The sequence below is a fragment of the Haloechinothrix salitolerans genome, assembly GCF_042662605.1.
Classification (GTDB): Bacteria; Actinomycetota; Actinomycetes; order Mycobacteriales; family Pseudonocardiaceae; genus Haloechinothrix_A; species Haloechinothrix_A salitolerans.
The window spans coordinates 3,021,444-3,079,114 of record NZ_JBHSXX010000001.1 but is presented as its reverse complement, the minus strand read 5'-3'; the positions used below and the strand labels follow the sequence as shown (position 1 = coordinate 3,079,114).

The 57,671-nt window shown below is 68.4% G+C and carries 53 protein-coding genes (2 of these 53 cut by a window edge); 11 read left to right on the top strand and 42 right to left on the bottom strand.

Going from position 1 to position 57,671, the window contains the following annotated elements; translation table 11 throughout:
• Positions 1 to 170: the 3' portion of a response regulator transcription factor gene (locus ACFQGD_RS14580; RefSeq protein WP_345398484.1), read on the top strand. The gene continues 463 nt to the left of window position 1, outside the view; the window shows 170 of its 633 coding nt (coding positions 464-633); its start codon lies off the left edge, out of view; its stop codon occupies positions 168 to 170.
• Here ACFQGD_RS14580 and ACFQGD_RS14575 read toward each other — a convergent pair whose 3' ends face one another.
• From ACFQGD_RS14575 to ACFQGD_RS14560, 4 genes are all read right to left on the bottom strand, one after another.
• Positions 171 to 1,322 carry an acyltransferase family protein gene (locus ACFQGD_RS14575; RefSeq protein WP_345398481.1) on the bottom strand — a complete coding sequence of 384 codons (1,152 nt, stop codon included), beginning with the start codon at positions 1,320 to 1,322 and terminating at the stop codon, positions 171 to 173.
• A 178-nt stretch (positions 1,323 to 1,500) separates the two neighbouring features.
• On the bottom strand, positions 1,501 to 2,109 hold the full coding sequence (locus tag ACFQGD_RS14570; protein WP_345398478.1) for a hypothetical protein: 609 nt from the start codon (positions 2,107 to 2,109) through the stop codon (positions 1,501 to 1,503).
• Between the two features lie 91 nt (positions 2,110 to 2,200).
• Positions 2,201 to 2,863, bottom strand: a complete 663-nt coding sequence (locus ACFQGD_RS14565) for a cation efflux transmembrane domain-containing protein (protein ID WP_345398475.1) — start codon at positions 2,861 to 2,863, stop codon at positions 2,201 to 2,203.
• A complete protein-coding gene (locus ACFQGD_RS14560; RefSeq protein WP_345398472.1) occupies positions 2,860 to 3,216 on the bottom strand; it encodes an ArsR/SmtB family transcription factor in 357 nt (118 codons plus the stop codon). The genes ACFQGD_RS14565 and ACFQGD_RS14560 overlap by 4 nt, the downstream gene beginning before the upstream one ends.
• A gap of 25 nt (positions 3,217 to 3,241) precedes the next feature.
• Here ACFQGD_RS14560 and ACFQGD_RS14555 point away from each other — a divergent pair, with 25 nt between their 5' ends.
• Entirely contained in the window at positions 3,242 to 5,014 is a 1,773-nt protein-coding gene (locus ACFQGD_RS14555) for a bifunctional 3'-5' exonuclease/DNA polymerase (RefSeq protein WP_345398469.1), read from the top strand.
• Between the two features lie 108 nt (positions 5,015 to 5,122).
• Here ACFQGD_RS14555 and ACFQGD_RS14550 read toward each other — a convergent pair whose 3' ends face one another.
• The 6 genes from ACFQGD_RS14550 to ACFQGD_RS14525 form a co-directional block, all read right to left on the bottom strand.
• Positions 5,123 to 6,133, bottom strand: a complete 1,011-nt coding sequence (locus ACFQGD_RS14550; RefSeq protein WP_345398466.1) for an MBL fold metallo-hydrolase — start codon at positions 6,131 to 6,133, stop codon at positions 5,123 to 5,125.
• A gap of 339 nt (positions 6,134 to 6,472) precedes the next feature.
• Positions 6,473 to 6,901 (bottom strand): CoA-binding protein, encoded by a 429-nt coding sequence (locus ACFQGD_RS14545; RefSeq protein ID WP_345398463.1) that lies wholly within the window; start codon positions 6,899 to 6,901, stop codon positions 6,473 to 6,475.
• Positions 6,902 to 6,922: 21 nt separating this feature from the next.
• A complete protein-coding gene (locus ACFQGD_RS14540) occupies positions 6,923 to 7,762 on the bottom strand; it encodes a nicotianamine synthase family protein (protein WP_345398460.1) in 840 nt (279 codons plus the stop codon).
• Positions 7,763 to 7,827: 65 nt separating this feature from the next.
• A complete protein-coding gene (locus ACFQGD_RS14535; RefSeq protein WP_345398457.1) occupies positions 7,828 to 8,655 on the bottom strand; it encodes an SDR family NAD(P)-dependent oxidoreductase in 828 nt (275 codons plus the stop codon).
• A 59-nt stretch (positions 8,656 to 8,714) separates the two neighbouring features.
• Positions 8,715 to 10,469: an aa3-type cytochrome oxidase subunit I gene (gene ctaD, locus ACFQGD_RS14530; protein WP_345398454.1), complete on the bottom strand. Its 1,755-nt coding sequence runs from the start codon at positions 10,467 to 10,469 to the stop codon at positions 8,715 to 8,717.
• 76 nt (positions 10,470 to 10,545) lie between these two features.
• Positions 10,546 to 10,839: a WhiB family transcriptional regulator gene (locus ACFQGD_RS14525; protein WP_345398451.1), complete on the bottom strand. Its 294-nt coding sequence runs from the start codon at positions 10,837 to 10,839 to the stop codon at positions 10,546 to 10,548.
• Positions 10,840 to 10,933: 94 nt separating this feature from the next.
• Between ACFQGD_RS14525 and ACFQGD_RS14520 the strand changes: the two genes are divergently transcribed.
• Entirely contained in the window at positions 10,934 to 11,566 is a 633-nt protein-coding gene (locus ACFQGD_RS14520; protein WP_345398448.1) for a phosphoribosyltransferase, read from the top strand.
• 4 nt (positions 11,567 to 11,570) lie between these two features.
• Here ACFQGD_RS14520 and ACFQGD_RS14515 read toward each other — a convergent pair whose 3' ends face one another.
• The 4 genes from ACFQGD_RS14515 to fahA all read right to left on the bottom strand — a co-directional run bounded on the left by ACFQGD_RS14515 (position 11,571) and on the right by fahA (position 15,445).
• Complete coding sequence (locus ACFQGD_RS14515; RefSeq protein WP_345398445.1) at positions 11,571 to 12,218, bottom strand: dienelactone hydrolase family protein; 648 nt, start codon at positions 12,216 to 12,218, stop codon at positions 11,571 to 11,573.
• Entirely contained in the window at positions 12,215 to 12,733 is a 519-nt protein-coding gene (locus ACFQGD_RS14510; RefSeq protein WP_345398442.1) for a hypothetical protein, read from the bottom strand. Before ACFQGD_RS14510 ends, ACFQGD_RS14515 begins: the two co-directional genes overlap by 4 nt.
• Positions 12,734 to 12,754: 21 nt before the next feature.
• Positions 12,755 to 14,122, bottom strand: a complete 1,368-nt coding sequence (locus ACFQGD_RS14505; protein WP_345398439.1) for an NAD(P)/FAD-dependent oxidoreductase — start codon at positions 14,120 to 14,122, stop codon at positions 12,755 to 12,757.
• A gap of 90 nt (positions 14,123 to 14,212) precedes the next feature.
• Positions 14,213 to 15,445 (bottom strand): fumarylacetoacetase, encoded by a 1,233-nt coding sequence (fahA, locus tag ACFQGD_RS14500; RefSeq protein ID WP_345398436.1) that lies wholly within the window; start codon positions 15,443 to 15,445, stop codon positions 14,213 to 14,215.
• A gap of 258 nt (positions 15,446 to 15,703) precedes the next feature.
• Between fahA and ACFQGD_RS14495 the strand changes: the two genes are divergently transcribed.
• Positions 15,704 to 16,318 carry an Rv0361 family membrane protein gene (locus tag ACFQGD_RS14495; RefSeq protein WP_345398433.1) on the top strand — a complete coding sequence of 205 codons (615 nt, stop codon included), beginning with the start codon at positions 15,704 to 15,706 and terminating at the stop codon, positions 16,316 to 16,318.
• A gap of 54 nt (positions 16,319 to 16,372) precedes the next feature.
• Here ACFQGD_RS14495 and icmF read toward each other — a convergent pair whose 3' ends face one another.
• The 12 genes from icmF to ACFQGD_RS14435 all read right to left on the bottom strand — a co-directional run bounded on the left by icmF (position 16,373) and on the right by ACFQGD_RS14435 (position 31,215).
• On the bottom strand, positions 16,373 to 19,630 hold the full coding sequence (gene icmF / locus ACFQGD_RS14490; RefSeq protein WP_345398430.1) for a fused isobutyryl-CoA mutase/GTPase IcmF: 3,258 nt from the start codon (positions 19,628 to 19,630) through the stop codon (positions 16,373 to 16,375).
• Between the two features lie 88 nt (positions 19,631 to 19,718).
• Entirely contained in the window at positions 19,719 to 20,279 is a 561-nt protein-coding gene (locus ACFQGD_RS14485) for a GTP-binding protein (RefSeq protein ID WP_345398798.1), read from the bottom strand.
• A gap of 145 nt (positions 20,280 to 20,424) precedes the next feature.
• Positions 20,425 to 20,898: a DUF742 domain-containing protein gene (locus ACFQGD_RS14480; RefSeq protein WP_345398427.1), complete on the bottom strand. Its 474-nt coding sequence runs from the start codon at positions 20,896 to 20,898 to the stop codon at positions 20,425 to 20,427.
• Positions 20,899 to 20,959: 61 nt separating this feature from the next.
• Complete coding sequence (locus tag ACFQGD_RS14475; RefSeq protein ID WP_345398424.1) at positions 20,960 to 21,400, bottom strand: roadblock/LC7 domain-containing protein; 441 nt, start codon at positions 21,398 to 21,400, stop codon at positions 20,960 to 20,962.
• Positions 21,401 to 24,949 carry a sensor histidine kinase gene (locus ACFQGD_RS14470; protein ID WP_345398421.1) on the bottom strand — a complete coding sequence of 1,183 codons (3,549 nt, stop codon included), beginning with the start codon at positions 24,947 to 24,949 and terminating at the stop codon, positions 21,401 to 21,403.
• 702 nt (positions 24,950 to 25,651) lie between these two features.
• A complete protein-coding gene (locus tag ACFQGD_RS14465) occupies positions 25,652 to 26,005 on the bottom strand; it encodes a DUF3817 domain-containing protein (protein WP_345398418.1) in 354 nt (117 codons plus the stop codon).
• 37 nt (positions 26,006 to 26,042) lie between these two features.
• On the bottom strand, positions 26,043 to 26,486 hold the full coding sequence (locus ACFQGD_RS14460; RefSeq protein WP_345398415.1) for a transcriptional regulator: 444 nt from the start codon (positions 26,484 to 26,486) through the stop codon (positions 26,043 to 26,045).
• Positions 26,487 to 26,502: 16 nt separating this feature from the next.
• Entirely contained in the window at positions 26,503 to 27,396 is an 894-nt protein-coding gene (locus tag ACFQGD_RS14455) for a lytic transglycosylase domain-containing protein (RefSeq protein WP_390183619.1), read from the bottom strand.
• 128 nt (positions 27,397 to 27,524) lie between these two features.
• Complete coding sequence (locus tag ACFQGD_RS14450) at positions 27,525 to 28,031, bottom strand: helix-turn-helix transcriptional regulator (RefSeq protein WP_345398410.1); 507 nt, start codon at positions 28,029 to 28,031, stop codon at positions 27,525 to 27,527.
• Between the two features lie 387 nt (positions 28,032 to 28,418).
• On the bottom strand, positions 28,419 to 28,589 hold the full coding sequence (locus tag ACFQGD_RS14445) for a hypothetical protein (RefSeq protein WP_345398407.1): 171 nt from the start codon (positions 28,587 to 28,589) through the stop codon (positions 28,419 to 28,421).
• 227 nt (positions 28,590 to 28,816) lie between these two features.
• Positions 28,817 to 29,962, bottom strand: a complete 1,146-nt coding sequence (locus tag ACFQGD_RS14440) for a CaiB/BaiF CoA transferase family protein (protein ID WP_345398404.1) — start codon at positions 29,960 to 29,962, stop codon at positions 28,817 to 28,819.
• Positions 29,963 to 30,063: 101 nt separating this feature from the next.
• Positions 30,064 to 31,215 (bottom strand): acyl-CoA dehydrogenase family protein, encoded by a 1,152-nt coding sequence (locus tag ACFQGD_RS14435; protein ID WP_345398401.1) that lies wholly within the window; start codon positions 31,213 to 31,215, stop codon positions 30,064 to 30,066.
• A gap of 111 nt (positions 31,216 to 31,326) precedes the next feature.
• On the opposite strand from ACFQGD_RS14435, the gene ACFQGD_RS14430 reads away from it, so the two are divergent.
• Both ACFQGD_RS14430 and ACFQGD_RS14425 read left to right on the top strand, forming a co-directional pair.
• Positions 31,327 to 31,977, top strand: a complete 651-nt coding sequence (locus ACFQGD_RS14430; protein WP_345398398.1) for a TetR/AcrR family transcriptional regulator — start codon at positions 31,327 to 31,329, stop codon at positions 31,975 to 31,977.
• Between the two features lie 192 nt (positions 31,978 to 32,169).
• Positions 32,170 to 33,792: a succinic semialdehyde dehydrogenase gene (locus tag ACFQGD_RS14425; protein WP_345398395.1), complete on the top strand. Its 1,623-nt coding sequence runs from the start codon at positions 32,170 to 32,172 to the stop codon at positions 33,790 to 33,792.
• Here the strand turns inward: ACFQGD_RS14425 and ACFQGD_RS14420 are convergent.
• The 10 genes from ACFQGD_RS14420 to mraZ form a co-directional block, all read right to left on the bottom strand.
• Entirely contained in the window at positions 33,764 to 36,826 is a 3,063-nt protein-coding gene (locus ACFQGD_RS14420; protein WP_345398392.1) for a helix-turn-helix transcriptional regulator, read from the bottom strand. The two genes, ACFQGD_RS14425 and ACFQGD_RS14420, sit on opposite strands and share 29 nt — an antisense overlap.
• Entirely contained in the window at positions 36,796 to 36,954 is a 159-nt protein-coding gene (locus tag ACFQGD_RS14415) for a hypothetical protein (protein WP_345398389.1), read from the bottom strand. The genes ACFQGD_RS14420 and ACFQGD_RS14415 overlap by 31 nt, the downstream gene beginning before the upstream one ends.
• Positions 36,955 to 37,128: 174 nt before the next feature.
• Entirely contained in the window at positions 37,129 to 37,362 is a 234-nt protein-coding gene (locus ACFQGD_RS14410) for a DUF397 domain-containing protein (RefSeq protein ID WP_345398386.1), read from the bottom strand.
• Positions 37,359 to 38,228: a helix-turn-helix domain-containing protein gene (locus ACFQGD_RS14405; protein WP_345398383.1), complete on the bottom strand. Its 870-nt coding sequence runs from the start codon at positions 38,226 to 38,228 to the stop codon at positions 37,359 to 37,361. Before ACFQGD_RS14405 ends, ACFQGD_RS14410 begins: the two co-directional genes overlap by 4 nt.
• Before the next feature lie 335 nt (positions 38,229 to 38,563).
• Entirely contained in the window at positions 38,564 to 39,484 is a 921-nt protein-coding gene (gene tesB / locus ACFQGD_RS14400) for an acyl-CoA thioesterase II (protein WP_345398380.1), read from the bottom strand.
• Positions 39,481 to 40,905, bottom strand: a complete 1,425-nt coding sequence (gene pyk, locus ACFQGD_RS14395) for a pyruvate kinase (protein WP_345398377.1) — start codon at positions 40,903 to 40,905, stop codon at positions 39,481 to 39,483. The genes tesB and pyk overlap by 4 nt, the downstream gene beginning before the upstream one ends.
• Before the next feature lie 113 nt (positions 40,906 to 41,018).
• Positions 41,019 to 43,049 (bottom strand): peptidoglycan D,D-transpeptidase FtsI family protein, encoded by a 2,031-nt coding sequence (locus ACFQGD_RS14390; protein ID WP_390183613.1) that lies wholly within the window; start codon positions 43,047 to 43,049, stop codon positions 41,019 to 41,021.
• A 6-nt stretch (positions 43,050 to 43,055) separates the two neighbouring features.
• Positions 43,056 to 43,682 carry a cell division protein FtsL gene (gene ftsL, locus ACFQGD_RS14385; protein ID WP_345398374.1) on the bottom strand — a complete coding sequence of 209 codons (627 nt, stop codon included), beginning with the start codon at positions 43,680 to 43,682 and terminating at the stop codon, positions 43,056 to 43,058.
• Positions 43,679 to 44,689 carry a 16S rRNA (cytosine(1402)-N(4))-methyltransferase RsmH gene (gene rsmH / locus ACFQGD_RS14380; protein WP_345398371.1) on the bottom strand — a complete coding sequence of 337 codons (1,011 nt, stop codon included), beginning with the start codon at positions 44,687 to 44,689 and terminating at the stop codon, positions 43,679 to 43,681. Before rsmH ends, ftsL begins: the two co-directional genes overlap by 4 nt.
• 209 nt (positions 44,690 to 44,898) lie before the next feature.
• Positions 44,899 to 45,330, bottom strand: a complete 432-nt coding sequence (gene mraZ, locus ACFQGD_RS14375) for a division/cell wall cluster transcriptional repressor MraZ (RefSeq protein WP_345398368.1) — start codon at positions 45,328 to 45,330, stop codon at positions 44,899 to 44,901.
• Between the two features lie 622 nt (positions 45,331 to 45,952).
• On the opposite strand from mraZ, the gene ACFQGD_RS14370 reads away from it, so the two are divergent.
• Genes ACFQGD_RS14370 through ACFQGD_RS14360 form a run of 3 tightly spaced genes read left to right on the top strand, consistent with a single transcriptional unit; the run spans position 45,953 to position 50,686 of the window.
• Positions 45,953 to 46,921 carry an AAA family ATPase gene (locus ACFQGD_RS14370; protein WP_345398792.1) on the top strand — a complete coding sequence of 323 codons (969 nt, stop codon included), beginning with the start codon at positions 45,953 to 45,955 and terminating at the stop codon, positions 46,919 to 46,921.
• A gap of 13 nt (positions 46,922 to 46,934) precedes the next feature.
• Positions 46,935 to 48,191: a DUF58 domain-containing protein gene (locus ACFQGD_RS14365; RefSeq protein ID WP_345398365.1), complete on the top strand. Its 1,257-nt coding sequence runs from the start codon at positions 46,935 to 46,937 to the stop codon at positions 48,189 to 48,191.
• Positions 48,188 to 50,686 (top strand): transglutaminase TgpA family protein, encoded by a 2,499-nt coding sequence (locus tag ACFQGD_RS14360; protein WP_345398362.1) that lies wholly within the window; start codon positions 48,188 to 48,190, stop codon positions 50,684 to 50,686. Before ACFQGD_RS14365 ends, ACFQGD_RS14360 begins: the two co-directional genes overlap by 4 nt.
• A 23-nt stretch (positions 50,687 to 50,709) precedes the next feature.
• On the opposite strand, the gene ACFQGD_RS14355 is transcribed toward ACFQGD_RS14360, so the two are convergent.
• From ACFQGD_RS14355 to ACFQGD_RS14345, 3 genes are all read right to left on the bottom strand, one after another.
• Positions 50,710 to 51,105 carry a DUF3040 domain-containing protein gene (locus ACFQGD_RS14355; RefSeq protein ID WP_345398359.1) on the bottom strand — a complete coding sequence of 132 codons (396 nt, stop codon included), beginning with the start codon at positions 51,103 to 51,105 and terminating at the stop codon, positions 50,710 to 50,712.
• Between the two features lie 145 nt (positions 51,106 to 51,250).
• Positions 51,251 to 52,555, bottom strand: coding sequence for a DNA polymerase IV (gene dinB, locus ACFQGD_RS14350; protein WP_345398356.1), 1,305 nt, complete (start codon positions 52,553 to 52,555; stop codon positions 51,251 to 51,253).
• Between the two features lie 12 nt (positions 52,556 to 52,567).
• On the bottom strand, positions 52,568 to 53,299 hold the full coding sequence (locus ACFQGD_RS14345; protein ID WP_345398353.1) for a methyltransferase domain-containing protein: 732 nt from the start codon (positions 53,297 to 53,299) through the stop codon (positions 52,568 to 52,570).
• A 209-nt stretch (positions 53,300 to 53,508) separates the two neighbouring features.
• Between ACFQGD_RS14345 and ACFQGD_RS14340 the strand changes: the two genes are divergently transcribed.
• Entirely contained in the window at positions 53,509 to 54,348 is an 840-nt protein-coding gene (locus tag ACFQGD_RS14340) for a ParA family protein (RefSeq protein ID WP_345398350.1), read from the top strand.
• Positions 54,349 to 54,434: 86 nt separating this feature from the next.
• Positions 54,435 to 55,472, top strand: coding sequence for a quinone-dependent dihydroorotate dehydrogenase (locus ACFQGD_RS14335; protein ID WP_345398790.1), 1,038 nt, complete (start codon positions 54,435 to 54,437; stop codon positions 55,470 to 55,472).
• Positions 55,473 to 55,524: 52 nt separating this feature from the next.
• Here the strand turns inward: ACFQGD_RS14335 and pspM are convergent, their stop codons facing one another.
• The 3 genes from pspM to ACFQGD_RS14320 form a co-directional block, all read right to left on the bottom strand.
• Entirely contained in the window at positions 55,525 to 56,256 is a 732-nt protein-coding gene (gene pspM, locus ACFQGD_RS14330) for a phage shock envelope stress response protein PspM (RefSeq protein WP_345398347.1), read from the bottom strand.
• Positions 56,257 to 56,267: 11 nt separating this feature from the next.
• Positions 56,268 to 57,131: a PspA/IM30 family protein gene (locus ACFQGD_RS14325; RefSeq protein ID WP_345398344.1), complete on the bottom strand. Its 864-nt coding sequence runs from the start codon at positions 57,129 to 57,131 to the stop codon at positions 56,268 to 56,270.
• 178 nt (positions 57,132 to 57,309) lie between these two features.
• Positions 57,310 to 57,671 carry the 3' portion of a helix-turn-helix domain-containing protein gene (locus tag ACFQGD_RS14320; RefSeq protein ID WP_345398341.1) on the bottom strand. The gene runs 40 nt beyond the window's last position, so the window shows 362 of its 402 coding nt (coding positions 41-402); its start codon lies off the right edge, out of view; the stop codon is at positions 57,310 to 57,312.

Here is a 57,671-nt window from a genome sequence, read left to right as displayed (position 1 = left end):
GGCTCGTCGCGGATGGGTTGTCGAATCAGCAGATCAGCGCGGCACTGTTTCTCAGCCAAGCCACCGTGAAATCTCACTTGGTGCACATTTTCGCCAAGCTCGATGTCGACTCTCGCACCGCCGCGGTCGCGGCGGCCACGAAACGCGGGCTGCTGCGTCGCAGCGACTGACTACAGCAACCGCCCCAGTTTCGTCCGCGAGACAAGGATCCAACCGAGACCGAAGCAGACCACGATCCCGATGGCGCCGACCAGCGCTGCTTTGACCTCGGCGGGTGCCGGCATCGGCCGTAGCGCGATGGCCAGCATGATGAGTACCGGACCCTGCAGCACGAACGCGGCGAACGAGCTGCGAATCGCGCCATCGCGCACTCTGCCGCCGCCAACGAGGTACTGCTGTGCCATACCGAGCAACCAGATCGATCCGAACACGACCAGTACCGACTCGACGGTCGCTAATAGCGCCGACTGCCAGTTCCAGCCGCCGAGGAACGGCCCCATGTCGGCGGCGAGGTTGTCCACACCGATGATCAACGCCAACGGCGGCACACTGAGCAGCGTCGCCAGGGTGACGAGACCGCTCGCGCGCCGCAGCCGGGACGGCACCCGCTCCGCCAGGCCACTACTAGCGAACACGACGCCGAAACCGAACATCGCACCGAGCTGCGGCCACTGCCACAGGTGGACGTCCCCAAAGGCGCTCGCCCGAGCCGGAATCGCGACGCGAAGCAGGAACGTCGTCAACACCAGCACCACGACGAGCACCCAGAGCTGGCTGGTGGAGTGCAGCACCGGTTGCCGCTCGTTCTCGCGCCTGCCAGCGACCCATCGCCACGCGGCGTAAATCAGCGAAAAGATCAACAACACCTCGGCGAACCACAGCGCGCCGGAGTCGAACACCCGCTCCCTGCCACTGAGGAGGAACGAGTACGAGACCGTCTGGCCCGCCGACAGGTACGCCAGCCACATCACGAGCGGCCACACGATCGCGGCGCTGATCAGGAACGGAACGCCGAGTCGCAACGTCCGGTCGCAGACGAACCGGCTCGTCCCTTTGCGCCGCAGTGAACGTGGCGTGAGCAAGCCCGCGATCAGGAAGAACGTACCCATGAAGAACAGCGCGGATGGCCCGAAGATCGCCGCGAGGACGAGTTCGACCGACGTCGTGAAGGTGACTTCGTTGACCTCGTCGTAGGCCCATCCCCCGACTGCCGAATATCCGAGAAGCGCGTGCCCGCCGATGATCCAAGCGACCAGCAGCGCACGTAGTGCGTCCAGGCTGTAGAGGCGCGTGCCCTGCTGAGTTCGCGGTACAACCGTCACGATGACCAGGATCCCCCTCCCTGGACCGCACGCCGAGAGGATTTAGACCTTTCGTGACCTTAACGCCCCAACCGGGCGAACTGTTCCCGAACCGTTTTCGTGATGACAAGGCCCTGGAGTTGGGGACGTCGTCCCAGCTCCAGGGCCCGTGGCGGAACTCGTGCTACCGGAGCACGTCTCAGAAGTCCGCGCAGGCGAACTTCGTGCCGTCCTTGTCGTCGAGGTGCAGCACGATCGACTTCGCACCCTCGCTGTTCGGGTTGTCGTTGGTGACGGTGCTCGTCGCCGTACCCTCAGCGTCAGCGGTGAACGCGATGTGGACCTCGTTGGGCGGTTCGTCCGTGCCCTTCGCGTCGAACTTGAAGTGCGGGCCACCGTTGTCCTCGGCGCACGGCCGCGCGTGCAGGTGCGACATGTAGGCGGCATCAGGCTGGAGGCCCTCGACGTCGATGGTGACGGTGGTGCCGTCATCGTGCCGTGCCAGATACGCCGTGCCGGTCACTGTCTCCGTACCAGCGGGGGCCGATTCCAGCGGCTTGAACGTGCCCTCCACGAGATTCGCGCCCTCGATCTCGTTGGCAGGGGTCGCGTTCGGGTCGCCGGTCGCCCCTTCGTGGCTGTGGTCGTGGCCAGAGTGACCGTCGTGGCCGCTGGTCTCACTGGCAGTGGTCGGGTCCGCCGTGTCGGCGGCGTTCTCGACGCCTCCCTCGGTGTCGCCGCACGCGCTCAGCGCGAGCGCGGTAGCCGACAGCGCCGCGAGCACCATGCCCGCGCGCCTGTTTCGCATCGTTTTGGCCTTGATCATGTGCAAATAGTCGCACAGTCGTGTAATTCAGTTCCCGCGACCGTGTCCCCCGTTCTCGACGTCGTGTGCGCGGTCAGCAGCAGTGCTCACCGCGCCACGCCTCACGTCCCTCGCGGACGGCGACGACAGCGATGACGATCGCGACGACCGGGTCAGCCCATGCCCAGCCGAAAAGGCTGTTCAGCAGGAGCCCCACCAGCAGCACGCCGGAGAGATAGGCACACAGCAAGGTTTGCTTCGAATCTGCGACCGCGCTTGTCGAGCCGAGCTCCCTGCCAGCGCGCCGCTGCGCCAGCGACAACGATGGCATGATGAGCAGCGACAACGCGGCGAGCACGATACCGACCGTCGACGTCCCGGCGGACTCCGCGCCGACCAGGGTCCGAACCGCCTCGACCGTGACGTAGGCAGCGAGCGCGAAGAACGACACGGCGATAACCTTCAGGGCGATTCGTTCTCGTGCTTCCGGATCGGGACCCGAGAACTGCCACGCCACCGCCGCGGCGGACGCGACCTCGATCATCGAGTCGAGTCCGAACCCGACGAGAGCGGTCGAGCCCGCGACGGTCCCCGCCGAGATCGCGATGATCCCCTCGATGATGTTGTAGGTGATCGTCGCGCCGACCAGCCAGCGCACCCTGCGGCTCAGCACCGACCGTCGCGCGATCGATGGCTGGCCACCGCCGGTCACCGCGCACTCGTCGGTGTGCTCAAGACGATGTTCCTGCCCGCTCATCGCGTCACCACGTCCTCTGTCGCGACGCCGTAGCGCGGGCACAGCGCCACGGCGTCACCGGTCGCCGCGAGCACGGCTTCCGCCGCGGCGAGTAGGTCGAGCAGTTCCGGCTGGCTCAGCGAGTAGAAGACCTGCCGCCCTTCGGGGCGTCCCGAGACCAGACCGCAGTCCCGCAGGCAGGCGACATGAGCGGACACCGTCGACTGTGCGAGCCCGAGGTCCCGTGTGAGATCCGCGACCCGCGCCTCCCCCTCGGCCAACCGGCGCACGATTTCCAATCGTGTGCCGTCGGAGAGGCTGTGGAACAGCGATACGGCCGCCTCGATGCCAACTGCCGGGGTTTTAATCGTCATGCGGCGATGATATCGCAACCCAACGATGTTGGTGCGAGGTGTCGACGTCGCTGTCGGGGGTGCCGAGCAGAATGGCGGTGTGGACATCGTCGTGGCGGAGCAGGAGGGGCACGCGAGCGACGGTGCACCGCGGTACGAACTCCGCCCCGTCAGCGCGCCGGGGCGATCCGACGTCCAGCCGCCGACCTCAAACACCGACACGGGACGCCACGAAACCCGCGACCTCACCGCGCCGGACCTGGCCGCACGGATAACCCGCCACGACACCGGGGACATCACGTGGATCGTGCCGAGCACGGACCGCGTCTACTCCGCACTGCTGCGACACGGCGTGCGTCTCCGCCGCTGTCACGACCTCGCCCTCACCGAACGGCTGTTGCTCAACAGCCAGGGACGGCACGCCGAACCGCGCGGACTCGCCGCCGCATACGCCAGGGCACGCGGCCTGCCACCGCCACCCGACCAGGACGACGTCACGGACGACAACGGCCAGGCGGCCCTCTTCGCACCACATGGGACCGGCCTACCGGGTGATGTCTCCCCCGCCGAGGCCGCGGCGGTCGTCCTGGCCGAGCAGCGCCGTGCGATCCAGCGCGCACCGGCCTCCGATCGACTGCGGCTGCTGGTGGCGTCAGAGTCGCAGAGCGCGCTTGCGGCGGCCGAAATGTCACACCACGGGCTCCCATGGCGCGCGGACATCCACGACGCCGTGCTCACCGAACTACTCGGCCGCCGCGTGGCGAACGGACGTCCGAGCACACTCGCCGACCTGGCCGACCGGATCTCCGAGGCCTTCGGCACGCCGGTCAATCCAGACCATCCGCCGAGTGTCGTACGGGCGTTTCGGCGTGCGGGGATCGACGTCTCATCCAGCAGGGCCCACGTGCTCAGAGACATCGATCATCCGGCCGTCGCACCGCTGCTGGAGTACAAGGAACTCGCCCGGCTGCACTCCGCGCACGGTTGGTCATGGCTGCGCGAATGGGTCCATGATGGACGATTTCGCGCCGCCTACATCGTAGGCGGAGTCGTGTCCGGACGGTGGGCGACCCGCGGCGGTGGCGCACTACAAATCCCGAAGGTGTTGCGCACATGCGTGCGCGCCGATCCGGGCTGGCGGTTGGTCGTCGCGGACGCCGCGCAGCTCGAACCGAGGGTCCTGGCCGCGTTGTCCGGCGACCGCCGACTCGCCGACGTCTCCGCGTCCAACGACCTCTACGCCAGCCTCGCGGCCGACGCGTTCGGAGGCGATCGCGCCCGCGCGAAGGTCGCGATGTTGTCCGCGCTGTACGGCGGCACGTCCGGGGAAGCGGGCCCACTACTGGCGCGGCTGCGCACGAGATTTCCGGACGCCGTGCACTACGTGGAGCATGCGGCAGCGGCTGGCGAGCGTGGCGAGTTGGTCCAGTCCCGTCTAGGCCGGACGTCGCCGCCACCGTCCGAGCAGTGGCGCGCGCTGACTGGCAACGCGGACGCGGGCCTGGCCGCGCACCGCGCGTCGCGAGACTGGGGCCGCTTCACCCGCAACTTCGTGGTGCAGGCCAGCGCCGCGGACTTCACCTCGGTGCTGCTGGGACTCGTGCGTCGCGCGCTGGCTGACCGCGCACCGGACGCCGAGCTGGTGTTTTTCCAACACGACGAGCTGATCGTTCACTGCCCCGCCGAGGACGCGGAGGACGTCGCTGGCGTGCTCCAGACGTGCGCCGACAAGGCAGGCGCGCTCACGTTCGGCACGCGGTGTCCGGTGCGGTTTCCGCTGGAGGCGACGCTGGTGAACTGCTACGCCGACGCGAAGTGAACGCCGGGAATGCATGACACAGCGTCCCGAGCGTCGGACACAACGTCGTGAGTGCAGGACACAACGCCCTGAGTGTCGGACACAACGTCGTGAGCGTCGGACACAGCGTCAGGGGCGGTAGTGGGCGACTCCGTCTCGGACGGTCTGCTCCAGCACGCCGGTCGTCACCAGGTGCTCCAGATGTGCCGCGGTCTCGCCGACGGCGAGGAACTGGTTGAACATCTCCAGTGTGTCGAACGCACGGTGCTTACCGGTCCAGGTCAGGCGGGACGCCGACTCGTATGCCGTCGTCGCGCCGTCGACCACCGTCTCGCGGGTGGCATCGAGCCGCTCGTCGTGGTGGTTCAGCAGTTCCTTGACCCGCACGTGCGCACTGTCGGTGACAGGACCGTGCGCAGGCAGCAGCATCATGTCCGGCAGTTCCAGCAGCAGCCGCAATGACGCCAGGTAGTCGGTCAACGCGTTGCGGCGCATCGACGGCTGAAACCCGATCGACGGCGTGATGTGAGGCAGCACATGATCGCCGGAGAACAGCAACGACGCCGCCTCGTCGGCGAAGACGATGTGCCCCGCGGTGTGGCCCGGCGTGGGCACCGCGCGCAGGGTGCGGCTGGTCAGCGCGATGTCGGTCTCGCGGTCCAGCCACTCGTCTGGCAGCTCGTACGCCTCGCGAGAGTGGCTGGGTTCGATGCCGATGTCGCGCATCGAGACCTCGCCGGGGATACCCCAGCGCCGCGGTTCGCCCAGCTGGCGCGACGTGTCACCACGCAGGATTACCTCGACGGATTCCCGTTCGCCCGCGCCGAGCGTGATCGGCGTGCCGTACTCCTTGCGCAGCGCGACCGCGAGTGTGTAGTGGTCGGCGTGCATATGCGTGGCGAGGAACCGCCGCACGTCGCGAAAGTCGTGGCCGAGCGCGGCGAGCGCGCCGCGCAGGTGCTCCTTGGCCTCGGCGTCGTGCCAGCCGGAGTCGATCAGCACGACGCCGTCGCCGTCCTCGATCACGTAGACGTTGACCGCGCGCAGGCCGTCGTTCGGCATGGGCAGCGGTACCCGGTGCACCCCTGGTGCGACCGGCTGCGGACCAGGTTCGGTCCACGGTTGGGTGTCGAAAGGCATCCGGCTCCGATCTCAGGCGAAAACCGTCCCCTCGACGCTACCCAAATAAACGCTCGTTAACAATGCCCGATGGATCACGTCCGCCGAAACGCGTCAGGTCACACTCTCCCGAGCCGGGGCAGCGGCCAACCCGGAGAACCTCAAGCGATGTTGATCAGCTTCCCCTGTGCCGCGTCCACCAGAACCCGACAAAGCAGACGTCGGCTGGTCACAGCGCAGGGGAAGTTGATCCACATCTCGCCCGAGCCGCGCCCGCCAGAACCGCGCTCGCCCGAACCGCGCCCACCAGAGCCGCGCTCGCCCCAGCCGACGCTGCGCCCGCCCCGCGCGATCTCCGCGTCACGACGTCCCGAGCCGGGGCAGTTCGATCGCGGGACAGCGGTCCATCACCATGTCCAGCCCCGCACGAGTAGCGCGCTCGTAAGCCGCCTGATCGACCACGTCGAGCTGGAACCACACCGCTTTCGCGCCGATCTCCACGGCGGCGTCAGCGTACTGACCTGCTTCGTCGGCGCGCCGGAAGACGTCGACACAGTCAATCGCGAACGGGATGTCCGCGAGAGTCGCGTAACCCTGCTCGCCGTGTACTGTCGCGGCGCTGGGGTGTACTGGCACGATGCGTTTGCCGTTGCGCTGCAGCGTCTTCGCCACGCCGTACGCGGGCCGTGATGGATTGTCACCGAGCCCGACGATCGCCCAGGTCTCACACCCAGTCAGGATCCGGCGGATGGTGTCTTGCTCAGTCTGCGTTCTTCCTGCTCGCTCCACGCCGCCAGTCTGCCGCGACACCTACGCCCGCGCCACGAGCACCGAGTTGACCACCTCGGAGTGCGGATGGACCTCCAATTCAACCCGCAGCCCCGCCAGATCCTCCGCTCGCACACACGGGTACAGCAACGAGCGCAGCCCGACCGCCGACCGCACCAGCACCAGCGTGCCGGGCCGCAACAGCCGCGCCAGCCGTCCGCTGACCGCTCGCTTACCGACGGCGTCCTGCCCGACCAACGCGGCGAGCACCACGACGTCGCAGTCCGCGATGCGCTCGCCGCGCAACACGTCCCCGCTCGCCGGGTCGTCCAGGTCGGCGTGCGCGGCGGTGGCGTCGACGCCGAGCGCCGCGGTGAGCTTCCCGCCAAGCTGGAGGCTGTCGAGATCGCGGTCGACGTGCAGCACCGACGCGCCGTAGTCGCGCGCCAGCACAACCCCTGTCAGCGGCAGCGGTCCGGATCCGAGTACCGCCACCCGCCGGGGCCGGTCGCCGCCCGCCGCGAAGACCGCGCCCAGCTCCATCCGCACTAGCTCGCGGTAGTTGTCCAGGTACGGAAACCGTGCCAGCTCGGCGCCCGGGTCGTCCGCGGCGAGCACGCGGTGGGCCCAGTGCAGCTCAAGCGCGGTCTCCCCCACCGCACACAGCCGGCGCGTCGCCGACGCCTCGTCGTCCAGTTGCGCCAGCGCGGAGTCGGCCAGCGGTGACGGCGTCGTGCAGCACAGCCCGACCAGCTCGGTGAACAGTGCATTGACCTCCTGGCAGGGCCGCAGGTCAGCGGTCGACTCCAGCCGTGTCCGCAACTGCCGCACGCGCCGCGATACCGCGCTGGCCGCGCTCACCTGTGCCTGGTGATCACCCACAGAGACACTCTAATGGAATCCGTTTTCAATTAGACAGCGGGGTGTGCTCACGCGTGTACTCAGGGCTACCGCGCCCGGGACAGCCCCGCCTTCGCCGCCACCTGGATCAGTCGCTGGTAGCCGGACCCCAGCGCACGCGGCATCAGGTCGAGCCCGTAGGCGTCGGGGCCGACCAGAACCTTCGCCTCGTTCCGGCGCACGCCGCGCAGGATGCGCTTGGCCGCCGCTTCCGGAGTGGTGCGCGCGATCTTCTCGAACAGTTCCGCCAGCTGGTCAGAGTCCTTGCCGGTCGCGGCCCTGGCGTTCTTGGCGATGTTGGTCTTGATGCCGCCCGGATGCACGCAGCTCACGCCGACCGGGTGGCCCGCGATGCGCATCTCCTGCCGCAGCGCCTCGGTGAAGCCGCGCACCGCGAACTTCGTGGCGTTGTAGGCACTCTGGCTCGGCACCGCGATCAGACCGAACACGCTGGAGACGTTGACGAGGTGGCCGTCACCGGAGTCGATCAGGTACGGCAGGAACGCCTTGGTCCCGTGCATGACGCCCCAGAAGTTGATGTTGACGATCCACTCGAAGTCGTCCCAGCTCATCTCGGTGACGTCGGCGGTCAGCGCGACACCAGCGTTGTTGAACACCAGGTTGACCCGGCCGAACTCCGCGGCCACGGCCTCGGCGTTGGCGTAGACGGCGTCCCGGTCGGCGACGTCGAGGACGTCGTGGCGCACCGTGGCACCTTCGGCCTCGCACAGCTTCACCGTCTCGGCGAGCCCGGTGACGTTGACGTCGGAGAGCGCGAGCTTCGACCCGGCGCGGGCCAGCTCGACGGCAAGCGCCCTGCCGATCCCCGATCCGGCTCCGGTAATGACTGCGACTTTGCCATCGAAGGACTTCACTGGCCCGCCTTTCGTTCCGCTGGATGCGTTGAGCGGAACGATAACCTACTAACAGTAAGTTAGCTAGACGACGGTGTCTCGGATGACACCTGCGCGGGTCGGGGCGCGCCGAGCAGGCCGATGTGGCCCTCGTCGTGGATCCGCTCCGTCATGTGCGGATAGTGCAGCTCGAACGCGGGCCGCTCGGAACGGATGCGCGGCAGCTCGGTGAAGTTGTGCCTCGGCGGCGGGCAGCTCGTCGCCCATTCGAGCGAGTTGCCGAAGCCCCACGGGTCGTCGAGGTCGGCGACGTCGCCGAACCGGTAGCTGCGCACCGCGTTCCACAGGAACACCAGCATGGAGGCGCCCAGCACGAACGAGCCCGCCGTGGAGATCATGTTCAGCCAGGTGAACCCGTCCGACGGCAGGTAGTCGGCATAACGCCGGGGCATGCCCTCGTTCCCGAGCCAGTGCTGCACAAGGAATGTGGCATGGAAGCCGATGAACGTGGTCCAGAAGTGCCACTTGCCGAGTCCCTCGTCCATCATCCGGCCGGTCATCTTCGGGAACCAGAAGTAGATGCCGGAGAACGTCGCGAACACGATCGTGCCGAAGAGCACGTAGTGGAAGTGCGCCACCACGAAGTAGGTGTCGGACACGTGGAAGTCGAACACCGGGGCGGCGAGGATGACCCCGGTGAGTCCGCCGAGCAGGAACGTCACCATGAAGCCGACCGCCCACAGCATCGGCGTCTCGAAACTGAGCTTGCCGTGCCACATGGTGCCGATCCAGTTGAAGAACTTGATCCCGGTAGGCACCGCGATCAGGAAGGTCAGCAGCGAGAAGAACGGCAGCAGCACCGCGCCGGTCGCGAACATGTGGTGCGCCCACACCACGAACGACAGCGCCGTGATGCCCATCGTCGCCAGCACCATGAGCTTGTAGCCGAACAACGGCTTCCGGCTGAACACCGGCACCACCTCGGTGATGATGCCGAAGAACGGCAGCGCCACGATGTAGACCTCGGGATGACCGAAGTACCAGAACAGGTGCTGCCAGAGGATCGCGCCGCCGTTGGCGGGGTCGAAGACGTGCGCGCCGAGACGGCGGTCGGCGGCCAAGCCGAACAACGCCGCGGTCAGGATCGGAAACACCGCCAGCACCAGCACACTGGTGAACAGGATGTTCCAGGTGAAGATCGGCATCCGCCACATCGTCATACCGGGCGCGCGCAGGCACACGATCGTGGTCACCATGTTCACCGCACCGAGGATGGTGCCAAGACCGGACACGATCAGTCCGAAGATCCACAGGTCGCCGCCGACACCAGGGGAATACGCGGCGGTGGACAGCGGCGCGTACGCGAACCAGCCGAAGTCGGCCGCGCCGGCCGGAGTCAGGAAAGACGACAGCACGATCGTGCCGCCGAACAGGAACAACCAGTACGAGAACGCGTTGAGCCGGGGAAACGCGACGTCCGGCGACCCGATCTGCAGGGGCAGCACGACGTTGGCGAAGCCGAACAGGATCGGTGTCGCGTACAGCAGCAGCATGATCGTGCCATGCATGGTGAACAGCTGGTTGTACTGTTCGGCGGAAAGGAACTGCAGGCCAGGCCGCCCCAACTCGGCGCGGATCAGCATCGCCAGCGCGCCGCCGATCATGAAGAACGCGATCGACGTCACCAGGTACAGGATGCCGATCTGCTTGTGATCGGTGGTGCGCAGCATCCCGAGCAGTACGCCGCCCTTCTTGGCGCGTACCGCTGGCCTGCTGGGTACTGGTGTTGCCACCTCGGGGGTTTCCGCGAGGCGGGACTCTCGTGTCTCTGTCATCGCGGTCCGACCTCGCGACCAGTGTCCGCCACATCCGCCGCTGTGGCCAGAGGCCAGCTGTGGTCAATCCGCGTGATCATGCCGCCGATGTGCGTTTACGACGTGCGATGGCCGCCCAGCGTTCCGACTCGTCGAGTCCGCCCCATATGCCGAAGGGCTCCTCGGCGGTCAGCGCGTGATGTCGGCACTGCACCAGCACGGGGCATGTCCGGCAGACCGCCTTCGCCGCCGCGATCCGCGCCGACCGGGCGCGGCCACGCTCGGCGTCCGGGTGGAAGAACAGGTCGCTGCTCACACCGCGGCACGCGCCGTAGCGCTGCCAGTCCCAGTTGTCGGCGACAGGGGTGGGCAGTCGTGATGTCTCGGCCACGCCAGGGTCACCTCCTTGATCTGTTGCGACCATGGAGGTGGTACCCACTCACGCCCGAGTCGAACCACCTGACGATCAGAGAGATTATGGAGAGGTGACCTTCACCGATCGCACCGACGCTGGCCGCAAGCTGGCCGCCGAACTGACGCGCCGTACATGGACCGACCCGGTGGTGCTGGCGCTGCCGCGCGGTGGTCTCCCGGTCGCCGCCGAGGTGGCCGCGGCGCTCGACGCCCCGCTGGACGTCGTGGTGGCACGCAAGATCGGCGCACCAGACCAGCCGGAGCTGGCGGTCGGCGCGGTTACGGCGGATGGCGTCTACTTGCTCGACGACGCCACCCTCACCGCGCTCGGTCTGCGCAGGCCCGACGTCGCCGACCAGCTCACCGCGGCGACCGCGGAAGCCCGCAGGCGGCAGGAGCGATTCGGCGCGGCTGACCCGCCGCGACTGGCCGGTAGAGACGTGATCATCGTCGACGACGGACTCGCCACCGGTATGACGGCGCTGGCGGCCGTGCACGCTGTCCGGGAACACGAACCGCGGTCGGTCTGTCTCGCCGTTCCGGTCGGCTCCACTGCCGCGGTGCGCCGTCTCGAAGCGGCGGCCGACGCGGTGGTGTGCCTGAGCCAACCACCGAAGTTCACCGCCGTCGGCCAGTGGTACCGCGACTTCCGGCAGATCACCGATGCCGAGGTGGACTCGCTTGTGGCGGCGCACGCGCGGTAGAGCATCACTCCCCCGCCAGGTGCCGCTCGAACCACTCCCCGGCGTGGTCGGCGACCTGTTCCAGCGCGCCCGCTTCCTCGAACAGATGGGTCGCACCCGGCACGACGCGCAGTTCGTGCTCCGCGCTCAGCTGGGTGGCCGCCTGCTGGTTGAGCGTGATCACCTCCGGGTCGCGCTCCCCGACGAGCAACAACGTCGGTGCTCGCACGTTTGCGAGGTCGTCACCGGCGAGGTCCGGCCGTCCCCCTCGGGACACGACCGCCCGCACCAGGTCGGGACGCTGCGCCGCCGCGCGGAGCGCGACGGCCGCTCCCGTGCTCGCCCCGAAGGCGGCGATCGGCAGCCCCGCCGTCGCCGCGTGCCCCGCGACGTGCTCGAGCGCACGGACCAACCGGGGCGTCAACATATCGATGTCGAAGCGGTGCCGCGCGGTCTGCCGGTCATACCTGTCCTCGTTCTCGTCGAGAAGGTCGAACAGCAGCGTCGCCAGCCGCCGATCCTGCAGCGACCGGGCGACCGCGCGGTTGCGGCTACTGAACCGAGAGCTGCCCGAGCCGTGCGCGAACACCACCGCTCCCACCGCGTCGGCTGGCACGACCAGGTCGCCAGACAGCTCAGTGCCGCCGCTGGGAATGGTGACCGGCACCGTCATGGCAACCCCCCGCCCGCGCCGCCGAACTCACTCGACTCGCCCGGCTGACCGGTCAGGTCGGCGACGGCGGCCACGACGTCAGGATGGCCCAATGTGCGCGGCTCCGGCTCACCTTCGTCACCGACGACGCTGACCCGCACGCCGCCGTCGCTGAGCCTGGTCACCGACTCGGCGGGCACCGTGCCGGGATCGACGAGCAGCAACGAGCGTGGCGGGTGCGACTCGCAGAAGTCGACGGCGATCGCCGCACCGGTACCGCCAGCGACGACGTCGAGTGGCAGCCGCGCGGCTGCGAGTTCGTGCACCTTCTGGGTGGCTTCAGTGAGCGTGTCCATCGCGGGCAGGCGACACCACAGCACTTGGTGCTGCCAGAGCAGGTGATGCCAGCTCGCGGGCACGTCCTCGTGTTTGGCCAGCCCGTCCGGGTCGAACACCATGATCGCGGGCGCTCCGGCGAGGCCAGCGGTCACCAGCGTGGGACCGACCTCGCGCGGGCGGGTTTCGTACTCGGCCATCCGCATCAGTCCTTGTTGTCCTTACTTCACACGAGGGTCCGACTCCGCGCTCGATGCTGGTGGCTCGTTCCGTGGCCCCGCGCTGGCTCTGTCGAACTCGCGGCGCGGGTGGTGCAGTTCGCCGAGCGCGACGATCTGCCTGCGGAACGGCAGCGAGAGCAACCAGTCGAAGCTGATGCGGACCTTGCGGTGCGCCGTCGGCATGGTCGCCAGGTGATAGCCCCGGTGCAAGGCCCAGGCCAGCGGGCCTTTCAGCTTCACGCCGTAGATCTCGGCCACGCCCCGGTACAGGCCAAGGCTGGCCACCGAGCCCGCGTAGGCGTGCTTGTAGCGGCGTGGCGCGTCGCCGCGCAGCAGCGACACGATGTTCTTCGCGAGGCGTTTCGCCTGCCTGGAGGCGTGCTGCGCCGACGGCGGGCAGGTCCGCGTCGGAGAGCGGGAGAGGTCAGGCACGGCGGCGCAGTCGCCCGCGGCGAACACGACGTCCTGTCCATCGACGCGTAGGTCCGCGTCGCAGCGCACCCTGCCCTTGTCATCGAGCGGGAAGCCGGTGTTGGCCAGCATCGGATGCGGCGCGACGCCCGCCGTCCACACCACGGTGTCGGCGTCGAAACCCGTGCCGTCCGAAAGCTTGACGTAACCGTCCTCGATGGACTCCAGCGTGGTGTTGAGGTGGGTCTCGAAACCCTCGTCCCGCAGGAAGTCCAACGTGTACTGGCCAAGCCCCTCGCTGACCTCGGGCATGATGCGGCTCGCCGCCTCGACCAGCACCCACCGCATGTCCGACGGCCGGATCGTCTCGTAGTAGTCCGACGCCGCGCTCGCCATGTTGGCCAACTCGGCCAGCGCCTCGACGCCCGCGTAGCCGCCGCCGACGAACACGAACGTCAGCAGCTTCTCCCGCAGCTTCGGATCGAGGGTGCTCGCCGCCGCGTCCAATCGGGACAGCACATGGTTGCGTAGGTAGATCGCCTCGGCCAGGGTCTTGAACCCGACCGCGTGCTCAGCGAGACCGGGAATCGGCAGCGTCTTCGACCACGATCCCGGCGCGAGCACCAAGACGTCGTAGCCGATGTGGCGGGTGTGGCCGTCCGCGACCAGCACGCTGACCGTACGCTCGTCCGGTCGTGCCCCGATGACCTCGCCGCTGAGCACCTCGCAGCCAGGCAACGCCTCACGCAACGGCACCACGACGTGGCGCGGTTCCACCGACCCGGCCGCCGCCTCGGCGAGAAACGGCTGGTACGTCATGTAGGAGCGCGGATCGATGACGGTCACGGTCGCCTCATCGCCGCGCAACGACGCACGTAGCGACCGAGCCGCGTTCATCCCGACGTGGCCGCCGCCGACGATCACGATCCGCGCGGGAGCCTCCGCCCCGTGAGTCATCCGCCTTGCCTTCCGAGTTGGGTTCAGTCCATCTGTGCGGATACCCGATCGCGGCCGATCCAATCCTCCCGCGGCGACCTCCCGGCGGCGTCAAGCGGTCGCGGGCAGCACCTGACCGGTCACCTCGCCGAAGCCGATACGCGTGCCAGCCGGTCCCGGCGCCGACGCCGAGATCGTCACCACGTCGCCGTCGTTGAGGTAAGCGCGATGTGTGCCGTCGCCAAGCAGCAACGGCTCGGTCGCGTCCCAGGTCAGCTCCAGCAGCGAGCCGCGCTCGTCCGGCTCTGGCCCCGACACCGTTCCCGAGGCGTAGAAGTCGCCCGTGCGCAGCGACGCGCCGTTGACCGTCATGTGCGCCAGTTGCTGCGCCGCGCTCCAGTACATCGACCCGAACGGCGGACGGGAGATGACGTGCCCGTTCAACCGCACCTCCATCGCGATGTCCAGGCCCCAGTCGGCGTCCGGCATCAGGTAGGACGGCGGTGCCGGGTCCTGCGGCGGCGACGGCAGCCTGGCGTGGCCGAGCGCGTCCAGCGGCACGACCCACGGCGAGACCGACGTCGCGAACGACTTGCCGAGGAACGGCCCGAGCGGCACGTACTCCCACGCCTGGATGTCGCGGGCGGACCAGTCGTTGACCAGGCACACGCCGAAGACGTGGTCGGCGAACCGCTCGATCGGCACCGGTTCACCGAACGCGCTCGGGGTGCCGACGACGAAGCCAACCTCGGCCTCGATGTCGAGCTTCCGCGTGGCCCCGAACGACGGCGCGTCCTCGCCGGTCTGCTTGCGCTGCCCGCACGGACGCACCACCGGCTGGCCAGACGCCACGACGGTGCCCGCGCGGCCGTGGTAGCCGATCGGCAGGTGCTTCCAGTTCGGCGGCAGCGCGGCCGAGTCGGGCCGGAAGATGCTGCCGACGTTGCGGGCGTGGTGCTCGCTGGCATAGAAGTCGACGTAATCGGCGACCTCGAACGGTAAGTGCAGGTGCAGGCCGGCGCGGTCCAGCCGGTGCGCCAGCACCATCGGCCGGTGGGCCGGGTCCCTCAGCCACGTCGTGATGCGTTCCCGCACCGCGCGCCAGGTCGGCCGGCCCGCCGCGAGCAGCGGGTTCAGCACCTCGGCGGCTAGTAGCGGCGCGAAGTCCTCGCCCTCGGCGGCGGCGATCGCGGCCACGTCGAGCACGCTGTCACCGATCGCCACTCCGATCTTGCGGGGACCGTCCTCGGTGCGCGAGTACACGCCGAATGGCAGATTGGCCACGCCGAACTCGCTGCCCGGTGGGATATCGAACCAGGTGTCACCGTTGTGCGTCTCGTCCACTCCACCACCCTAGGAGGGCCACGAACGGTCGCGGGAGCGGCCAAGCCGGTAGCGTGCTCCCTCCCTGCCGACTTCGGCGACGCTATGGCAACATCAACCTCGTTTCAGGCCACCAGTGGAACCATCGGCGGGTGTGTTCGGGGTCGCGAGCCTGAACTCGACGAGTATGGAACGAATCGTGCCCGCCGGAAGTCGATACTGGGGCAAGCTGTCGCCCGCAGGGCGTTCGTTGTACGAGTTGACGGGGGGATCTCCCACATGTCGCAGCCACCCGGTCCAGAAGGGCCCTACCAGCAGCAGCCAGGCCAGGGCGGGTACGGCCCACCGCAGGGCTACCCGCAGCAGGGGCCGATGGGCTACCCGGGGCAGCCCGGCCAGCAACCCGGCCAGTATCCGCAGCAGGGGCCGCCACCGGGCCAGTACCCGCCGCCTGGCCAGCCCGGCCAGTACCCACCCGGCTACGACCCGTTCGGCGGTCAGCAGCCGAAGAAAAAGAGCCCGCTGCCGTGGATTCTCGGCGGCGTCGCCGCGCTCGTCGTCATCGCGGGCGCCGCCGCCCTGTTCGTCTCGTTGCTCGGCTCGAACACGGGGACGGCGGAAGGCACGGCTGAGGCGTTCGTGGTCGCGTTCAACGACAGGGATCGCGACGAGATCACCGACCTGGTGTGTACGGAAACACTGGAACAGATCACCAATAACGGAGGTGACTTCTTCGCCGAGATCCCCGACGGTGCCTCCATTGAACTCGATCAGATCGAGGAGGAGGAGACGACCGCGACGGCCCGCTACAAGCGGTTCGTGGACGGCGCACCCCGCGATCCGTGGCGAATCGAGCTGGTCAAGCGCGATGACAAGTGGGAAATCTGCGACTAACGCGGGACTCGCGGCACCGGAGCGCGGAACTCGCGTCCGGTGCCGCGGGTGCGCTTACACGTTACGGCGGTACTGGCCGCCGACCTCGAAGAACGCTTCGGTGATCTGCTCGAGTGAGCAGACCCTCGCGGCGTCCATCAGCACGTCGAAGACGTTCTCACCGCTGGTGGCCGCCTCCCGCAGCCGCGCGAGCGCCTGCCGAGCGTCGGTGGCGTTGCGCTGCTGGAACTCGCTGAGCCGCTTGAGCTGCGACTGCTTTTCGTCCTCTGTCGCCCTGGCCAGCTCGACCTCGGTGACCTCGTCCTCGTCACCCTTCGGCGGCAGGAAGGTGTTGACGCCGATGATCGGCAGCTCGCCGGTGTGCTTGAGCCGCTCGTAGAGCATCGACTCGTCCTGGATCTTGCCCCGCTGGTAGCCGGTTTCCATCGCGCCGAGCACGCCGCCACGTTCCGAGATGCGCTCGAACTCGGCCAGCACCGCCTCCTCGACGAGGTCGGTCAGCTCGTCGACGATGAACGAGCCCTGCAGCGGGTTCTCGTTCTTGGAAAGGCCCCACTCCTTGTTGATCACCATTTGGATCGCCATGGCGCGGCGCACCGACGACTCGGTCGGCGTGGTGATCGCCTCGTCGTAGGCGTTGGTGTGCAGCGAGTTCGCGTTGTCGTAGAGCGCGCACAGCGCCTGCAACGTCGTGCGGATGTCGTTGAAGCTCATCTCCTGCGCATGCAGGGAGCGGCCCGACGTCTGCACGTGGTACTTCAGCTTCTGCGAGCGCTCGTTCGCGCCGTAGCGCTCCCGCATGGCGACCGCCCAGATCCGCCGGGCGACGCGGCCGATCACGGTGTACTCGGCGTCCATGCCGTTGGAGAAGAAGAACGACAGGTTCGGCGCGAAGTCATCGATGTCCATACCGCGCGCCAGGTAGGACTCCACGTAGGTGAAACCGTTGGCCAGCGTGAACGCCAACTGTGTGATCGGGTTCGCCCCTGCCTCGGCGATGTGGTACCCCGAGATCGACACCGAGTAGAAGTTGCGCACGCCGTGCTGGATGAACCACTCCTGGATGTCGGACATCATGCGCAGCGAGAACTCGGTGGAGAAGATGCAGGTGTTCTGGCCTTGGTCCTCCTTGAGGATGTCGGCCTGCACCGTGCCACGCACGTTGCGCAGCGCCCATTCCCGCAGCTCGGCGGCCTCCGGCTCGGATGGCTCGCGCCCGTGCTCATCGCGGAATTTCGCGAACTGCTGGTCGATCGCGGTGTTGAGGAAGAACGCCAGGATCGTCGGCGCTGGGCCATTGATCGTCATGGACACCGACGTCGTGGGCGAGCACAGGTCGAAGCCGTCGTAGAGAACTTCCATGTCCTCCAGCGTCGCGATGGACACGCCCGAGGTGCCGATCTTGCCGTAGACGTCGGGACGGGTGCCGGGATCGTGACCGTACAGGGTCACCGAGTCGAACGCCGTGGACAGTCGCTTGGCCTCGGAATCGGCGGAGAGGTACTTGAACCGGCGGTTGGTGCGGAACGGATCGCCTTCCCCGGCGAACATCCGCGCGGGGTCCTCGCCCTCCCGCTTGAACGGGAACACGCCAGCCGTGTACGGGAAGTAGCCGGGCAGGTTCTCGCGACGCAGGAACGAAAGCAGTTCGCCCCGATCGGTGTAGCGCGGCAGCGCCACCCTCGCGATACGGCTGCCGGACAGCGTGTCCCGCCAGAGCTGGGTGTGCAACTCCTTGTCGCGGATCTGGACCACGAGCTCGTCGGCGCGGTACGACTCGGCACGCTCCGGCCACTCGTCGAGCAAGCGGATGGACTCGTCGTCCACCTCGGACTTCGCTCGCTCAAGCAGTCGTTCGATGTCTCCGGTATCGGCGTCGTCGGCGGCGAGCGCGTCACGGGCGGCGGTGAGCTGATCCGCCTTACGTACGGCGTCGACCTGCTGCCGGGTGCGTTCGTGGTAGTCGCGCACCGTCTCCGCGATCTCGGCGAGGTAGCGCGCCTTCGACGTCGGGATGATCGTGCTCGCGCCGGTGGAGACCTTGGTGTCCACGGCGGGTAGTACGCCGGTCGATACCGACAGGCCCGCGTCGGCGAGCATGTCGCGGAGGAACTGGTACAGCGCGGTGACACCGTCGTCGTTGAACCGGGCGGCGCTGGTGCCGTAGACCGGCATGTCCTCCGGCGACGCACCGAACTCCTCGCGGTTGCGCACGAGCTGGCGGGAGACGTCGCGGCGCGCGTCCTCGGCGCCCCTGCGCTCGAACTTGTTGATCGCGACGGCGTCGGCGAAGTCGAGCATGTCGATTTTCTCCAGCTGCGACGCCGCGCCGAACTCCGGTGTCATGACGTACAGCGAGCGGTCGACGTGGTCGACGATACCCGCGTCACCCTGACCGATGCCGGGGGTCTCGACGATGACCAGGTCGAACCCGGCCGCCTTGCAGGCCTCGATCGCGCTCGGCAGCGCGGCGGGCACCTCGCCGGACTTGGTGCGGGTTGCCATGGAGCGGAAATAGACCGGCTCACCCTCGCCGAAACCTGGCCAGTGGCCGAGGCAGTTCATGCGGATGCGGTCACCGAGCAGCGCTCCCCCACCTCGGCGGCGACTCGGGTCGACTGCGATGACCGCGATCCGCAGCTTGTCCTCCTGGTCGAGCCGGAACCGCCGCACCAGCTCGTCGGTCAGCGACGACTTGCCGGAGCCGCCGGTGCCGGTGATGCCGAGGACCGGGACCGTCCTGCTCGCGGCGGTCGCCCTGATGGCCTCACGCCAGTCGTCGGGCAGCTCATCCTGCTCCAGCCGGGAGATGACCCTGGCGAGTGTGGGGATGTCGCCGGTGTGCAGCGCGTCGATCGAACCCTGCTCCCGCGCGGCAAGGTCCTCGTCGCACTCGCGGATCATCAGGTTGATCATCCCGGGAAGGCCGAGCTCCTGGCCGTCCTCCGGCGAGAAGATCCGGGCAACGCCGCGCGAGTGCAGCAGGTCGATCTCGTCACGGACGATGACGCCGCCACCGCCGCCGTAGACCTTGATGTGGCCCGCGCCGCGCTCGGCGAGCAGTTCGACGAGGTAGCTGAAGTACTCGACGTGCCCACCCTGGTACGCCGAGATCGCGACGCCGTTGACGTCCTCGGAGATCGCGGCGCGCACGACCTCGTCGACCGACCGGTTGTGGCCCAGGTGGATCACCTCGGCGCCCTGCGACTGGAGGATGCGCCGCATGATGTTGATGGACGCGTCGTGCCCGTCGAACAGGCTCGACGCTGTCACGAACCGTACCGGGTGTTCCGGCTGGTGGAGTTCGGTCATACCCCCAAAATACTAGGACTTCCAACTATTTGGAAAGTACGAGAGTGGTGTGATGGGCGCCACGGCGTCATTCAGCGCCCCGAGCCGGCTACGCCGTGCCGTCGCGACGAGCGACCCATTGCTGCATGGCGTACTCCACCATGGTGATCAAGGATTGCTTCACGGACTCCCGCTCCCGCGCGTCGCAGTGCACGATCGGCACCGACTCGTCGATGGCAAGGGCGTCCCGCACGTCCTCGACGCGGTGGGGCTGCCTGCCGTCGAAGGCATTGAGTCCCACGACGTACGGCAGGCCCCTGTCCTCGAAGAAGTCGACCGGGGCGAACGAGTCCGCGAGCCTACGGGTATCGGCGAGCACGACCGCCCCGATGGCACCGCGTACCAGGTCGTCCCACATGAACCAGAACCGCTGCTGCCCCGGCGTGCCGAACAGGTACAGGATGAGGTCCTCGTCGAGCGAGACCCGGCCGAAGTCCATCGCGACCGTCGTCGTGGCCTTGTTCGGCGTCGCGGCGAGGTCGTCTATGCCGGTACTCGCATCGGTCATCATCGCTTCGGTGGTCAGCGGGACGATTTCGGAGACCGAGCCAACGAACGTCGTCTTGCCCGCTCCGAAGCCACCGGCGACCACGATTTTGGCCGACGTCATGGTTGGCGTCGCCGCCTCCGGCTGCGTCAGCTGATCAGTTGGGTTACTCACGTTCTACAAAACCACTTTCGCTTCAGTGACGGCACAAACGGATAAGAAAACGACAGGGACGCTCACCGCGCGCGATGAGCGACCGCTATTTCTCTCACAGCCGACGGAGTCCACTCAGCACCCTTTCCATGAGCAACAAATGGGCCTCCGCGCCGTCCGCGCCGGAAACCGTGTTGTGCACGTTGACGAGACCGGCATCAGCCGCATCGCTCACCAAGACCCGCGCGACACCCAGCGGCATCCGCAGGTCGACCGCGATCTCAGCGACGGAACGGGGCGACGAGCACGCCTCGACGATCGAGCGCTGCTCGATGCGCATGGGGGCGGACTCGGAGAGCACACCGTTCTTCGCCGAAATCAAGGTCTCCAGCTCCAGAGCGTAGGAAGCTTTCGTTCGCCCGCCCGTGAGCATATAGGGACGAACAAGTGCTGTCTCGTCCTCCTGGTGCGAACGGTTACCACCTCCCGACGCGACGGCGCGCCCGGGAACCCGAGGCTGCCGCGCCGTGGCCTGCACGGGCAATTCGGCGTCCGCCGCGCCGACAGTGCTGCTATCGGACGTATCCACGACCACTGCCTCCTCCTGTGCTGCGAGATGCTCGGAATCATCGGGATCGGTCATCGGGCTCTTATGCCGAGGCACCGAGCAACGACGAGCCACCCGAACCCTGCAGCTGGGCACGGAGTTCCGGCGTGAGGATCTGACCCACCCGGTCGACGAGCAAGGTCATTTCGTAGGCCACCTGACCGATGTCGCAGTTCGGCGCCGCGAGCACGGCGAGACAGGAACCGTCACTGATCGACATCAGGATCATGATGCCGAGTTCCATCTCGACGACGGTCTCGTTGACGGCGCCCGCCTCGAAGCAGTGCGCGGCACCCTGGGTCAGGCTTACCAAGCCGGATGCCACCGCCGCGAGCTGGTCCGCGCGGTCGAGCGGCAACCGCGCCGACGACGTCAGCAACAGGCCGTCGGCCGAGACCACCACAGCGTGCGCGACACCCGGCACCCGTTCTGCGAAATCATTGACCAGCCAGCCGAACTGGTTCTGGGGTTGCGGCGAGGTCATTCACCCTCCATTTTCCTGCGACGTGCTCTCGCTCGATTGGTTCGTACTACCGCGCCCACGGCGGACGCCTTGTTGGAAGCTGCTCAACCTGCCCCGCATCGCGTTGGGATCGCGATCCGGTTGCGGCGGTTTGACCGGCGCTGTCTTCGTCGTGGCCGTCGCGCTGCCCGGCAGCAGCTGAGCGCCACGACGTCTGCGGGGCAGACCGGACTGCGTGTAGTCGGGCGGAGGCGCCGCGGCCATCGCGCCCAAGTCCGAGAGCTCCTTGTCCCGAGAGAAGTCCCAGATGTCGGTCGCCGGTTCGTTGTCCTTGCTGGCCAGGGGGTCCGGCACCGGAGCGGTCGACTCCGCCGCCGACGGTTCCGGCGCCGTACCGTTGTCCGGCGCGGCCTGCTCGGCGGCATCGCCCGCGCCCTTCGGGGAACGGGTACTCGAATCGGTGCTCGTATTCGCGTCCTTCGCCGTGCCGTTTCCGGAGCCGGCGGCCGATGTCGTGGTCGCGCCGCCGCCGTTGCCCGTGGCCGCACCGCTCGGGGGTGCCGTGGCCGTACCGTTCGGCGACGTCGTCGCGTCGGACGACGGCACATCAGCCTCGTGCTTGCCCGGCGTTCCCTCCTGGGACGAGCCCGAGCCCTGCGTTTCGGGAGCGTTGTGCTTGCCGAGGCGATGCTTGCCGCGGTTGAGGCCACGCTGGAAGCTGCTGAGCCTGCCCCGGACGTCCTTCGGATCGCGGTCGGGCAGGTCCGCCCTGCCGAGTAGCGATCGGCTCGGCTTCTCGCTGGCCTGTTCGCCAGCCGCACTGCCGGGAAGCAGCCGCTCACCGCGTTGCCGCCTCGGCAACCCGGCCTCGGTGAAGCTGCTCGCCGAGGTCTTGTTGGCGATCTCCGCGACGGTGCGCCAGTTCTCGTCGGCCGCGAACGTCCACCGACCGCGCTGACCATCGCCCTCGGTACTCTGCTCCTTCTCGGCGGCATCGCCCGACGTGCGGAACCACACCGAGAGCATCTCGTCGAAGATCGGCGTCGTCTCCGACCGCGACGCGGCCGGTTCCTTCGGCGGCGCGGGCTCGGCGGCAGCGGCTTGCCACCAGTCGGACAGCGGCGAGGTGCCCGGCTTGAACAGCGCGCTACCGGAGGGCAGGTCCGAGTCGGCGTTCGCACGCGGTGCGGCACCGGACTTCCCGGCGCCATTGGTAGCGCCGTTCTTGCCAGCATCGCCGGCCGCGCCGCGCCGCGCGGCCTTCTTCGCGCTTCCATTGCCAGTGCCGTTCGCAGCGGTGCCGTTCCCGCCCCGGCTGCCGGTGCCGCTCGTACCGGTACTGTTCGCGGAACCCGGCACCCGGCGCGGCAGTTCGGTCGGGCCACCCCGGGGGGTTCGGCCTGGAGTGCGCACCGGCTCGTCACCGCCGGCGGTGATCGGCGTGAACAGCGCGGTCCCGGAGATCTCGACGTCGCTCTCCGGTTCGGATGGCGTCCCGTTGCTCGCCTGCTCTCGCGCGGCTGGCGTACCGGTGGGCGTCGAGTCGGTGATCATCGGGATCTCCGAGGTCAACGGCCCGCCGCCAGCACCGATGATCAGCTCGGCCGGGACCGTGACCGTGGCCGTGACACCCTCGGTGTCCCTGCTGCGATGCAACGTGACACCGAAACCGTGCTTGTTCGCCAGCCTGCCGACGACGAACAGGCCCATCCGGCGCGATGTCACCATCGTCATCTCCGACGCCTCACCCATGCGGGCATTGGCCTCGGCGAATTCGCTGTCGCTCATGCCGATGCCGTGGTCGACGACGTCGATGGTCATGGCGCCGCCGTTCGTCACCGATGTCGTCACGGTCACCTGCGTCTCGGGCGGTGAGAACGCCGTCGCGTTGTCGAGCAGTTCCGCGAGCAGCCGCATCAGGTCGCTCGCGGCATGGCCGACCACCTTGGTCGTCGGCGGGGACTGCACGACGACCCGCTGGTACTGCTCGATCTCGGAGACGGCGGCACGCAGCACGTCGGCGGTACTCACCGGCCGACCGGACCGCCTGCCGGTCTCCGCACCCGAGAGCATCATCAGGTTCTCGTTGTTGCGCCGCATCCGGGTGGCGAGGTGGTCGAGCTGGAAGAGCGTCGCGAGCTGGTCCGCGTCCTCCTCATCCCGTTCGAGCCGCTCGATCAGCTGCAACTGGCGCTGCACAAGGCTCTGGCTGCGTCGCGAAAGGTTGACGAACACGCCGCCGTAGGCGGTGCGCATGTTCGCCTGCTCCGCGGCGAGTCGCAGTGCTTGCTGGTGCACCGCGTCGAACGCCCGAGCCACCTCGCCGACCTCATCGGTCGCGGTCACCGGCACCGGCTCGATACTGGTGCTGGCGCCCGTGCCGTCCTGGATCCGCCGCACCGCCTCTGGCAGCCGTTCCTCGGCCACCGTCATCGCCGATGTCCGCAGTAACCGCAGCGAGTGCAGCAGCTGCCGGGTGATCACGATGACGACCAGCAGCGCGACCAGCAGCGCGAGCCCGAGCAGGACGGCGAGCACGACCACACCGGTCGTCGCGTCCGAGACGAGACCGTTCGACGTCGCGACCGCTGTCGCGGTGAGCCGGTCGGCGACCTGGCCGAGCTGGTCAGACACTCGTCCCGCGGCGTCCCGCCACTCGCGCGGCGACAGTTCGGCGATGGCTCGGTCGGAGGGAACCCCGAGCTCGCCGAGCACCGCCCGTACCGAGCGAGCCCGCGCCTGCGAACTGGGCTCGCTAATCGTGTTGTTGTACAGCTCGCGCTCCGCCGGGGCGGCGACCGCCATGAAATTGGCGAGCCGGTCCTCGATACGCACCTCCCAGGTGCGCACCAGCGTCAGCTCGGACGGCGCCAACGAGCCCCGTACCACCCCGAAACCGATCAGTGCCCGCTGCTTCGTCACCTCCTCGCGCGCGGCCTCCAGCTCGAGGATCGCGCGCGGCGTTCCACCGATCGCCTCGTCGCTGACCCGCGCCACCGATGCGCTCGCGAGCTGCAACAGCGCGTCGGTGATCGCGGAATACTCCTTGATCGCCTCAACCGGGCCGAGTTTGCCAGCGGAGACGTCCTCGCGGAGCGCGGGCAGCCGCTCGAGCACGGTCTCCGCCCTGGTCACCGCGTCGACGACGCCGTCGTCGTGCTCAACGGCACGGGTAGCCGTGCGGGTGACCGGGTCAATGGCGGCGTCGACATCCTCCCGTGCCTGTCGCAGCGCCTTGTTGGAGCCGCCAGCCTCGGTCAGCCTGGCCACGGTCTCGGTGCGTTCCCGCTGCACGGCGTTGAGCAGGCCACCGGCCTCGCCGGTGAGCACCATCAGGCTGTCGATCCGCTGGTAGCTGTCCGAACGCGCGATCTGGCTGGACAACGTCGACGCACCGAGCACGACCGCGATCACGAGTGGTACCAGCGTGACCGCCGCCAGCTTGACCGGCAGCTTCCAGTCACGCCATGCCAGCAGCTTGCCGAGCCACGACCGCCACGATGCGCCGCGTCCCGGCTCTTCGCCGAGCAACCGCTCGACGGGAACTTGTTGTTGGCCTGATCCGGTCACGTATGTGACTCCCTGTTCCACACGATCGACCCCAGTCAACGGTTCATGGTCTGGTCGGGATGGCAACATGCGAAACGCATGTTGCACTCATCTACCGGTTCGCGACACTGCCTCACTCGATCACCCAGTCCGTGGTCCACACACCGCACGGGCGACGTGCGGCGGTCCAGATCGACCGTGCCGGCACCAGCAGCCGCGAGACATCGTCCGCCGAACCTCCTTAGGCGCCGCTTGCCGTGAAGCACTTCGTCGAATCTGCCGGGAGAGCCTACACCCATTCGGTGATCTGAAAATTCACTCGACATTGCGGCGATGACCTGCGACGACGCCACGAAAATGCGCTAATGGAGAATCGCTATCAATTACCGCGTGCAACCCGGATTCATTCAGTGACGCCCGCATGAGTGAGCGTGGGAAGCAGAATCACCCACACAGAGCAATTATGTGATCTTTACACGCCCGGAGGGCTACCGAATGTGCTAGGAACCGATGTGATATGGGGAAATCTATGCACGATGATGTGGTCTCGTGTAACAGCTCTTAAGTCACACTGACGAGTGGAGGCCAGCGGCAGATGTGACTGCATCTTGCAGGCCACCCCGCCGGTAACAATCAGCGAAACCGCAGCTCAGCGGGGCGATTGATGTCGAAGTGTCCGATACGCCGTGCGTTCGGTGATCGCTCGGTGGAGTGGCGGCGGATTCAGTAGGCCGGGTGAGCCTGAACTCGGTGCGTGACCTTACGTTCAGCGAGGAACGACACGAACGGGACGCACCCGGCGAGCAACACGGCGGCGGTGCCCCACACGGTCCACCGCGCCTTGATCGCCAGATCGACGGCGAGCGCGACGTAGACCATATAGATCGCACCGTGGATCGGCGAGTAGATCGCGGACGGCGTCGGGTTGCCGAAGCCGTAACGGATGATCATGACGACGACGAGCACGAGCAGGGCGATGCCGGTCACGAAGGCGGCGACCCGGAAACGGCGCAGCGGCGGGCGCAGGGTGCCTTCACGGGTGGCGGCGGTGGTGTCGTGCTGCTCTGAGGTCGTCATGGTTCGGCTGGCCCTCTCAGGCGAGGCCGGAGCCCCGTCACGATGTCTGGTCACGCTGAGTGTGCTGATTCAGTTCAGCAAGGTAGCGGTTGTACTCCGCCAGGGCGTCGTCGGGTTCACTAGCCGTGTCAGCCGCCACGGGACGTCGCGGCGCGCGATACAGCCAGCGACCGCTCAGCCCCGACGTGGTGTCGGATCTGGTCGTGGCGGCCTCCGGCTCGGCGTCGGGTGGCTCGTCGACTGGCTCGGCGGCTAGCTGGCGAGGCGCCTGCCGGAGCTTGCGCATTCGCAGGAACACGAACGCGGGAAACAGGCCGAACAGCGGCCATTGCAGCACGTAGCCAAGATTCTGGACGCTCCCGCCTCCCGAGGAGTAGCGCTCCCACTGCCACCAGGCGAGCGCGCAGCACACGATCAGGCTCGCGGCCGAGACCGCGACGACACCAAACCGACGTGCGGCGAGAGACTGCAGCACTGACACACTTCGACGCTAGCACTCAGCCGCGCTGGTTGACGGCGCGCGCATAGTGATCCGCGAGACCGAACACCTTCTGGCCGTACTCGACGGACTGGTTGTAGGACCACAACCCCGCCCACCAGCCTTCGGCCGCGGACATGTCCCTGCCGCCAGCGCACAGGTAGCGCGCGGCGGCCAGCGCCGCGTCGTCGATCTGTTGCGGGTCCGCCACCCCGTCGCCGTTGCCGTCGGTGGCGTAGCTCGCCCATGTGGACGGGATGAACTGCATCGGCCCGACGGCGCGGTCCACCTCGGTGTCACCGTCGAGCTTGCCGCCATCGGTGTCGCTGATCGACTTGAAGCCTCCGGATCCGTTCAGCGGGACACCGATGATTGGTTTGGACGGCAGGCCGTTGGCCTGTAGCACCGCGCCACCGTAGCGGCCGTGATCGGATTCCACCCGGCCGATGCCCGCCAACGTCGCCCAGGACAGCCGGCACCCAGGATTGGTCTGCCGGGTGACGATCTCGGCGTTGCCGTAAGCGATCAACGCGCGTGCGGGAACCCCGATCACGGGGCTGGTGCGCTCCGCCCAGCCGGTGAGCGAGCCTCCGCCAGAACCTTGGGTTCCCGCGCCGCCGCTCGGTCGTTGCTTACGTTTTTTCGGCGAGTCCTTGAGCGAGGCGTTGACCGGCGTTACCGAACCAGGCTTCACATTGGCGGCCTGCACGGAGAGTGCCGGAATCTCCCGTGTGGTCGGGCTCGGTTCTAGCGCGGCGGCGTACGTCAGCCCCCACACCGCGCCGGCGGCGACACCGAGGACGCCGAGCACGGCGGCCAACCGAGCGCCCACGGCACGACCGCGGGCGTACCGTCGTCTCGGCTTGGACCGCCTACTCTCGTCATCCTCGCGCTCGGCTGAGTTACCCACCAAGAACTCGCCTCTCGTCGACACCGGCTCTCACTAGATACAACGCACCGCGATAACAGGTGTTACGCGCAGTTGTATCACGACAGTACCGACGTGCGGGTGAAACGATTGTGACGCGACTCGCGGATCGCTCAGCTCGCGGCGTCGCGACGAGCCCGTGCCAGCCGTGCGACGCACCACGCGGCGGCACTGCCTCTGCGAAGGTGCTCCAGCACCGTGTACGGGCCAAGGTGGACGCTGAGGTCGCTGGGTGACAGACCGGCGGCACGGTACTCCAGCGCCCGCTGGTCCAGCGGGCTGAGACCGGCATCCCACCACTCCTCGGCTTCGGCGACACCGCCGACCATGCGCCACCACCGCGCGGCGGCGGCGAGCAGTTCGTCGGGAACGCCGGGCAGCCGCTTGCGCATCGCGGCGATGTACGAAGCGTCGGATGAATCGGTGATGTCAAGGGAGGACCAGTCCTGCGCCCAGTCCTGTGAGTCGTCACTGCTGCGTTGACCTGGTATTCCTGGCGTCGCCGGGACGTCTGCCAGCCACTCGGAGGCTATGCGGTTGATCTCGACGTCCTCCGCGGTTTGCGCTCGCTCCTCCGACCACTGCCGGATCAACTCGTCTACGCCAGGATCATGGGTCATGTCCGTCTCCCTACGGGTATGCAGTCATAGAGTCGGGGCCGTACCGCTTCATGATCGGGGCCTGCGATCGCCAGGGCCGACTGCCGTCTCTCTGACGGTGCAGAACCAACCGGTCACTTAATGTGAGCACCGTAGGGTGCGTTCCCACCGGTACGCCAGACCTCAAGTCGTCGAATTCCGCTGACCTGGGCGTTCCCCTTACCAATCCACCCGGACGGCCCAATCTTGCGCCCGCATTGTGGGACAGATCACATGCGGCTGCACGTGCATCCGTGCAGCTCAAGGCAACAATCGGCGACTAACGACCACAGAGAGCGTTGACACGGCAGGCGTGACTCAGGTCACGCCAGCTTCGCGGCGCCCACCCGCGCCACCAACAAAAGAAAACTACGGGGAGAACAACGCGCGAACGAACGTAACGATCGCTTCCGCTCCGTCCCGGAACCACCCAAGAACTTCGTGTACCGCGTCCGCGGACTCGTACGGCTTGGTGATGAGGAAGAACAGCACGATTGCGACAGCGCCGACAATGGCGGCCTTCTTGGCGTTCGGCGTCATGGCTCCATCCGATCAGCGATCACAAGGCCGCGCACTTCGGCCCGCTTTCCGTGTCCGGCTCGAGCCTAGAGTAAATGTCGATCAACTCGGCGCCAGCGGCCACGCGTGCCGCGCGGGCAGCGCCGCGAGTCCCGACTTGTGGTGCCGCGAGTCCCCGCTTCAAGGCTACGAGCCCCGGCAACGCGGCCGGCGTTGCCGGGGCACCCGACCGTGCACGCGCGGATCGATTACGCGATCACACCAGCCTCGCGCAGACGACCAACCTCACCCTCGGCCATGCCGAGTTCGGACAGCACCTCGTCGGTGTCGGCCGCCGTCTCGTGCGGCGGTGTCGGCGTAGCGGCGGGCGTGCGGTCGAACTTCGGCGCTGGCGACGGCAGCGTCACCCCACCGACGTCGACGAACGAGTCGCGCGCCGCGTTCTGCGGGTGCGAGGGGGCCTCCTCGGTGGAAAGCACCGGAGTGATGCAAGCATCAGTGCCTTCCGCCTTGGCGACCAGTTCGTCGCGGGTGTACTTGGCGATCTCAGTCGTCAGGATCTCCCGCAGCCTGGGCCACTGCGACATGTCGAAGTGGTGCTGGGGCAGCTCCGCGTCGTCCAGTTCGAGCACCTTCACCAGGTCAGCCCAGAACCGCGTCTCGAGCGCACCCACCGCCACGTACCTGCCGTCCTTGCACTCGTAGGTGTCATAGAACGGCGCGCCGCCGTCGAGGAGGTTGGTACCGCGCTCCCCCGACCAGGCACCGCTGGCCTTGAGCCCATAGAGGCTCGTCGCCAGCAGCGCGGACCCTTCCACCATCGACGCGTCGACGACCTGCCCCTTGCCGGAGCTGGTTCGTTCGTACAGGGCCGCGAGGATGCCCATCGCCAACAGCATGCCGCCACCGCCGTAGTCCGCCACCAGGTTCATCGGCGGCACCGGGCGATCTCCCGCACGGCCGATCGCCTCCAGCGCGCCAGACAGGCCGACGTAGTTGATGTCGTGCCCCGCGCGCTGCGCCATCGGACCGTCCTGGCCCCAACCGGTGATCCGGCCGTAGATCAAGCGCGGGTTGCGGGCGTGGCAGTCGGCGGGCCCGAGCCCCATACGCTCGGTCACACCGGGCCGGAAGCCCTCCACGAGCACGTCGACCTGTTCGACAAGCTTGAGTACCAGCTCGACGCCGTCGGGCTGCTTGGTGTCGACACCGATGGACCGGCGGCTACGGCGCAACGGGTCGTTCTCGAAACCGATCACGTCGGCGCCAGGCTTGGCCCGGTCCACCCGAATGACGTCAGCCCCAAGGTCAGCCAGCACCGTACAGGCGAAGGGGCCCGGGGCGAGCCCGGCAAGTTCCACCACCCGCAGTCCGCTCAGCGGCCCTGCTCCCATGTTGTGTCCTCTCGGTTACGAAGAAGTGCGATGAATTAGGGTCTAGCGAAGAAACGGCGACAGCCAGGTAGACGTGACCCCCGTCACCGAGTTGGCCTACCTCACAGGCTGCGCGCGATGATCTCCTTCATGATCTCGTTGGTGCCACCGAAGATCCGGGTCACCCTGACGTCGGCCCAGGCGCGCGCGATGGGGTACTCGTTCATGTAGCCGTAGCCGCCGAACAGCTGCAGGCACTCGTCGACGACGCGGTTGATCCGGTCCGTCGTCCACAGCTTGATCATCGCGGCGCTCTGCACGTCCAGCTCACCCTTGAGGTGTCGCTCGACGCACTGGTCCAGAAACGCCCTGCTCGCCGCGGCTTCCGTTGCCGCCTCGGCGAGCTTGAACTTGGTGTTCTGGAAACCGAAGATCGGCCTGCCGAACGCGGTGCGTTCCTTCGTGTACTCCAGGGTCTGGTTGACGGCGGCCTCCATGCCCGCGACCGCGGTGACGGCGATGATCAGCCGCTCCTGCGGGAGCTGCTGCATGAGCTGGATGAAGCCCTGGCCCTCGGCGTCACCGAGCAGGTTCGCGGCGGGCACACGGACGTCGTCGAAGAACAGCTCCGAGGTGTCCTGGCCCTTCATGCCGATCTTGTCCAGCACGCGGCCGCGCCGGAAGCCTTCCGACGACGTCGGCACGCCGAACAGCGACACCCCGGCCGCTCCCGCGTCCGGGTCCGTCTTCGCCGCCACGATGACGAAGTCGGCCTGGGCGCCGTTGGTGATGAAGGTCTTAGAGCCGTTGAGCACGTACTCGTCCCCGTCGCGAACCGCACGCGTCTTGATGCCCTGCAGGTCGGACCCGGTGCCGGGCTCGGTCATCGCGATGGCACCAACCCACTCGCCGCTGACCAACTTGGGCAGCCATTCTCGCTTCTTCTCGTCAGCGGCGTAGGCGAGCACGTAGTGGTTCACGATGCCGCTGTGCACCGACACTCCCCACGCGCTGTCCCCAGAGCGTGACTGCTCCTCGAGCAGCACGGCCTCGTGCGCGAACGTGCCGCCGCCTCCGCCGTACTCCTCCGGGATCGACAACCCGAGCAACCCGACGTCGCCAGCCTTGCGCCACAGGTCGCGGTCGACCTCTTTCTGCTGTGCCCAGCGCTCCTGGTTCGGCGTCAGCTCCTTCTGGCAGAAGGTGCGCGCGAGTTCGCGGAACTCTTCGATGTCGGAGTCACTCCACGAACTCGTGGGCAGTTGCAGCGGCATGAGTCCTCCTGCTGGAAAACATTCCAATCGGCATGTAAGTTCTACCTGGAATGTACAGCCCGCCGCCCGGTGGAACAAGCACAGGAACACGCACGGACCGAGGGAGATCAGGTGACGGCGACCCGGCCGACCGAGACCGACGCACTCGCGCGGACCCGCGATCGCGGGCATCGCACCCAGGCGGAGCGGCGCGAACGCACGCGCGCCGCGCTGCTCGATGCCACCATCGAGTGCCTCACCGAGCTCGGCTATGCCAGGACGTCCGTGCAGGAGATCTGCGCGAGGGCGGGCGTGTCGAAGGGCGCCCAGCAGCATCACTTCACCACCAAGGCGGAGCTGATGGCCGCCGCCGTCGAACATCTGACGAACCGGATCCAGGCCGAGATCCTCGCTGCGTCCGGCGAGCTACCGGAAGGCCCCAAGCTGGTCGAGCAGGGCATCGATCTGATCTGGCAGGGCTTCGCGGGCACGTTGTCCGCGGCGGTGATGGAACTGTGGGTGGCCGCGCGCACCGACGCCGAACTCGCAGCCGCCATCAAGCCGGTGGACAAGGCGCTCGGCCGCTCGACCCTGGAGCTCTTCCAGACGCTGGCGCCCGAGATGCCGAGGCGGACGTTGGACACGCTGTACTGGCTGACGGTGAACCTGACAAGGGGGCTCGCGCTGGACGCTCAGATCGGTGGCGACGCCACCCGCCGGAACCAGCTGCTGACCGAATGGAAACGCATCGCGCTGGCCGTGTATCGCGGCGACGTCGCGTGAGCGAGCGGTGGGCCGGTGCGACCCTCGCACCGCACCGGCCCACCCTCAAGGAGTGACCTCTACTAGCAGGGACGCCGTGGCGGCGCGGTCATGACGCCGGTCCGGGTCACCAGCCGAACGACGCCTTGGCCAGGCCGCGGCAGCGCGGGTAAGCTCAAGAAAAACCTACCGCTGAGTAACTGGAGTGTGTCGATGACGAGCGCAGCGCCGGGGAACACGTCGGAGCAGACCGGCCAGCAGGGCGGCAGCGGCAGCACGATCGGTGGCCTAACTGGCGCGCCCTCGGTGTCGCGGGCCAAGGAGCTCGTCGCGCGCGTCGTCGGCGGGAAGGACAACGCGCCCGTCGAGATGACCGCGCCGTTCACCGGCAAACCGATCGTCTCCCTGCCACAAGCGACCGACGCCGACGCGCGTGCGGTCTTCGACGAGGCACGGCGTGCACAACGTGCGTGGGCCAACACCAGCATCGCCGAGCGGCAACGGGTGTTGACCCGGCTGATGACACTCGTGCTCGACCGGCAGCAAGAAGGCCTCGATCTCGTCCAGGTGGAAGCGGGCAAGAGCAGGCTCGACGCCTTCGACGAGATCGCGGGCACCGCGCTGGCCGCCTCGTACTACGGCAAATACAGCGCGCGGGCGCTCGGCGTGAAGCGCAGGGCCGGGGTGTTCCCGGTGCTCACCAAAACCCAGGAACTGCGCCACCCGAAGGGCGTCGTCGGCATCATCTCGCCGTGGAACTACCCGCTCGCGCTGACCGGGCTGGACGTCCTGCCCGCGCTGGCGGCGGGCAACGCCGTGGTGCAGAAACCGGACAACCAGACCGCGCTGTCGGCGCTGTGGCTGCACGAACTCGCCGAGGAGGCCGGGCTGCCACGCGGCGTGTGGCAGATCGTGCTCGGCAGGGGCTCGGTCATCGGCGACGCCATCGTGGAGGAGTCCGACTACGTCGCGTTCACTGGCTCGACGGCGACCGGCAAGCGACTCGCCGGCAAGATCGCCGAGCGGCTGACCAGCTTCTCCCTTGAACTCGGCGGGAAAAACCCGATGATCGTGCTGCCAGACGCCAACGTCGAGAAGGCGGCGACCGGCGCGGTCGCGGCCTGCTTCTCCTCAGCGGGGCAATTGTGCGTCTCGGTGGAGCGGATCTACGTGCACGAGACGATTCGGGAGGACTTCGCCGCCGCGTTCGCCGCCAAGGCGAAGGAACTCACGCTGGGCGCGAAACTCGACTACTCGGCGGGCATGGGATCGCTGACCTCGGCGGACCAGCTCAAGACGATCACCGAGCACGTCGACGATGCCCGCGCCAAAGGCGCCACCGTCCTAGCGGGCGGCAGGGCGCGACCCGACATCGGCCCGTTGTTCTACGAGCCGACCGTGCTCACCGACGTCACCCCGGACATGACGCCGTTCGCCGAGGAGACCTTCGGACCCGTGGTGTCGATCTATGGTTACAGCGACATCGATGACGCCGTACAACGCGCGAACGACACCGTGTACGGCCTGAACGCCAGTGTCTGGGGCTCCAACGGCGCGCACGCGCGTGAGGTCGCCGCACGCATCAAGGCGGGCACGGTGAACGTCAACGAGGGTTTCGCCGCCAGCTTCGGCTCCATCGACGCCCCGATGGGCGGCATGGGCGACTCCGGCGTCGGCAGGCGCAACGGCGCGGAGGGCATCCTCCGGTTCACCGAGGTGCAGACCGTGGCCACCCAGCGCGGACTGAAGCTGCGGCCGTTCAAGGGCATGCCGCCCCGGCTGTGGGCACGGTCGCTGACAACGGGGATCAAGGCGCTGCGGCATCTGCCTCGGTAGGGGTGAGCAGTCCCCGGTCGTAGGCGATGGCGACGGCTTCGGCTCGCCTGCTCGCGCCGAGCTTCGCCATCGCGCGCGACAGGTGCACGCTGACCGTCTTCTCACTGATGTAGAGGTCGGCGCCGATCTCCCGATTGGTGCTGCCCAGCGCGACCCGTTCCAGCACAGCGTGCTCCCGCTCGGTCAGCGGGTGACCGTCGGCGCCTGGCACCGGTCGATGACGCCGTGGTCCGAGCCGCGCCCTGCGGGCGAGCGCGCGCACCTGGGTCAGCAGTGGACGCGCGCCAAGACGGTCGGCAACCGCGTCCGCTTCGGCGAGCCGCGCCGCGGCTTCGGTGTGCGGATCGCCATGGGCGCCCGCACTCGCGTCCCCGCTACTGGGGGCACCGCCGAGCGTCGCTGAACGCAGCAGCGCCTCGGCATAGCGCCACTGGCACATCGCCCGCTCGTAGACGGCGCCATAGTCGAACGCGTCGACAGCGCGCCGCCACAGCTCGATGTCCGGCGTGCCGTGCAGCCAGCTGGCCTCCGCATCGGCCCGCGCGAGCCACGCCACGCCTTCCCTACCGAGCGTGGCGCCCCTGGTCTGACCGTGTTCCGCGCGGTCCCTGGCCTGACCGAGCAATCGTTCGCCAGCGGTGACGGCGTTCGCCTCGGCGGCGACGTCGCCGTTCCTTCGCGCCCCCTCGGCGGCCCGTGCGGCCGCCGAGATGCCGAGCGCGGCGAGCCGCACCCCGGCGAGCAGACACGGTTCGAACTCATCAAGCCACGTCAGCGCCTGCTCGGCCGCCTCGATCGCGACGTCGTACTCACCGCACCAGCTCGCCAGCTCCGTTCGCGCGGCCCCCGCCTCGCGCGCGATACCGATATCAGCCTGCCAGTGCTCGCGAAGCTCATCGATGCTGGTCCGCGCCTCGTCGAATCGACCGGTCGCCACCAGCAGGTTGACCGTGGCCGCACGCATGCGCATCGCGGCGAGGCTCGGCGCGCCGTGCTCGACGACGTCGAGCTCGCGCGGCCATTCTCCGGTGACGTAGCGCAGGTGCAGGGCGTGCGCACGGAGCTGCAAGCCATACCCGCTCGACCGCAGCCCCAGCTCGGCGGCGCGGGCGGCACCCGCGTCATACACCGCGAGCGCCTCGGCATACTCGGCCGCGTCGTCGTGGGTCAGCGCCAGCGAGAACCAGGCCCGCAGCTCGACCGCGAGCGCGCCCGCGGTGACGGCCTTGTCCTTCGCCTCCCGTAGCAGCTCGCGCGCCCGGCGCACATCATTCTTGCGTTCGGTGAGCACCGCGAGCGTGCACAGCGCGTCGGCTTCCGCGCCGAGGACGTCGGTGGCCCGCGCGTCGTCGATAGCGGCCAGCGCGCTGCGTTCGGCGCCGTCGAAGTCGTTGAACGCCCGCTGCAGCATCGCGCGCGTGGCGAGTACCCAGGCACGCTCCCTGCTCGGTGGCGCATCCGCGACGAATCGCCATGCCGTCTCGATCGCCGTCGGGGATTCGCGCTCCGTTCCTGTCATGCTCAGCGCGAGCGCCAGACGGCGCCAGACGGCGGCGGCGCGTTCCGGGCCGACCCGCTCCCCGGCCGGGCCGTTGAGCAACTCGACCGCGGAGCGCGCGTAGCTCACCGCGCGGTCCGCTTCCCCCGCGAGACCGGCGAAAAACGAAGCACGCCCCAGCAACCGCAATTCGTCCACATCGGATGGCCGCTCAGCTGCGGGCACCGCGTCCCAGATGCGCAATGCCTGCTCGATTCCGCGCAACGCGGCGGACGGCGCTCCTCTGCCCTGCGCCTCGGATGCCGCGCGCAGCGATGCGGCAAGCGCCGTGGGAAGGTCGTTGCTCTCCAGGCTGTGGTAGGCGAGCAACGCGGCCTGACGCGCACCGGTCCTGCCGACCAGCCGCCGCGCGTAGGCGGCGTGGATGCGGACCCGCTCGCCTGGGAGCAAGTCCGCCTGCACGGCCTCGCGCAGCAGCGCGTGCCGGAACCGGTGGAACGTGCCGTCGACGACGAGCACGTTATGCCGCACCGCCTCGCGCAGCGCCTCCTCCAACTCTTCCTCGCCGAGCTCCGCGACATCGGCGAGCGCCCGATGGCTCGCGCCGCCGTCCGCGAGCGAGGCGATCCGCACCACCCGCTGCGTGGTGGGCGCCAATCGGGCCAGCCGGGCATGCAGCACATCGGCGAGGGCGTCCGGGATCCCGTCGCACTCGAGGCAGGAGGACAGCAGTTCCTCCAAGAAGAACGGGTTGCCCTCGCCCCTGCTGATGATCCGCGCGAGAAGGCGAGGTTCGATCGGCTGGGTCGCCAACGCCGCGACGAACTCACGGGCGGTGGACTCGTCGAGCGGCTCGACGTCGAGATGCTCGACGGCGGGCACCCGCCGCAGCTGGGTAAGCGTCGAGCGCAGTGCGTGTCCCCTACCGACGTCGTCCGCGCGGTAGCTGGCGAGCACGAGTAGCCGCTGCCCTGCCGCCCTGGACAGTAGGAACGACAACAAGTCGCGTGTGGAGCCGTCCGCCCAGTGCAGGTCCTCGATGACCAGCACGACGGTGCGGTGCTCCGCGAGATCGGCGAGCAGGCCGAGCACCGCCTCGAACGCCTGCAGCTGGCCGATGTCGCGTTCCGGACCGCTGCGACCGGGCACTTCATGGGTCAAGGCGGCGGCGTGCCGGTCCGCGCTCGGCGCGGCGCTGCCGGCGAGTTGCGGCAGCACCCTGCCGAGCGCCGGCCTACTCCGCACCGCGGCGACGGCGTCCTCGTCGCGGGTCACAGGTGCGAGCGCCTCCGCGAAGGCGAGATACGGCAGCTCGTGCTCGGCGAGGTCGAGGCAGCGGCCGATGAGCACCAGCGCCCCCTCGGCGCGGGCCTCGTCGATGACGGTGGAGATCAACCGGGTCTTACCGACCCCAGCTTCGCCCGCGAGCAGCACACCGCGCGCCGAACCCGCGGCCGCGGTGGCGAGGGCGGCACGGAGCCGATCGAGTTCGGCGCGGCGACCGATCAGCGACTTTTGCGTGCCCTCCCTCGACATGCCGACATACTACGGCGGGCCGCCGACAGTATCCGCCGCTGCCGGGCGCGCTTGGCCTCGTCGCGGTAACGGTTGCTGCGGTAGTCGACCTCGGCGATCAAGACGAATTGATCGGCGTACGGACTCATGGGGCCTCCTTCGGACCGTGGTGCCGGTGCCGACGGTGTGTCGGTCACGGTGTCCACGGTCGTCCTGAGGCCCCGTGCGCCACATTGGGCGATCACGTCGCCCTGGCCCGGGGGCGGCACCCCTTACCCGGCTTACCCTCCGTTCACCTCGGGTAAGGGCTGCCGCCGGTGTGGTCAGCGCAGGTCGAGCGCACCGGTGCGTGCCGCACGCAGCATCTCGTGCCACTGCGCGGTCTCGACCCGGATCACGCCGCCTTCCCGGTGCTTGGAGTCACGCACCAACGGTGCCGCGTCGACGAACCCCACCTCGACGCAGTCGTTGCCGCCACCGCTGTAGCTGCTCGTGCGCCACTCGACGGCGCGTTCGTGGTCCCTGCTGAGCACCAAATTCCACTCCTTACTTGTCATCTTCTCTCTTCGCCGCCGCTCTCGGCGGTAGCGGCGAGCCGTGCGATCAGATCGGTCGAGTCGTCCGGTTTGAGCGCCGCCGCACGCAGGTGATCGAACATCAGCGAGTACCGCCGGACGTCGGCGGGCAACTCGAGGTAAGCCCCGCTTGTCGTGCTGTCCACATAGACGACGTCGGGATCAGCTTGTTCCGGGAAGCCAAGGATGAGGAAGGGACCCTCCATGCCGGGATGCGCGCCAGCCGTGAACGGCACCACCTGGATCGTCACGTGCGGCAACGCCGCCATGGTCAGTAACCGTTCGAACTGCTCTGCCATGACATCGCGACCGCCAACGGTGCGGTGCAGCACCGCCTCGTCGATCACCGCCCAGTACTCCGGCGGGGCGGGGTCGGTCAGCAGCCGCTGCCGTTGCATGCGCGCGGTGACCCTGCGCTCGATCTCCTGCTCGTCGGCGTCCGGTCGCATCGCCCTGATCACCGCGTGCGCGTACCGCTCCGTCTGCAGCAACCCTGGCACCAGCAACGCCTGAAACGCCAGCAGCGAGCTCGCGTCGGCCTCCAGCCCGACGAACGCGCCGGTGAAGACCTCGCTGTAGGCGTGCCACCAGCCTCTGGTGCGCGCCTCGCGGGACAGCTGCACCAGCGCTTCCCTGTCGTCACCGCTGACGCCGTACAGCTCGAGTATGTCCCTGACGTCGCGCGGCGTGACGCCGACGTGCCCCGTCTCGATCCTACTGATCTTCGACGCCGAGCACTCCAGCTTCTCGCTCACATCATCGATGGTCAGGTCGGCGGCCTCTCGTAGCCGCCGGAGCTCACTGGCGAGCCTGCGGCGGCGAACCGTCGGCCCTCGGCCCCGTGACACGGACACACCTCCTGCCGTGCTGCGTGTGCTCTTGCATCTGCATGTGGCATCTAATCAGCTCGCCGGGATTCCCGCGCCCGCACCACCCGATCCTGGATTGATTACGATCCGGACTCGAATGTGCAAGTTGCAAATCGCACGGCTACACTGACACTGAGCACCTGCTCCAGCGCGGCGCCGTACGCGACGTTCGCTGGGGCCGGACGACACCCTCCCCGGTTCCCCCTTCGTCGTTCGGTCAGGTGTACCGAGGCCGGGGCCACCAGGTCCCGGCCTCGGTGTGTATCTGACGCCTCGCGTCGCCGGTACCCGCGTGTTCAGCCAACCCGGCCAGATCAGCTCTCGGCGTCGGTGTCGGCGTCGTCACCGTCGTCCGAGTCGCTACCGAGCACCCGGAGCAGCCCCTCCTGCACGACCGTGGCGATCAGCGTGCCGTCACGGGCGAAGAACCGTCCCGTCGCCAATCCGCGCGCGCCGGACGCGGTGGGCGATTCGGTGTCGTAGAGGAACCACTCGTCGGCGCGAAACGGCCGATGGAACCACAGCGCGTGGTCCAGGCTGGCGCCGAGCACCTTGTCCATGTTCCAGTACACGCCGTGCCGCGCGAGCAGCGAGTCGAGCAGCGTCAGGTCGGAGGCGTAGGTCAGCACACACACGTGCAGCAACTCGTCGTCCGGCAGCGTGCCATTGCCCCGCATCCACACCTGGTTGGCGCCGGCCCTGCCGCCGACCGACCGCGTCACCCATGGCGGGTCGTTGACGTAGCGCAGGTCGATCGGGCGCTTGCGGGCATAGTCGACCATCTCGTCACCAAACTCGGCGAACCGTTCCGGCAGCGTTGGTAACGACTCCGGCTCGGGCACATCGGGCATCGGCGTGGTGTGACTGACGCCGTCCTCCTGCTTCTGGAACGATGCCGCCAGCGAGAAGATCGCCTTGCCGTGCTGAACGGCGACCACCCTGCGTGTGGTGAACGAGCGGCCATCGCGAATGCGATCCACCTGGTAGACGATCGGCACGCGCGGGTCGCCGCCCCGGATGAAGTAGGCGTGCAGCGAGTGCACGTGTCGCTCGGCGGGCACGGTCCTGCCCGCGGCGACCAGCGCCTGACCCGCGACCTGCCCACCGAACACCCGCATCGGGGAGTCAGGCGGAGAGACGCCCCGGAAGATGTTCTCCTCGATCTTCTCTAGGTCGAGCAGGGTCACGAGCCGGTCGAGCGAGGCCTGTCCCTCCGAAGGTTCCGCATCGATCACGCGTGGTCTTCCTCGCCGAGCCGGTGCACCCGGATGAGGTTGGTCGAGCCGACCGTGCCGGGAGGCGACCCCGCGACCACGACAACCAGGTCACCCGGCTGATAACGCCCCATGCTCAACATGGCGTGGTCGACCTGGCGCACCATCGCGTCAGTCGAGTCAACCGCCTCCACGATCCGCGCCGTGGTGCCCCAACTCAGCGCGAGCTGCGAGCGCACGCTCTCCAACGGCGTGAACGCCAGCAGCGGCAGCCGGGTGTGCAACCGAGCCAGCCTGCGCACGGTGTCACCGGACTGCGTGAACGCGACGAGCGCCTTGGCGTTGAGTCGTTCACCGATGTCGCGGGCGGCGTAGGAGATCACGCCGCGCTTGGTGCGGGGTACGTGGCTCAGCGGTGGCACGGCGGTGGACTCCGCCTCGACCGCCGTCACGATCCGACTCATCGTCTCGACCGTCTCGATGGGATACCGGCCGACGCTGGTCTCGCCGGAGAGCATCACGGCATCCGCGCCGTCCAGCACCGCGTTCGCCACGTCGGATGCCTCAGCGCGGGTCGGCCGGGAATTGCCGATCATGGAATCGAGCATCTGGGTGGCGACGATCACCGGCTTGGCGTTCTCGCGAGCGATCTGGATGGCCCGCTTCTGCACCAGCGGCACCTGCTCCAGCGGCAACTCGACGCCGAGGTCGCCGCGCGCGACCATGATGCCGTCGAAAGCGAGGACGATCGCTTCCAGATTGGCGATCGCCTCTGGCTTCTCCAGCTTCGCGATGACCGGCACCCTGCCCTTGCCCGCACGATCCATCACCTGGTGCACCAGGTCGATATCGGCAGGCGAGCGCACGAACGACAGCGCGACGAAGTCCACGCCGAGCTGCATGGCGAACTCGAGGTCGGCCATGTCCTTGTCGGACAGCGCGGGCACCGAAACGTCCATGCCCGGCAGCGAGACACCCTTGTTGTCGCTGACCGGACCACCCTCGATGACCTCGCAGACGACGTCGGGACCGTCGACTCGCAGCACCGACATCGCGACCTTGCCGTCGTCGACGAGCAGCCGGTCACCCGGTTTGGCGTCGTCGGCGAGGCCCTTGTAGGTAGTCGACACCCTGTCGTGTGTGCCCGCGACCTCCTCGACGGTGATCCGGACGACATCGCCGGTGCGCCACTCGGTCGGCCCGGTGGCGAAGGTGCCGAGGCGGATCTTGGGGCCCTGCAGGTCGGCCAAGATGCCGACCGGGGTGTCCGTTTCGGCCGCCGTGTGCCTGATCAGGTCGTAGACCTGCTTGTGGTCCTGGTGGGAACCATGACTGAAGTTCAAGCGCGCGACGTTCATGCCGGCGCGAACCAGGTCACCCACCTTCTCCGAGGTCGCCGTGGCAGGGCCGAGGGTGCATACGATCTTCGCTCGTCGCGTCACGTCAACACAGCCTAGCCGACACCCCAGTCCGAACTGAACCGATCCCGAGATCGTTTCGGTCACGGTTCCGGTACCAGTCAGTGCACGACGCGGTTCACCAAGGTAACGCGCGCTCAGTCGAGGATGAGCGGCACGACGGGAGCGCGTTTGTCCGACAGCGGAATCTGATAGCGCTGCGCCAGGTAGGCCGCGATGTCGTGAAACAGCGGTGCGGCGGAATGACCGAGCGGCAGCGTGGTGTCGGGGGCGTCCAGCCGGATCGCCACGACGAAACGCGGGTCGTCGGCGGGCAGCACCCCCGCGAAGGTGATGTTGTACTTAGACTGCGAGTAGGCGCCGGTCACCGGGTTGACCTGCTGGGCGGTACCGGTCTTACCCGCGATCTGATAGCCCTCGACCGCCGCGGGCGGCGCGGTGCCGTCGTTCTGGTAGCCAGGGGCGTCCTGGGTGGTGGCGCGCAGCATCCGCAGCACCTGATCCGCCGTGCGCTCACTGACGACCCGAACCCGATCCGGCGCGGGTTCCGGCACTCGCGTGCCATCCTCGCGCACGGTGGCGGCGACGATACGGGGCTCGACCCGCTCACCTCCGTTGGCGATCGCCTGGTACATGCCTGCCAGCTGCACCACGGTCATCGACAGCCCCTGCCCGATAGGCAGGTTGCCGAATGTCGAACCGGACCATTGGTTGCGCGGCGGCACTCTGCCGGGGCTCTCACCAGGCAGCCCGATGCCGGTGCGCTCCCCGAGGCCGAACTTCTTCGCGACGTCCAGCCAGCGGTCTTCGCCGACCCGTTGGGCCAGCTTCAGCGTGCCCACATTGGACGACTTCGCGAACACGCCAGTCGTCGTGAACGGCAACGTTCCGTGTGGCCAGGCGTCATTGATCGTGCGGTCGGCGACGGTGATCCGCCCGGGCACCATGATCCGCGAACGTGGCGTCGTCACGCCGTACTCCAGCGCGGCGGCCGCGGTGATGACCTTGTTCACCGACCCAGGCTCGAACGGCGTGGTCACCGCCTGGTTGTTCAGCTCTTCATCGGAGGCCGAGGAGATATTGTCCGGATCGAACGTGGCGTCATTGGCCAGCGCGTACACCTCGCCGGTCGCGACGTCCATGATCACCGCGCTGCCGCCGTTCGCGTTGGTGCGCGAGACATAGTCGGACAGCCGCCGTTGCAGCTCGTACTGCACATCGGACTCGATGGTCAGCACCAGATCGGAACCGGTCACGGCGGACCGCAGTTCCTTCGCCGTGCCGGGGATCGGAATGTCGTCGCCTTCGCCGGTGTCGACCAGCCGTCTGCCTGGCCTGCCGACGAGGCTGTTGTCCCGTGCGCTCTCAAGGCCGATCAGGCCGTGGATGTTGTGCTTGGAACGATCCGGTGAGTCCATGCGCCAGTTCGCGAACCCAACGATGTTCGACGCCAACCGCCCGCCGGGGTACTCGCGCAGGGCGCGCTGCTCCTGCGCGATCTCGGGATACTTCGCGGTGATGTCGTTCGCGACCGACGGCTCGACGTTGTCCACGAGGAAGGTGAACGGGCCCGGCTTGCGGAACCTGGCCAGCAGGTCCTCCTCCGTGGTCAGCTCGGGCAGCTTACGCGCCATGTACCGGGAGATCTCGATGATGCGCGACTCGAAATCCTTGCCGGACTCAGGATGCTTCCGCGCGTACTCCGCCCACTGCGCACGCATGGCGCGCAGGTTCACCTGCAAGGTGCGCGTCTCCACGCTGAACGCGAGCTTGGTGCCGTTGCGGTCGACGATGTCGCCTCGCTTGGCCGGGATCTCGATGATGGTCTCGCGCTGCCGTTCCGCCCGCTGCGACAACGCCTCCGCCTGAAACGCCTGGAGATAGACCAGCTTCAACCCAGCCAGGCTGAGCACCGTCACCAGAATCAGCGCGGCTGTGGTGTAGCGGTTGCGAGGCCAGCGCAGCACACCCCGCAGCCGGTCGCGCAACCTGGTGCGCCCCCGCGGTCGCCGCTGCCGCGTGACCCGTGTGCTCCGCACCGGGCCACGGGACGCGGCAGCGCGCGACGAAGTCACGGCGCGGGATGCCGCGGCGCCGCGCGGGCGCGCCCGTGCGGCGGGCGCCCCGCGCCGTGCGGCGGCACCACGCTGTCGCCGACTGCTGGCCATCGCGCGCTACCCGCCCGCCGGTCGTGGGTCGCCGACGACCTTCGGCTTACCGTCCTCGGACACCACGATGCGCGCCGGGTTCCCTGACGGCACCATGCCCAGCTCCCTCGCCTTCTCCGCCAACTCGGCGGGCGACTCCTGCCGCGCCACATCGCGCTGGAGCTGCTCGGCGCGCTCCTCGAGGTAAGCGGTCTCGGCCCGCATCCGCTCCAGCCGGTAGGAATCCGCGATCGCCTGGGTGGACAGCCAGAGCGTCATGATGACGCCCGTCGCCAGCAACACCATCATGAGCAGCACGAACGACGCCCGGGACTTCGGCAGCCGGAGCGCGAGCAGCGCACCCATCCCCGCCGCGGCGGTGCCGCTCTCGACATGGTCGACGGCCGCGGTGCGCTGCGCCCGGCGGGCGTACGCCTTCCGCGCGGCCGAACTCCTGCCCCGCTCCGGTCCGTGCGGTGTCGATCGCTGTGGGGAACGCTCGGGAGACCGCTCCGGCGATGGCCGAGCGGAACGCCGCGGTGAGCGTCGAGTGGTGCGCTGCCCGGTACGAGTTCGTGTCGCAGTCGAAGCCCGTGCCTGCGACGCCTCAGTGTCCGCTCGTGCCGCGGTCGCGGTCCTGCTCGCCGTCGTCATGCTGGCGCCTCCTCCGTCACGATCCGTTCCGCTGCGCGCAGGCGCACCGAGATTGCCCTGGGGTTGCGTTCGCACTCCGCCTCGGACGCGCGTTCGGCACCCCTGGTCAGCAGCCGGAATTCCGGCCCGTGTCCTGGCAGCTCCACCGGCAGCCCTTCCGGGGTCCGCGAACGTGACCGCTCGGCGAGCGCGCGCTTGACCATTCGGTCCTCAAGCGAGTGGTACGACTCCACGACGATCCGCCCACCGGGCGCGAGCACGTCCAACGCGGCGGGCAACGCGCGCGCCAAGACGTCTAACTCCCGATTGACGGCGATCCGCAACGCTTGGAAGGTGCGTTTCGCCGGGTGACCGCCGGTGCGCCGCGCCGGTGCGGGCACGGTGTCGTAGATGAGCTGAACCAGCCGCGCGCTGGTGGTGAACGGTTCCTTCTCCCGAGCGGCGCCGATGGCCTTGGCGATCTTGGCGGCGAACTTCTCCTCACCGTAGGTGCGCAGGATCCTGGTCAACTCGTCGATCGGCGCGGTGTTCAGCAACTCGGCCGCGGTCTGCCCCCTGCTGTCATCCATGCGCATGTCCAGCGCAGCGTCGACCGAGTACGCGAAACCACGCTCGCCGGTGTCGAGTTGCATCGAGGAGACACCGAGATCGAACAACACGCCCTGCACCACGTCCACGCCCTGGTCGGCGAGAACATCGGCGATCTCGTCGTAGACGGCGTGCACCAGCCGCACCCGGTCGCCATGACGGGCGAGGCGTTCGCGTGAGTACGCCACGGCGTGCTGGTCACGGTCCAGCCCGATCAGCCGCAGTGAGGGGTGCGCGGTCAACAACGCGTCGGCGTGCCCACCGAGACCGAGCGTCGCGTCGACAAGGACAGCACCGTCGGTGCCCTCTCGGTCCAGCGCGGGGGCGAACAGCTCGAGCACACGATCGAGCAACACCGGCTCGTGCGGCGCGGCATGCGCCGCGCCGTCAGCGCCATTGGCACCATCGCTGGCTGCCATGCCGTGCCCCCTTTCCACCTCCGTGCTCGCCCCGGGAACTCGGGACGCGGGTGCCGTCAGGTCCCCGCCCGCTCCGCCGTGAACCTGGTGCCGGGGAAGTTGCACCAGGGTCACTCTCGTGCGGACAGAGGCCTCACGACATCCGCGTCCGGCCGCCGTCGCCGATCGGCCTACCCTGACCCCCCGACAGCCAGGGTGTGCCGTGCGCGTCAGAAGAGTCCCGGAAGCACCTCCTCTTGCGCCTTGGCGTAGCTGTCCTCGTGTTCTTCCAAGTAGCCCTGCCATGCTTGGGCGTCCCAGATCTCCAACCGGGTGATCGCCCCGATCACCACGCACTCCTTGTTGAGCCCCGCATAGCGCCGCAGTTCTGGCGCGATCGCGATGCGCCCCTGCCCGTCGGGGCGCTGCTCGTCGGTTCCCGCGAACAGGTACCGCTGGTAGGCCCGCACCGCCTCGTTGGTGAACGGTGCCTCCGCCACCTTGCGGGCCAACTGCTCGAACTCGGCACGTGGGAAGACGTAGAGGCAGTGGTCTTGCCCCTTCGTCACCATCAGTCCACCTGCCAGCGCCTCACGGAACTTCGCGGGCAGCGTGAGCCGCCCCTTGTCGTCAAGCTTGGGCGTGTGGGTACCGAGAAACACGGCAACCACCTCCCCGCCGGAACCTGCTCATCCAGGAAGGTCACGGCCCTGGGGCTCCCTGCTGCCCCACTTGTCGCCACCGTACCCCACTTTTCACCACAGTCAACGCGAAATGAGTCGATCCAGCAGCGGTGCTACGAACGTTTCCGCAGGTCACAGCACAGGGTTGACGGTGGGGTGTGGTGGGGAGATCACACCGAGTCCCTGGCACTTCTCCCCCTTTCGGGTCACAAAACCCAGGGTCGGCGCCCAGGAACCGCCCCGCGAGGGACAAGGGTGGCGCGGTGTGGGAGACATCCCGCGACCGGAGTGGGGAGATGTGGGAAAGCCACGGTAATGCGGCCGATTGGCTGGTTTCGCCGTGAAAATCGGACCAACCCGGGCGGACGTGGCGACAGAACTTTGACACACTGCAAGGCAGAGTGGTGGTAACCCAACAAACATCACACCGGGTCGCAGTGCCGCGAAACGCCCGCGCGCTATCGTGGGGCATTGCTCACGAGGAGGACGTGTGACGTCGAGGATCGAGACCGCGGGTCATGCCGCGGCGTACCCGACGACGGATGAAGACATCATCGGCAACGGATCGCACCCGCCACATCGCACGTCACGAGAGGGCACCATCGGGGTGTCCGACCTCGACGAACTGCACTCCGTCACCCGCGACATCACCAACAACATCGAGCGCATCCTCGTCGGCAAACCCGACGTCGTGCGTATCGCACTGGTGACGTTGCTCGCGCAAGGACACCTGCTTGTCGAAGACGTGCCCGGTGTCGGCAAGACATCCCTGGCGAAGGCGCTCGCCCGCTCCATCGACTGCACGGTGAGCCGGATTCAGTTCACTCCCGATCTCTTGCCGAGCGATGTCACCGGTGTCTCCATCTACAACAGAGAGAGCGGTGGCTTCGAGTTCAGGGCGGGCCCGGTCTTCGCCAACATCGTCGTCGGCGACGAGATCAACCGCGCCTCGCCGAAGACCCAGTCGGCGTTGCTGGAATGCATGGAGGAAGGCCAGGTCACCGTCGACCGCACGACCTACCAGCTCGATACGCCGTTCATGGTGATCGCGACGCAGAACCCGGTTGAGATGGAAGGCACCTACATCCTCCCCGAGGCGCAGCGCGACCGGTTCACCGCGCGCGTATCCATTGGTTATCCGGATCAAACCGCCGAACTGGCGATGGTCGACGAGCACTCCGGCCATGACCCGTTCGCCGACCTGACCCCGGTCTCCAACGCGGCCACGCTGCGCAGGATGATCCAGGCGGTCCGCACCATCCACATCTCCCGCGAGGTGCGGCAGTACGCCGTCGACCTGGTCGGTGCGACCAGGACACTGTCCGAGGTGCGGCTGGGCGCGTCGCCCCGCGCCACGCTGCAACTGGTCCGCAGCGCCCGCGCGCAGGCGGCGCTGGCGGGACGGGAGTACGTCATCCCCGACGACATCCACGCCGTCGCCATCCCCGTGCTCACCCACCGGCTCGTGCTGACGACGGAGGCGCATGCCGCGCGCCGCTCCGCCGCCGACACGGTGCGGTCGGTGCTGCAACGCGTGCCGGTCCCCCGCGCGAACCCGTCGCGTCGCTGACGGCCCAACGGCCATGCTGTCCGGACTGACCACACGCGGCAGGTGCCTCCTCGCCGCGGGCGTCGCCGCCGCCATCTGCGCCTGGGTGCTCAACGAACGGGATCTGCTGCGGGTCGCGGTGTTCGTCATCGCCCTGCCCCTCCTCATGATGCTGTTCATCACGCTGTCGAAGGTGCGCATCGGAGCGACTCGCGCGCTGGAACCCGACCGCGTACCGGCGGGCACAGAGACGACAGTGCGGCTCCAGCTGTGGCGAGCGGGCAGAATGCCGTCCGGTGAGGTGCTACTCGAGGACGGCGTCGCCTATGGCCTTGGCGCGCGACCCCGGTTCATCGTGGAGCACCTTCCGCACGGCCAGCGGGTACCGCTGCGGTACGGGCTACGCCCGCAGCTGCGCGGCATGCAGCAGGTCGGTCCGCTGCGCGCCAGAGTGACCGATCCGTTCGGCATCTGCGAGTTCGAACGGGAGCTGATCGGCACGTCCCGGCTGACGGTGGTACCGCACACCCAGCAGCTCAGCGGGCTGCCGTCCGGCGGAGGTCTCGGCGCTGGCGAGGATGGATCGATCCAGCGCGGCTCCGGCGCAGGCGAACCGGACGCGATCGTGCGGCAGTACCGGCAAGGTGACGACATGCGGCTGGTGCACTGGCCGTCGACCGCGCGCCGGGATGAGATCATGGTGCGGCTCGAGGAGAAGCCACGCCATGGTGGCACCGTCGTCCTGCTCGACCACAGGACGGCGGCCCACCATGGCACGGGACCGAAGGCCAGCATCGAGTGGGCCGTATCGTTCGCCGCGAGCGTCGCGCTCCACCTGCGCCGGTCAGGACACGCGGTGCGGCTGGTGACCGAACACGCGAAGGTGCTGGCGGAGCTGCCAGCCGACGGCGGTCCCGCCCATGACAACGTCGCGCTCGACGCGCTGGCGATGCTGCAACCCGCGCACCAGCGCGATGTCACACTCGGTGGGGATCCGGCGGGCGGCAAGGAACTGATCGCGGTCCTCGGCAGCATCAGCAACGAGGCGATTCACGAGCTGACCCGGCACCGGGCGCGCGGCATGCGCAGCCTCGCGGTGCTGCTGGACACCGGTGCTTGGTCGTCGCCGGGGAACGGAGCCACGCGCTCCTCAGCCGTCGAGGAGTCAGCGCGGCTGCTACGCGCGGCGGGCTGGAGCGTCGTCATCGCCCGGCAAGGATCGGCGATCCCCGACGTGTGGGCCGAGCTGTGCCGCGCGGGCCGCTGGTATCCGGCGATGGTGGGATCATGAGCCAACCGGCTCCCGCACGGCGCGGCCAGCATGACTGGGCTGGTTCGATCATCGCACCAGCTGCCGCCGGGGTGGCCACCGTGTGCTCGGCCACCGCGCTGACCGGCGTCATCAAAGGTTGGTCGTGGCTGAGCTACGTCATCGTCGCGGTCGTGCTCGTCGTCTGCACCGGACTGGCCTTGCGCTCGCTGCGCACCCCAGCGCTCGTCGTGGGGCTTGGCCAGATCCTGGTGCTGCTGTTGCTGGTCACGGGAATGTTCACCAGCTCGGGAATCCTGGCGATCATCCCAGGTCCCGCCGCGTTCGCCGAGTTGAACGAGGTGCTGACCGCGGCGGGTGGGCAGATCCGGACCAGCCTGCCACCGGTGACAGCGAGCACGCCGATCTTGTGCCTCGCCACGATCGGCATCGGTCTGGTGGCGGTGCTGGTGGACACCGTCGCGGTGACGGTCGCGGCGCCCGCGGCGTCCGGGTTGGTGCTGCTGTGTCTCTATGCGGTGCCCGCGTCGCTGGCGGACGAACTGCTGCCGTGGTGGACGTTCGTGCTTGGCGCGGGCACATTCGCGGTGCTCATCGCGTTGGACAGCGGCCATCGCCATCGCGGCTGGCAAGGTAGGCACGGCAGACAGCACCCCAGTGAACGCGTGGCCATGGCGTCGACGCCGTCCATCGTCGTCTCGGTGGCGATCGTGTGCGGCTTGCTCGCCGGAGCCACCGTCACCACGATCGGCACCGTTGGTCAGCTGCCGTTCAACTCCGGCGGTGGCAACCGGGGACCCACGGCGGCTGGTCTCGGCTTGCAGCCATTCACCGAGCTGCAAGGGCTGCTCAACCAGCAGAGTGACATCGAGCTGTTCCGCGTGCGCGGCCTTGAGGACGACGAGCGGCTCATGCGCGCGTTCACCCTCGACACATACGCGCCCAACGAGGGTTGGCGGCTGCGACCAGGGCCGATGCCCGCGGGGGTCGTCGCGAACGACCGGCTGCCTCGCGCGGCTGGCGACAACGTCGGACAGCCGAGAACGATCAGGATCGAACCGGTGCGTTGGCGTGACGTATGGCTGCCGATCTACGGCAAACCACGCCAGATCACCGGCATCGACGACAGCTGGTACTACGACCAGGTCAGCGGCACGATCTACACCGAGCGGGCGCGGCGGCCACCGCCCTACACCGTGATGTCCTCGCTGGCGCAACCGACGAAGGACCAGCTGAGCGGCGTCACCGCCGATACCGGCCAGATCCCGGCGCTCTACAGCACGCCACCACCGATCGACCCCAGGGTGCGGCGGTTGACCGACCGGATCGTCGCGGGCGAGACCACCACCTACGGCAAAGCGCAAGCGCTGTGGCGGTACTTCATCGATGACGGCGACTTCACCTACGACACCGAGACGGCGAGTAACGCGGGCACCAACGCGCTGGCGCACTTCCTGCTCGAGGGAAAGCGCGGCTACTGTGCGCAGTTCGCGTCGGCCATGGCGGTCATGCTGCGCAGCGAAGGCATCGGCGCCAGGGTGGCTATCGGTTTCACCGCTGGCAAGCGAATGAACGGCTACAACAGCATCAGCACCAAGGACGCCCACGCCTGGGCAGAGGTCTACTTCGGCCCAAACCACGGCTGGGTGGCCTTCGACCCGACGCCACTGGACGATGGCCGAGGCGTTGTGCCGGACTACTTGGATGACGACACCAGCAGCTCGTCGAACGGTGGCCCGCAGGAAAGGGCCAGCGGCCAGGACCAGCGAGACAACACCCCCACCCCCACACCGGAGCCGCCCGAGCAAGCCGACACGCGGCAGGCGGAAGACGACACCGTCAGTCTCGCGCGAGCACCGGATTGGGTGCGCTGGCCCGTTCTGCTGCTGGTGTTGCTCGCCACCTGGATGACGGTGGCGACCGTGTTCGTGGTGCGGCGCACCAGTGAGCTGCGTTCCCAGCCGGACTCCGACACCAGCTCACCGCTCGTGCGCAGGCTCGCGCGTGCCCGCTGGTGGCTGCCACCGGCGACCGCGGCGGGCTGGCTGCTGTCGATCGCATTGGTCGGTTGGATGGCGTCGTGGCTACTCGCCATCGCACTACTCCTGGTGACCGGCGCGCTGGTCGCGCCGGCGCTGCTGCGCGAGTACCACCGGGGCGGCAGGTTGCACGACATCCTGCTTGGCAGACCCGACGCGGCATCCGCGGCGTGGCGGGAGTTGCTCGACGAGCTGGCCGACCGAGGCACGCCGGTCGCGGAGGCCGAGACGGTCAGGGAGACCGCCCGCAGGCTGGCGTCCGACTACGCACTCGACGACGAGGGGCAGCGCCATCTGGACACCATCGTGCGAGTCTTGGAGCGGTCCTGGTACAGCGGTCGCACCGACGTCGATCCCGAGCTTGCCGCCGCGTTCGAGGGACTGCGGACCAGTGTGAACGACGCGGCGCCGCTGTCTTGGCAAGGCAAGCTGCTGCCGACGTCGGTGATGTCGGGACTGCCGGGGCGAAAGGACTGACAGCGACCGGCAGGTGTCGGAGCTCAGCGGTCGTCGAAGCGGTGGCGGAAGCGCTCTTCCATGCGCTGTGAGAAGGAACTCCGCTTGGCGTTCTTGCCGCCGTCCTGCTCCCCCGACGAACCGGACTCGGCATCCGGTTGCGCGCGCATCGCCGTCACGAACAGCAGCACCCCGAAGAACATCAGCAGGAAGCCGAGCACGCTGAGGATGGGAATCTCCGCGAGCCGTACATCCACCATCACACCGAGGGGCAGCATCGTGATACCGATCGCGAACAGCACGATGCCCTGCAACCGCTTGCCACGCGAGGGCTTCCGAAGCCGCTTACCCCTGACGTTGGACGCGAACTTCGGGTCCTCTGCATACAGTGCCTGCTCGATCTGGTCGAGCAGCCGCTGCTCATGCTCGGAGAGTGGCATCTGTCCTCCTCCCGCGGCATGTTGTCTGAGCTGCCCCGCGCAACTCACCACATCCCATCGTCGGCACCTGCTTACGGGCTGCCACTTCCAGGATACGAGCCCGGCGCATCCAGGACTACCCGATCCGGCAAGCTTCTACGCAGAATTATCGATCTGTGTCCGTCTTGCCATGATCCGCGCCCGCACGTGTCCGATCAGTGGGACTCAAGCTTAGCAGCGAGGCTGGTCGTACCGCTGAGGTGCCGAACCGATCACGCGCGGTGTCCGCCGCCAGCTCGGCGTCGCGCCAGCGCGGTTCGTCCGCGTCGAGCCGGAGCTGCTGGCCCCCATCTCGATCGCTGAGGCCTTCGACCCGCACCCCAAGCAGCCGCACCAGTGAACCTGGCGGCACGTTGGCGGTCAGGAGAGTCTGCGCGCAGGCGTGAATCTCGTGCGCGACGTCAGTGGAAGCGGGTAGCGAGCGGGACCGGGTAATCGTGGTGAAGTCGGCGAACCGGATCTTGACGACGACGGTTCTGCCCACCAGTTCCTTGCGGCGAAGTGTCGCCGCGACGCGTTGCGCGAGCCCGAGCAGTTCGCGGGCCAGCACATCGTGATCGCCCTGGTCGACGTCGAACGTCTGCTCCGCGCCGAGCGACTTGTCCGGGCTGTCCGGGACGACCGGACGCGGGTCGTCGCCGTTGGCCAGCGCGTGCAGGTGCTCCCCCGCCGCCGCGCCGACCACGCGCTTCAGTCGCGCCAGCGGCGTTGCCGCGACGTCGGCGATGGTGCGCAATCCGGCGCGTTCGAGCGCGGCGTTCGTGCGCTGCCCGACGCCGGACAGCGCCGACACCGGCAGCGGATACAGGAACTCCCGCACCTGATCGCGCGGCACGACGACCATGGCGTCCGGCTTCGCCATGCCGGAGGCCAGCTTGGCGGCGAACTTGACAGGGGCGATGCCGACCGAGCAGGTGATTCCGTGCTCGGCGGCGATGCGAGCGCGGATCTCGGCGCCGATCCGCGCTGGGGTGGTACGCAGCCGCTTGAGTGCGCCACTGACGTCAAGGAACGCCTCGTCAAGGCTCAGCGGTTCCACCAGCGGCGTGAACTCCGCGAACACCGCCATCACGGCCGAGGAGATCTCGCTGTATGCGCCGCGCGTCGGCGGCAGGTACACCGCGTGCGGGCACAACCTGCGCGCCGCCGCCACCGGCATGGCCGACCGGACACCGAACTCTCGCGCGGGATAATTCGCGGACAGCACCACCGAGCGACTGCCACCACCAGCGACGACGACCGGCTTGTCCACCAGCTCGGGACGCGTGCGCAGCTCGACCGCGGCGAAGAACGCGTCCATGTCGATGTGGAGGACGCCGCACCCGGTGTCATCCGGCCACGCGTCCCGCGCGGTGTCCGCGGTGATGCGGAGCCGCCGTAGCGCGTCGGGGAGGCCGGTGTTGCGCCCCATGGCGGTGGTGCGTCAGCCCGCGCGGCGCGCGAGCGCATGCAGTCGGGACGCGATCTCCCGCAACGGCGACATGCTGGCCGCGACGCGCTCGAACTCGGTCATGTCCTCGTCACTGGGATCGGACACAGAATCCGAGACGATGCCGTCCCCGCGCAGCGCCGCGACCCGCAGGCCAGCGTCATCGAGCAGGCTGGTGAGGCTATCGACGTCGAACCGGCGCAGCAACGCATCGCCGTCATCGGGCAGTACCCCGTCATGGCCGGTCAGCAACGCACGTGCCTCGTCGAACCGGCCCGCGAGCGCACGGTGGAGCGCCGCGGCGTGCCGATTGGCGACCAGCACCGAGACGACGCCCTCCGGCGCCACGGCCGTCGCGAGCGCGTTGGCGGCATCGGCGGGGTCATCGACGACTTCAAGCAGGCCGTGCGCGAGCACGATATCGGCACTCCCCGCGGGCACGACGTCAGCGAGCGCGTCGACGTCCTCCGCGACGCCGGTGACCCGGTCCGCGACGCCGTCGTCCTCCGCCCTGCGCGACAACGTGGCCAGCGCGTTCGGGTTCGGGTCGACGACCGTGACGGTGCAGCCCGCCACCGCGAGCGGGACCGCCCAGACGCCACTGCCGCCTCCGACGTCGACGACGACAGGGTGCTCGACCCCGCGCTCCCGAGCGGCGGCCAGTTCCTCGTCGAGCACGCGGTGCACGGCGTTGGAGCCACGCACGGCAGGACTGTCCATTCGCATGGCATCACCCTAATGCCCGAGTCCGACAGCGTCCCGCAACCGGTGCCCGCACGGCGGCATAGGGATGCGGATACCTGCGACGACACGACAGCACGCCTGACCCAACGGCACCAGTCGGCGCGTCCGTTCGCGTGAGTTCAACCGGTCGAATCGCCCGATCCAGCCCACCAGGTCCCACCGCGCGGGTGGTGGCAGCTACGCTGCATCGTGTGCAGATCGTCGCGGTCCTCAGCCTGAAGGGTGGCGTCGGCAAGACCACCGTCGCTCTGGGTCTCACCTCAGCTGCGCTCCGTCGCAATATTAGGACCCTCGTGGTTGACCTGGACCCGCAGGGCAACGCGACAGCGACGCTCGACCCCGCTGGCGCGGAGTACGGCTTGGCCGATGTCCTCGCCACCCCACGCCCGCCCATCCTCGGCCAGGCGGTCTCGCAGAGCGCATGGGACGAAGACATCCACGTGCTCGCCGGGAACGAGGACATCGAGTCGCTGAACGAGCAGTCGCCGCACGCCAGTCCACTGGACAACCTGGCGCGGGCGACATCGTGGTTCGCTGACCCGAACAACGAGTCCCGCTACGACCTAATCGTGCTGGACTGCCCGCCGTCGCTGGGCAGACTCACCCGCTCCGCACTGCTCGCCGCGACCGGCGCGCTGCTGGTGACCGAACCGACGATGTATGCCGTGTCCGGCGCGCAACGCGCGTTCCAGGCGATCGAGCACACCCGGGAGCAGCAGAATCCGCAGCTCAAGGCGCTCGGGGTGCTCGTGAACAAGTTCCGCGCCCGCTCACACGAGCACCACTACCGGATCAACGAGCTGCGGGAGGGATTCGGCTCGCTGGTGATGCCGGTGGCGCTCCCGGACCGGCTCGCGGTGCAGCAGGCCGCTGGCGCGTGCACCCCGATCCACGAGTGGGCCACGCCGGGCGGCAGGGAGATCGCGCTCGCGTTCAACCTGGTCCTCGCGCGTATTCTGCGCTCCGCCCGCCGAGGCCGTCACCACCTCGAACCCCCAGACCCCGGCCTGGTCGAGGACGAAAGCGCCTAGGCCCGGTTACCGCCGCGATGGGACTCGCATCTCACCGCGGCGGTGCGGGTGAGGCGGCGCTCGCCGTCGTACGCGAGACTGGGGCCGTGCTGTACGACAGGATCGTCCGTCCCGCGTTGTATCGCGTCGGCGGGCAGGACCCCGAGGTGGTGCACGAGCGCACGATGGCCGCGCTCGCGGGGATCAGCCGCGTCCCACCCGTGTTGTCCGCGCTCCGACATCACTACGCCGTGGACGCGCCAAGGACGGTGTTCGGGCTGCGATTCCCGAATCCGGTAGGGCTCGCCGCCGGTATGGACAAGGACGGCCGCGCGTTGCGTGCCTGGCCCGCGCTCGGTTTCGGCTTCGTCGAGGCGGGCACTGTCACCCGTCTGCCACAGCCCGGGAACCCGCGTCCCAGGCTGTTCTCGCTGCCGCGATCGCGGGCGGTCATCAACCGCATGGGCTTCAACAACGACGGCGCCGAAACCCTCGCCGAGCGCATCACGGCGAACGGGACGCCGGGCGTGCCGCTGGGGATCAGCATTGGCAAGTCCAAAGCAGCCCCAATCGAGAACGCCGTAGACGACTACCTGTTCTCGCTGCGCACGCTGTACCCACACGCGGACTATTTCGCCATCAATGTCAGCTCACCCAATACGCCCGGCCTGCGCACGTTGCAGGACAAGGGTGCGCTGACCGAGCTGCTCGCAGCGCTGCAACGCGAATCGGCAAAGCTGGCGGGTGAGGGCACACCGACACCGGTTCTGGTGAAAGTCGCGCCTGACCTCACCAATGACGCCCTCGCGGAACTGCTCGACGTCTGCACGGCTCACGACGTCGCGGGCATCATCGCCACGAACACCACGCTGTCCCGCGAGGGCCTGGACGCCGATGACGTCGCGACCGGGCAGGAAGCGGGCGGGCTGTCCGGGGCCCCGCTAACCGAGCGGTCGCTGGAGGTGGTGCGGTTCGTCGCCAAAGAAACCGGTGGATCGCTGCCGATCATCGGTGTCGGCGGCATCTCGGAGCCGGACGACGCGCTGCGGATGTTCGACGCGGGCGCGAGCCTGGTCCAGCTCTACACGGCGTTCATCTACCAGGGACCGGCACTGGTCCGGCGAATCGCTCGCGCCGCCCGGTAGCGGCACCGCGCAAGCCGGAACTCGGGCACCAGAGCGCGGGACTCGCGGGGTCCTAGGTGCTCAGCTCGCGGAGGGCGAGGGCCATCCCCGCCAGTCGGTCAGTGGCATCGGTGAGGTTGTCCCGCGCGCTGCCGAGGCCGCCGCCGCGAGCGGCGACCGCCTTCCCCGCGGCGGCGAGCAGGCTGCCGTAGGAATCGACACCGTCGCCGAGCTGCTCACGCAACGTCGTCACGGCGGAGTCAAGCGCGCGGCGTTCGCCGGCGGGCGCGGCGTCCCTGGCACGTTCGATGGCTACGATGCGGGCGGCGAGCCCATACAACGCCTCCTCCGCCTCGGTGGCGGTGCTCCGTGCGGCATCGAGTGAGTCATCCGCGACGGCGGGACCGCCCGCGTGCGGCGTCACGAGCTGGGCCAAGAGCTCGTGCAGTGACCTTCGAGCCTCGACAAGGCGCTGCATTGGTTCGTGCGCCACCGACGTCCGAGACGGCAACGCACGCCGCTTGCCGTCGGATAGCGGCGCCGTGGCGCGGTGCAGTCTGCGCAACCGCAGGCCCGCCCGCACCGCCAGCGCGGTGAACACGACGACACCGGTGATGAACGGATACGCCCCGGTACCGACCGCGATTCCGCAGAGCGTGGCCAGCACCAGCCAGATCGTCAGGCCGCGCGAGGCGCGTTCCTTGCGCCGCGCCAGCTTGGCCGACGGCTCGTTGAAGTCCTCCCACTGCTTCGCCAGATCGGCGACGAAGGGAAACTGGGCCAGCAACCGGGACTTATCGATCACCTCAGGCCACCTCAGGCCTTGTTCTGCTGCTGCTCTGCCTGCACCCGCTTGGAGATCTCGGCCTGGACGTCGGCGCTCGGCTGCGGCGGCTCCTCCTGCGCGGCGGCGTCAGCGGCGCCCTCCTTCTCCCCTGAGGTCACCTGACCGACCGCGTCACCGTGCATCGACGCACGGATCTGCTCCAGGCGGTTGTGCCCGGCGAGCTGCGTGGTGGAGTGCTGCACCTCCATCATCCTGCCCTGCACCGAGTTCTGCGCCAGCTCGGCGGAACCGACGGCGGTGGCGTACCGGCGCTCGATCTTCTCGCGCACCTCGTCAAGGGACGGCGTCGCGCTCGGCGCGGCCAGCTCCGTCATCTGCGTCAGCGAGTTAGACACCTGCTCCTGCATCTTGGCCTGCTCCAGCTGCGACAGCAGCTTGGTGCGCTCGGCCAGCTTCTGCTGCAGCATCTGCGAGTTGCGCTCCACCGCCTGCTTGGCCTGGGTCGCGGCCTGCAGCGCCTGGTCGTGCAGCGACTTGAGGTCCTCGACACCCTGCTCCGCGGTGACGAGCTGCGCCGCGAAGCCTTCCGCGGCGACCTCGTACTCCTCGGCCTTCTTGGTGTCGCCCTTGTCACGAGCCTCCTCGGCCAGCACAAGCGCCTGCCGCGCGGAGGACTGCAGCTTCTCGACCTCGCCGAGCTGGCGGTTGAGCTTCATCTCCAGCTGGCGCTGGTTGCCGATCACCGACGCGGCCTGCTGCGACAACGTCTGGTGGTTGCGCTGCGCCTCCTCGATGGCCTGCTGGATCTGCACCTTCGGGTCGGCGTGCTCGTCCACCTTCGACGAAAACGCCGCCATGAGGTACTTCCAGAACTTCACGAATGGGTTGGCCATCTCACCCGCCTGCCTTCTCGCATCCCAGTACACCTATGCCGCCCGGCGCGGTCGCCGGATTCGTACCGACAACGCCGAATCACCGGGCAGGTTCCATCGTGTCAGGTCGGCGGCCGGGCTACCAGGTGACCCGCGGACAATTCAGGGCTAACCCTGATCTTGGCGGCCATTCCGGACGTTACGCCGCGAAAACTCGCACCGTGGGGCTCGCGATCGTGGTACGCAACGCTGTCGAGACCCCGCCGGACCCCGCGGATGCCCCGGACGCCGTCGCCTCGGTCTCCGCGCCGGTCGGCTCCCCGTGCTCGGCCCCGGCCATGTCGGCGCCGTCGAGCACCATGTCGTCCACGCTAGCGATATCGGTGGCGACGGTGTGGAGCAGTTCGGGCAGCGGCAGCTCGAGCGCATCGCAGATGGCGGCCAGCAGTTCGCTGGACGCCTCCTTCTGCCCCCGTTCCACCTCGGAGAGGTAGCCAAGGCTGACCCGCGCGGAGTGGGAGATCTCGCGCAGCGTCCGCTGCTGGTTGGTGCGGGCATGGC

Bases quoted from the DNA above. Each gene is read 5' to 3' on its own strand.
- ACFQGD_RS14570 (WP_345398478.1), bottom strand. From the start codon at position 2,109: ATGCGAAACAGGCGCGCGGGCATGGTGCTCGCGGCGCTGTCGGCTACC.
- ACFQGD_RS14565 (WP_345398475.1), bottom strand. From the start codon at position 2,863: ATGAGCGGGCAGGAACATCGTCTTGAGCACACCGACGAGTGCGCGGTG.
- ACFQGD_RS14560 (WP_345398472.1), bottom strand. From the start codon at position 3,216: ATGACGATTAAAACCCCGGCAGTTGGCATCGAGGCGGCCGTATCGCTG.
- ACFQGD_RS14555 (WP_345398469.1), top strand. From the start codon at position 3,242: ATGTTGGTGCGAGGTGTCGACGTCGCTGTCGGGGGTGCCGAGCAGAAT.
- ACFQGD_RS14550 (WP_345398466.1), bottom strand. From the start codon at position 6,133: ATGCCTTTCGACACCCAACCGTGGACCGAACCTGGTCCGCAGCCGGTC.
- ctaD (WP_345398454.1), bottom strand. From the start codon at position 10,469: ATGACAGAGACACGAGAGTCCCGCCTCGCGGAAACCCCCGAGGTGGCA.
- ACFQGD_RS14515 (WP_345398445.1), bottom strand. From the start codon at position 12,218: ATGACGGTGCCGGTCACCATTCCCAGCGGCGGCACTGAGCTGTCTGGC.
- ACFQGD_RS14510 (WP_345398442.1), bottom strand. From the start codon at position 12,733: ATGGCCGAGTACGAAACCCGCCCGCGCGAGGTCGGTCCCACGCTGGTG.
- ACFQGD_RS14505 (WP_345398439.1), bottom strand. From the start codon at position 14,122: ATGACTCACGGGGCGGAGGCTCCCGCGCGGATCGTGATCGTCGGCGGC.
- ACFQGD_RS14495 (WP_345398433.1), top strand. From the start codon at position 15,704: ATGTCGCAGCCACCCGGTCCAGAAGGGCCCTACCAGCAGCAGCCAGGC.
- icmF (WP_345398430.1), bottom strand. From the start codon at position 19,630: ATGACCGAACTCCACCAGCCGGAACACCCGGTACGGTTCGTGACAGCG.
- ACFQGD_RS14485 (WP_345398798.1), bottom strand. From the start codon at position 20,279: ATGACGTCGGCCAAAATCGTGGTCGCCGGTGGCTTCGGAGCGGGCAAG.
- ACFQGD_RS14475 (WP_345398424.1), bottom strand. From the start codon at position 21,400: ATGACCTCGCCGCAACCCCAGAACCAGTTCGGCTGGCTGGTCAATGAT.
- ACFQGD_RS14465 (WP_345398418.1), bottom strand. From the start codon at position 26,005: ATGACGACCTCAGAGCAGCACGACACCACCGCCGCCACCCGTGAAGGC.
- ACFQGD_RS14450 (WP_345398410.1), bottom strand. From the start codon at position 28,031: ATGACCCATGATCCTGGCGTAGACGAGTTGATCCGGCAGTGGTCGGAG.
- ACFQGD_RS14445 (WP_345398407.1), bottom strand. From the start codon at position 28,589: ATGACGCCGAACGCCAAGAAGGCCGCCATTGTCGGCGCTGTCGCAATC.
- ACFQGD_RS14440 (WP_345398404.1), bottom strand. From the start codon at position 29,962: ATGGGAGCAGGGCCGCTGAGCGGACTGCGGGTGGTGGAACTTGCCGGG.
- ACFQGD_RS14435 (WP_345398401.1), bottom strand. From the start codon at position 31,215: ATGCCGCTGCAACTGCCCACGAGTTCGTGGAGTGACTCCGACATCGAA.
- ACFQGD_RS14425 (WP_345398395.1), top strand. From the start codon at position 32,170: ATGACGAGCGCAGCGCCGGGGAACACGTCGGAGCAGACCGGCCAGCAG.
- ACFQGD_RS14420 (WP_345398392.1), bottom strand. From the start codon at position 36,826: ATGTCGAGGGAGGGCACGCAAAAGTCGCTGATCGGTCGCCGCGCCGAA.
- ACFQGD_RS14415 (WP_345398389.1), bottom strand. From the start codon at position 36,954: ATGAGTCCGTACGCCGATCAATTCGTCTTGATCGCCGAGGTCGACTAC.
- ACFQGD_RS14410 (WP_345398386.1), bottom strand. From the start codon at position 37,362: ATGACAAGTAAGGAGTGGAATTTGGTGCTCAGCAGGGACCACGAACGC.
- ACFQGD_RS14390 (WP_390183613.1), bottom strand. From the start codon at position 43,049: ATGGCCAGCAGTCGGCGACAGCGTGGTGCCGCCGCACGGCGCGGGGCG.
- ftsL (WP_345398374.1), bottom strand. From the start codon at position 43,682: ATGACGACGGCGAGCAGGACCGCGACCGCGGCACGAGCGGACACTGAG.
- rsmH (WP_345398371.1), bottom strand. From the start codon at position 44,689: ATGGCAGCCAGCGATGGTGCCAATGGCGCTGACGGCGCGGCGCATGCC.
- ACFQGD_RS14365 (WP_345398365.1), top strand. From the start codon at position 46,935: ATGCTGTCCGGACTGACCACACGCGGCAGGTGCCTCCTCGCCGCGGGC.
- ACFQGD_RS14360 (WP_345398362.1), top strand. From the start codon at position 48,188: ATGAGCCAACCGGCTCCCGCACGGCGCGGCCAGCATGACTGGGCTGGT.
- ACFQGD_RS14355 (WP_345398359.1), bottom strand. From the start codon at position 51,105: ATGCCACTCTCCGAGCATGAGCAGCGGCTGCTCGACCAGATCGAGCAG.
- dinB (WP_345398356.1), bottom strand. From the start codon at position 52,555: ATGGGGCGCAACACCGGCCTCCCCGACGCGCTACGGCGGCTCCGCATC.
- ACFQGD_RS14345 (WP_345398353.1), bottom strand. From the start codon at position 53,299: ATGCGAATGGACAGTCCTGCCGTGCGTGGCTCCAACGCCGTGCACCGC.
- ACFQGD_RS14325 (WP_345398344.1), bottom strand. From the start codon at position 57,131: ATGGCCAACCCATTCGTGAAGTTCTGGAAGTACCTCATGGCGGCGTTT.